Source organism: Bacteroides sp. 1001136B_160425_E2, assembly GCF_015559655.1.
In the GTDB taxonomy this organism is placed as follows: domain Bacteria; phylum Bacteroidota; class Bacteroidia; order Bacteroidales; family Bacteroidaceae; genus Bacteroides; species Bacteroides luhongzhouii.
Genome location: NZ_JADMQH010000020.1, coordinates 1 through 57,671 on the forward strand (window position 1 = coordinate 1; position 57,671 = coordinate 57,671).

Sequence of the window (57,671 nt, forward strand, 5' to 3'; positions counted from 1 at the left end):
TTACGGAAAGGTTCGCATTATGTGCCCAGTGACCTGCGAAATCATCCGTACAAAGTTGATTTTCTGGGTCCTGTCCAAACTAAACCAGACATAATTAATATGCTATATATCAACGAACTAAACATCGTTTGTGTTGTTTCTGTGTTGTTATAGTCATTGATGAAGCACAAATTTTAATTTGTGAATGAATACTTAAAAGAGTCGATGGATAAGGGTAATAGCTTAAGATGAGAAATAGAGTAATCTGAAAAAATGAATATTTTTTCTTTCTCTTTTTTATAATCTACAACCCTTTCTTTTTTATGATAGAAAAACAGGCTACATTTCGAGATATGAGGGATCAAATAGATAAAAAAACAGTTATATGGAATGAATTAGTCACTAATAGGCTTTTTTTAAATGAATTGCTTGTTTTCTTTTATTATTTTACAGAAAAATAAAAGTTCCTTTCTCTACTATACATGAAAAATAGAACATTATTAGAAATGATTAGGATGAAAAACAGGTATTACTTGGCAAGTTTGGCGCGAAGCTCTTTTAGCCTTTTTGCAGCCTGTAGATTATCAACCTTTATATATCGCATGAATGCAGATGGACTTTTATGCCCAGATATGCGCATAAGTTCTCCAGCAGGAAAGCCAGATAAATACATATTTGTGCAAAACGATCGTCGACAAGTATGAGAAGAGATCATCTCCCACTTTTCATATATTTTCTTTTCCCTTTCTTTTCCTTTCTTGCGGACAACTTCAATCTTTTGTTTTAATTTTGCTCTTTGTCCCAGCTCCTTAACTCTTTCATTAAATATGTATCTAGGTATTTTAGGCAGATCATAGTTATATTTCTTGAGTATTTCCGGTACATAATCAATCATAGGAATTACAACTGCTTTATGCACTTTCCTCTGTTTAAGATTTATATTCTCATTGTCTAAATCAATATGCTCGGGACTTAATGTCGAAAGGTCACTATATCGTAACCCTGTAAAGCATCCAGTAATAAAAATATCTCTTATCTCTTCCAGTTGCTTGTCATCTGACAAGTCTAACTCATATATTGTTGATAGTTCTTTTTCATTCAAATAAATAGCATCAGTTTCTTCTTCTACAACCTTAAAATGTTTTAGGTCAATTGGAGGAATAACTCCTTTATCTATTTGGTAATTAACAAACCCTTTTAATAAGCGTACTATTTTTCCTGCAGAATTAGTGAGCAAGCCAACGCTCCCATCAGGCTTTATAACCTTATAAAACAAATAATCCATGAATTCATTGTAGAATATAAGGTTCAAATTATGAAAAGTAATTGGTTGTGATGAATGTTCTTTGAAAGCGATCAGATGTTTGCGAAGTGTTCGGTAGTCTTTTATTTGGTCCGCCGAAACAACCGGAGCTTTTTCTATAATATATCTTTCTAATGCGTCAAATATATCTACTCGATTAGGACGTAGCTCATATTCCCTGTTCTTTTTTAGTTCAAGTAAAACAAATTCTACAGTTGGATTTATTCCATTCATTTTAGCATATGTAAGAATTTCTCCAAGCTTGGATGTGATTCTAATCAAGCAGGCATCAATCTCATCATAGTTCGGGCAGGCACGCTTAATCCATCTCCTTTTAGCATCCCAATGCTCCGGTTTAATGTTATATCCGGTAGAGATGAGCGTACGCTTAGCTCGATTGTAGTTATATCGAACATAAAGGACGGTAGTTCCCTCCCGAGTGACGTACCTAGGTTTAATATATGGAGTATACTTTGCGATAGTAAAATCTGTATTGCATTTGTATTGCAAAGTTACAAAAGCTATCTGATATGAGCAATATCTCATCGTTAAAAGCTAAAAAACTTCAAGGGTATTATAGTATCTTAAAGAAAGTGGATAAATATTGCTCAAAAAGGATAAAAGCTATTCAAAGTACGCTGTAATAGGCTTTTTTCATACTCTAAAAATACTCAGAATATGAAAAAAGAATAGATTTTGTCCTTTCTTGAACACAGATTTTCCTAATATTTAGTATTAATTCCATTATTTTGTAACGTCATAAATAAAATGCTATGGAAAATATGACGGATTTGTATGGCTTTCAGGTCTACTTGAAACATGCAATTCTATATAAACTCTTCCTATTGGCATTTATACAACATCTGACAGTACTGATTTTATATATTACATAGGTATAGCGATAAGAAAGGTAAAATTGCATTTTGATAAAGGTAATAGAATAACAAGGTAAGAAGAGAAATAAAAGAAAATGTAGGGTTTGTTTTTCTTTATTAGGTAAACAAGATTGTAGATGGATAACCTTAAAATTGTAGATTAATTAGAATATATTTATGAAGAAACTACTAACAGTAATGGTCTTTTCAATCGGTTTATTTGCAAATGCTCAAACCGATCACTTTTTTAAACCGGTAAAAGAGATAGCACTGCGTACTCCATCGGTACCTATCGTTGTTTCAGATCCTCACTTCTCGATCTGGTCTCCTTATGATAAATTAATGGAGGGAAGTACAGAACATTGGACTACAGCTAAGAAACCTTTAGTAGGCGCCTTACGTGTAGATGGTAAAGTATATCGCTTTCTGGGGAAAGATCAAGTGACTCTAATACCTATTGCTCCTATGACAAATGTGGAACGTTGGGAAGCAACATATACTAATAGTCAACCGGCAAATGGATGGCAAGAATTACAGTTTGATGATAGTAATTGGAAAACAGGTAAAGCTGCCTTTGGAAGCCGTGATATGCCACGTGTTCGTACGGAATGGAAAGGAGATAATACAGATATTTATATCCGTCGTACATTTGAAATCAATGATTTGGATTTAACAGAAAATATTTTCCTGATTTACTCTCATGATGATGTATTCGAATTATATTTAAATGGAGAGAGATTAGTTGCTACAGATCTTGTATGGAAGAATAATGTAAACCTGAAACTATCAGATGAGGCTAAGAAGAAACTTCGTAATGGCAAAAATATAATTGCAGCACATTGCCACAATACAACCGGAGGATCTTATGTAGATTTTGGTTTGTATCGTGAAAAGAAAAATGCAGTATCATTTGATAATGAAGCTGTACAGAAGTCGGTAGATGTATTAGCTACTTCTAGTTACTATACATTCACTTGCGGTCCAGTTGAATTAGATGTTGTATTTACAGCACCTCAATTGATAGATGACTTAGATTTGCTGTCGACCCCGATTAATTACATTTCCTATCGTGTACGTCCCCTTGACAAGAAAGAACATGATGTACAATTTTATATAGAAACTACTCCGGCATTAGCTGTAAATGAGACTACCCAACCTACTATCGCACGTACATTGTCGAAAAATGGTATTAGCTACGTAGAAGCGGGCACTATCAACCAACCGATATGTGATCGTAAAGGTGATTTGATTTGTGCAGATTGGGGATATGTATACCTTGGCAGTGTAAATGGAGCTGGAAAATCTATAAGTTTGGGTGACTATAGCGGAATGAAGGAAGCTTTTGTTAAAAATGGAACTTTAGCCTCAAGCAAAACCAAATGGGTTACTCGTCGGGAAGAAAATACTCCTGCAATGGCTTATGTACACAATTTTGGAACTGTTACCAAAGATGGTAAAGATGGTTTCTTGATGATCGGTTATGATGACATTTATTCCATTGAATATATGTATGAGAAACGTATGGGATATTGGAAACATGATGGTAAAGTAACGATTTTTGATGCTTTCGAAAAACTAAGAGATAACTATCAATCCATCATGGAGCGTTGTCGTGCACTTGATGAGCTTATTTATAGCGATGCAGAAAAAGCAGGTGGTAAAAAATATGCAGAAATCTGCTCTGCAGCCTATCGTCAAGTTATTTCTGCTCACAAACTATTTACAGACAAAGAAGGCAATCTGATGTGGTTCTCTAAAGAGAATAACAGTAATGGTTGTATCAATACAGTCGACCTGACCTACCCGTCTGCTCCCCTGTTTTTGATCTATAATCCTGATTTACAAAAGGCAATGATGACTAGTATCTTTGAATATAGTGCTAGCGGTCGCTGGGATAAACCTTTCGCAGCACATGATTTAGGTACTTATCCAATAGCTAACGGACAAGTTTATGGTGGTGATATGCCGATTGAAGAAAGTGGTAACATGGTGATTCTAGCAGCAGCCATTTCTAAGATTGAAGGAAATGCAGATTATGCTAAGAAATATTGGGACATTTTGACTACATGGACTAATTATTTAGTCGAGTATGGACAGGACCCAGAAAATCAACTTTGTACGGATGATTTCGCAGGTCACTGGGCACATAATGCGAACCTTTCCGTAAAAGCGATCATGGGTGTAGCCGGATATAGCGAGATGGCCCGTATGCTCGGACTGAATGATGTAGCTGATAAATATGCAGCGATAGCTAAAAAAATGGCGGTGAAATGGGAAGAAATGGCAAATGAAGGTGACCATTACCGCTTAGCTTTTGACCGTAAAGATACTTGGAGCCAAAAATATAACATGGTTTGGGATAAATTGTGGAATCTGAATCTATTCCCTAACAACGTAATCGGAAAAGAAATAAACTACTACTTGACAAAGCAGAACCCTTACGGACTCCCTTTGGATTCTCGTAAAGAATACACAAAATCCGACTGGATAATGTGGACGGCAGCTATGTCATCAGATAAGGAAACTTTCCAAAAATTCTCTGATCCTGTCTATAAATATATCAATGAAACAGTATCTCGTGTTCCCATCAGTGACTGGCACCATACAGACAGCGGTAAATGGGTAGGATTCAGAGCACGTTCAGTAATCGGAGGATACTGGATGAAAGTATTAATGGATAAAGTTCAGAATAATCAATAATTTAAATCTAGTGTATTATGAAATGTAAAACTATGAGACATGGGATCATTGGATTTCAATGGATGACTCTATTATTACTCTTTACGATTTGCTTCAGTAGTTGTAAAGACGATAAAGATGCGTCTGCAGAACCTTATGATCCTACCCAACCGGTGACTGTGACGGATTTTGCTCCCAAAGCAGGAGGAGCAAACACTCGAATGATTATTTACGGTAGTAATTTCGGCACTGACTCCTCTATTGTCTTTGTGAAAATAGGTGGGAAAGAGGCAAAAGTAATTAATGCGAAAGGTAATAGTTTGTACTGTATTACCCCGCAACAATGTTACGAAGGAACTATTGAAGTAAAAGTCGGTGAACAGGATGTTATAGTATCATCAAAATATAAATATATTCCACAAAAGGTAGTATCAACTTTATGTGGATATGTAGATGAGAAGGGTAATGGAGAAATTATAAAGGAAGGTCCTTTTAGTGACTGTGGTAAAATAGATTTTCCTGCATGGTTCGAATTTGACCCCAAAAATCACGATATCCTATATTTAACTCAGGATGCAGAAAATAATGGTAATGGTAAACCGATGCGTATATTGGATTTGAAAAATGAAAGAATATACACTGGAATAACCGGTAGTTCGGAAGGAGCCGACCGCTTGCGTAGCATATCATGGACTTTAAGTAAAGATACTATGATTATAGCATGTTCAAAAGGAGCTGATAATGCCGCAAGTAATATAATGTTAATCCGTAACCAAGATAATGATATGGTTGATGTTACAGATTTCCAGAATCCTGTAGTAAAACGTCTGACCACAAGTAGAGGGTGTCAGAATTCAATGATACACCCGGAAAATGGTGAATTATACTATAACTTCTTTGGTTCAGGGGCTGTGCTCAGATATGATTTTTACCAATGGGGAGCAAACAATAATAAAGCTCATGCAGAAGAACTGTTTACGATTCAGGATGCCAACTGGGAATTTAACTTTATCGTTCATCCATCTGGTGATTATGTTTACATGATGGTACAGAACCAGCACTATATTCTCCGTTCAAATTATGACAGAGTTAACAAACGGCTTACGACCCCTTATATTGTTTGTGGACAACCCGGACAAGCAGATTATAAAGATTTGGCAGGAACAAAAGCACGCTTGAACAAACCCGGACAGGGAGTCTTCGTATTTAACAAAGAGTATGAAGATGCGAATAAAGAGGATTGTTATGACTTCTATTTTACGGATCGTAATAATCATTGTATACGCAAATTGACTCCGGATGGAGTAGTTTCTACTTTTGCCGGAAGAGGAAGCACAGGAATGAATGTACATGCTAATGGATATGTGGACGGTCATTTACGTGATGAAGCACGTTTCAATTATCCTTATGCTTTAGCTTATGATGAGGATACAGAAACTTTTTATGTGGGTGATGTAAACAATCATCGTATCCGGAAGATAGCATTAGAAAAGATTCCTGAAACGACAGAAGAACATCCGGAAGAGAGTGAACCGGAAGTGGGAGAACAATAACCGAATAAAAGAAAAAACACATGAAAATAAAGAATTTTATCACCATTTGCTTGTTACTGGTTTCTGTTGCCACTTTTGCGCAGAAAAAAATTGAAGTAACGGGAGTAGTGACGGATACAAATAAAGAGCCACTGGTCGGTGTCAATGTAACAGTAAAGGATCAAGCTGGCTTAGGAGCCATTACGGATATTAACGGACGCTATAGAATTAGTATTGAGGAGTTTTCAAGACTAGTATTCTCGTACATAGGTTTTGATAAACAAGAAGTATTGGTGAAAAGGCAGCAGGTAGTCGATGTAATTATGAAGGAATCTGAAGCAAGCGAGCTTGATGAAGTCGTTATTACAGGAACCGGTGCACAAAAGAAGTTAACTGTGACTGGAGCGGTGACTACCGTTAATGTAAATGATCTGAAAGCAAATCCGACAGCAAATCTTTCAAATGCTTTGGCTGGTAATGTGGCAGGTGTTCTAGCTATGCAGACATCCGGTCAGCCTGGAAAAAACACTTCGGAATTCTGGATTCGTGGAATTTCCACTTTCGGAGCTGATAACTCGGCTTTAGTGTTAGTAGACGGATTTGAACGTAGTCTTGATGAAATTAATATTGAGGATGTTGAATCGTTTACTGTTTTAAAGGATGCTTCTACTACAGCAATTTACGGTCCTCGTGGTGCTAATGGTGTAGTATTGATTACAACAAAACATGGTAAAGCTGGTAAGATCAATATTAGCGCTAAAGTGGAAACATCTTACAATACACGAACTATCACACCGGAATTTGTAGATGGATACACTCATGCTAGAATGATGAATGAAGCGCGGATTACGCGTAATCAAGAACCGATCTATCAAAATGACGAATTGGAAATTCTACGTTTAGGACTTGATCCGGATTTATATCCGAATGTAGACTGGAAAGATGTATTATTGAAAGATGGAGCAATGACTTATCGTGCTAATGTGAATATGAATGGTGGTGGTAGTACAGCACGTTATTTTGTTTCGCTTAGCTATATTAGTGAAGAAGGTATGTATAAGACAGATGAAGCAGTTCGTAAGGATTATAATACCAATCCCGGTAGTCAACGATGGAATTATCGTTTGAATACCGATATTGACATCACAAAAACAACTCTTGTGAAAGTCGGTGTTTCCGGTTCTTTAAAGAAACGTAATGCCCCTGGACAAGGTGGAAATGTGTGGGCATCGTTAATAAATCAAAGTCCGATTAGTATTCCAGTAATGTATTCCAATGGTTATGTACCAGCATTTGGAAAAGAAGATGATCGTTCCAATCCATGGGTATTGGCAACACAGACTGGATATTTTGAAATCTGGGAAAATAAGGTTCAGACTAATATTTCTTTAGAACAGAAGCTGGATTTTATTACTAAAGGATTGCGTTTTGAAGGTCGTTTTGGTTTCGACACTAACAACACAAACGAAATTAGCCGTAAAAAAATGCCTCAAACATGGCGCGCAGAACGTTTTCGAAATACTGATGGGGAAATTACTTTTAAAGAACAGCGAACCGAAGAAAAAATGACTCAAAGCTCTATTTCAACAGGTAATCGGACTGAATTTTTAGAAGCAATTTTACATTACAATCGTGCATTCAAAGCGCATCACGTAGGTGGTACTTTAAAATATAGCCAAGATGCTTATCGGACTACAGTAGATATTGGTACAGATATAAAGAATGGCATTGCCAAACGTCATATGGGCTTGGCAGGACGTGCTAGCTATAACTGGAATTATCGTTACTTCGTAGATTTTAACTTCGGTTATAATGGATCAGAAAACTTTGCCGATGGACATCGATTCGGATTCTTCCCCGCTTTTTCTCTGGCTTGGAATATTGCAGAAGAGAAATTCATTAAGAAACATCTGGAATGGATGAATATGTTCAAGCTGCGTTACTCTTATGGTAAAGTAGGTAATGATAAATTAGGTGAACGTTTTCCTTATCTATATACAATTGCTAAGTCATATAAAGAAAATAATAAAGACGTGAACTTTCCTGGATGGAATTGGGGTGATTATGGCTATGGCAATTCTTATGATGGTATGGCATACACTCAATTAGCTTCTGAAAACGTAACTTGGGAGATTGCAACAAAGCACGATATAGGTGTAGACCTTTCTTTGTTTAATGATAAGTTTACAGCTACTGTAGACTATTTCCATGAACAACGCGATGGTATTTATATGGAACGTAAATATCTTCCTGGCATAGTAGGAATCGTGAGAAGTAATCCTAAAGCAAATGTGGGTAGTGTACGTTCGCAAGGTTTTGATGGCCATTTTGCCTATAAACAGAAAATAAACAGAGTGAACCTCACGGTTCGTGGTAATTTTACTTATAGTAAGAATGAGATATTGGAGAAGGATGAAGAAAATACTGTTTATCCTTACCAGACAGAAGCGGGTTACCGTGTAAACCAAGCTAAAGGTTTGATTGCATTAGGTCTTTTTAAAGATTATGATGATATTCGTAACAGTCCTCAACAAACAGCATGGGGAAAAGTACAACCGGGTGACATTAAATATAAAGATGTTAATGGAGATGGTGTAATCAATGATGGTGACAAAGTAGCTATCGGTGCGACTACCAAACCGAATCTGATTTACGGATTTGGTATTTCTGCACAATGGAAAGGATTTGATTTCAATGTCCATTTTCAAGGAGCAGGAAAGTCTTCATTCTTCATAAATGGCTCTACAGTATTTGCTTTCAAGGATAGTCAATGGGGAAATGTTTTGGGAAATTTAGTGGCTAATCGTTGGGTCGATGCAGACACAGCAGCTAAACTTGGAATTCCTGCTAATGAGGATCCGAATGCTTCTTATCCACGCCTTAGCTATGGTGGAAATGATAATAATCAACAAAAGTCCACTTTCTGGCTAAAAAATGGTTCATATTTACGTTTGAAGACTTTAGAAGTAGGTTATACATTGCCTAAATCAATTGTAAATAAGATTAAGTTCAATAATATACGTGTATTCTTTATTGGCACCAACTTATTGACATTCGCTAAATTTAAAGAATGGGATCCGGAATTAGGAAGTTCCACAGGAGCGGAATACCCACTGTCTAGGGTAATGACTTTAGGATTGACTGTTAATATCTAATCAATATGTGTAAAATGAAAAAGATATATAAGTTTTGTATAGGTGCCCTGTTAGGGACAATCACTGTTTCGTGTGTAGACCAGCTGGATTCGGATAAAAATTTTAAAGACCGTATGACACTGGAAGATGTATTTACTAATGAAAAATACTCGGAAGAATGGTTAGCTCATGCCTATTCTTACCTTAGAGGAGAGAATATGGATGTTGGAACCAAAGATAACATACTGTGGTGTTTTGCCGATGATATTTATTTTGGTGATCGCGATATTTATAATACCTTTAAAACCGGGACTTATAATGAAGAAGCCCGACAATCATGGGGAGCTAGTTATAAAGGTATTCGCCAAGCGTCCATTTTCATTCAGAATATCGACATGAATATGGAGTTTACAGAAGCTGAGAAAGCTGATTTGAAAGCGCAAGCCCGTTTTGTACGCGCTTACTATTATTGGTTATTACTCCGTAAATATGGCCCTGTTCCTTTATTGCCGGAGGAAGGACTCGATTATACGGCCAGCTATGATGATTTGGCTTGTCAACGCAATTCCTATGATGAATGCGTAGAATATATCGAATCAGAAATGCGCTTGGCGGCTAAGGATTTACCTTTGGACAGGGGAGCGAATCATACATCCCGTCCTACTAGAGGAGCCGCATTAGCTGCACGCGCAAAAGTTCTATTATATGCGGCAAGTCCTATTAATAACCCTCGCCCTGAAGATACCGAAAGATTTACAGATTTGGTAGATCATGACGGAAGATGTTTGTTAGCACAGGAATATAATGAATACAAATGGGCTAGAGCCGCTGCAGCAGCAAGAGACGTCATGGAACTTCCGGGAAGCAATTATGGACACCGTTATGTGTTACACACTGTGAAGAAAAGAGATGAAGCCGCTGCAGGTTATCCGAAGACACTTCCTCCTTATTCTGATAATGATTTTGAAAATGCTGATTGGCCAGATGGATATCGAGATATTGACCCCTTTGAATCCTATCGACAAGTTTTTAATGGAACCCTGTCCATGTTTGATAATCCTGAACTTATTTTTAGTCGTGGACAAAATCAGGGTGACCGTAATCTTGCAGATATGGTATTACATCAATTGCCTACCAGTGCTAATGGCTGGAATACACATGGTATGACACAAAAGATGTGTGATGCTTACTATATGTATAATGGTTCTGAGTTTAACAGACAGACCTTTTTGGACACTTGCCAAGTTGAGAACCGTTTTGTGACTGAAAAGGAAGGGAAGGCTGAAACATATCCTTATTTAAGGAAAGGAGTATGGAAAGAGTATGCATGGCGTGAACCACGCTTCTATGCTTCAGTTGCTTTTAATGGTTGCGTATGGCCTCTATTAAATAATTCAACGCTTAAAGATCCTAAACCCGTAGAGCAACAAGTATTTTATTATCGTGGTAATGGTAATGGATACACCAACTCTAATTTCTGGCTTCGCACTGGTATTGGAATCATGAAATTTGTTCATCCGGACGATACCTCTGCGGCAAAAGGTAACAAGGATTATGTCAAACTAAAAACGGAACCAGCTATTCGTTTTGCTGAAATCTTATTGATTTATGCCGAAGCCTTGAATGAGCTGGAGGAGGGATCCTCATACGACATCTCATCTTGGGATGGCTCTGCCAGTTATTCAGTCAAACGTGACATAAATGAAATGAAAAAAGGTATTCGTCCTGTGCGTTGCCGTGCAGGGGTTCCCGATTATACATTACCTGAGTATCAAGACCAGAATGTATTCCGTAAGAAATTGAAGCATGAGCGACAGATAGAGCTTATGGGAGAAGGACATCGTTATTTTGATCTCCGTAGATGGAAAGATGCTCCGATTGAAGAGTCAATGGAAATATATGGTTGTGATGCTCTTATGACTGAAGAAAATAGAGCTGCGTTTCATTCACCAATTGTAGTCAATGAACTTCCAACTGCTTTTTCTCGCAAATTATATTTTTGGCCTATCAGTCATGAGGAGCTGAAGCGCAATAAGCTGTTGACACAAAATCCGGGTTGGACATACAATGATTAATTTTAAAATGATATAAGTATGAAAATTATATATAATTGTTGGTTTGCATTATGTATGTTGCTCTTGATCACTTCTTGTAATGATGAGTGGAAAGATGAGCAGTATCGGCAATATATTTCCTTTAAAGCGCCTATAAAAGATAAAGATAATGGGGTAACTCCAATATATGTGAGATACAACCCTGATGGAAAGGTACGTTATCAGTTACCGGTTATAGTCAGTGGATCAACCACGAACGAACAAGATATAGATGTTCATGTAGCATTATATGAGGATACCTTGGAAATATTAAATAGGGAACGTTTCAGCGGGCGTACAGATTTGTGGTATACGCTATTGGAGGAAGATAAATATGAATTCCCGGAAATAGTTCATATTCCTGCAGGGACATGTGTGGAACAGCTAAATATTGATTTTGATTTGAGAGGAATCAATATGACAGATAAATGGGTGTTGCCTCTAACTATCGTTGACGATGCCTCCTATAATTATCAAGGTCATCCACGTAAAAATTATGCAAAAGCATTATTGCGTGTAATTCCTTTTAATGATTATTCTGGTTCATATAGTACAAGTACGATGGAAGTGTATATTCGAAATGCAAATGGAAGTACTGATAATAAACCAATGGTAACCAATAATCGTACAGCATACGTGGTGGATAATCATACTATTTTCTTTTATGCTGGTTTAATGAGCGAAGATTTATCAAGAGATGAACGTGAACTCTATAAAATATATGTGCGCTTCAATGAAGACAAATCATTGAGTATGTGGGCGGATAATGAAGAAAAGATTGGATTTAAACTATACGGTACTCCTGCATATAGTGTAACGGAGACCATGGATGCTACGCGCCCTTATTTGAAACATCGCTATGTTTCATTTACTATTGAATATGATTTTAAAGATGTGACTTCTCGAAATCAAGAAGTTCTTTATAAAGTTAAAGGGACAATGCTACTTGAACGAAATCTCAATACTCAGATTCCAGATGAAGATCAGCAGATAGAATGGTAGATGAAGAAAGTAAAAAGGGACTCAATTGAGTCCCTTTTTTTATTACAATCAATAAATATAAATAAGGTCATGTATTATAATAAATAATATATAGACTTTTTTACCGACAACAATATCCCCTCAAACTATTTTCTTTGAAAAAAGTTCAACAAACAAAATCATTGAGAACAACTAAGATTTGATATACATTTATAAAAAATCAACGTTAAATAAAAATGCAAATTTCTTAAAAAGGTACTAACCGAGTGCTTGATAAATTAATTCGTATATTCCATTATACTAGGCTACCTTTAACTTAGAAAAGGTGAAATAAATTACGAATTTAATATACTGTTCCTTAACATTCTACTTGATATAATCAAGCCATTTTCTATCAACTCCAATCTTCTATTTTCAGCTAGAAGAATCTTTTTCACAATACAGGAACAATCTATCTTTAGATAATGCGCTAATTATCAACTTATTAACCTGTATTGTATTAGTTTGGACAGGACCCGGAGAACCAACTCTGCACGGATGACTTCGCCGGACATTGGGCACATAATGCCAACCTTTCCGTGAAAGCGATCATGGGTGTAGCCGGATATAGCGAGATAGCCCGTATGCTCGGACTGAATGATGTAGCTGATAAATATGCAGCGATAGCTAAAAAAATGGCGGTGAAATGGGAAGAAATGGCAAATGAAGGTGATCATTACCGTTTAGCTTTTGACCGTAAAGGTACTTGGAGCCAAAAATATAACATGGTTTGGGATAAATTGTGGAATCTGAATCTATTTCCTAACAACGTAATCGGAAAAGAAATTAACTATTACTTGACAAAACAGAATCCTTATGGACTTCCTCTAGATTCCCGCAAAGAGTACACAAAATCCGACTGGATTATGTGGACAGCAGCTATGTCTCCGGATAAAGAGACTTTTCAGAAATTTTCTAATCCTCTCTATAAATATATCAACGAAACGGTATCTCGTGTACCTATCAGTGACTGGCACCATACAGACAGTGGCAGATGGGTCGGCTTCAGAGCACGCTCAGTAATCGGAGGATACTGGATGAAGGTATTAATGGATAAAGTTCAGAATAATCAATAATTTAAATCTAGTGTATTATGAAATGTAAAACTATGAAACATGGGAGCATAGGGCTACAGTGCATGATGTTGGGATTCATCTTTGCGGTCTGTCTTGGTGGCTGTAAAGATAGTAAAGATGAGACATCAGCGCCTTACGATCCGAATCAGCCGGTAGAGGTGACAGATTTTACGCCCAAATCGGGAGGTGGAAAAAAGAAAATGATTATCTATGGAAGTAATTTTGGAACAGACCGTTCTATCATTTCTGTGAAGGTAGGTGGAAAAGATGCGATTGTTATCAGTGCCAAAGGTACCAGTATTTACTGTTCTACACCGGAAAGCTGTTTTGAAGGGACTGTCGAAGTGAAAGTTGGTGAGCAAACGGTGATATTGCCTGAAAAATACCAGTATGAACCGCAAATGGTAGTAACGGACTTATGTGGTGATGTGGACGAATTGGGTAATGGAGATGTTGTAGAGACTGGACCGTTCGACAATTGTGGAAAGATAGAGTATCCTTTTTGGTTCTCTTTCGATCCCCAACATCCTAACATTCTTTATTTGTCTCAAAATAATCAAAGTAGACCTTTAAGAGTGTTGGATTTGGAAAAGAAAATGATCTATTCCAAAAAATTGGATAATATTGATCGTACAACGACCATTACATGGACGAATGATGGAGATATGGTATTGGCTACCCCACAAAATAATGGTGCTACGAATAGAAATAATATTATTTTAGAGCGTGGCAGCAGTGCCGATGGGCAGGATTTCAAAGAGTCCAGTTGGGTGCCTTTGACGCATGGCAATGCTTGCAATGGATCTATGATTCTTCCACAAACGGGAGAACTTTATTTCAATCATCGTGCAACGGGCAATGTATACAGATATAATTTTATAGAGAACGGCTATAACAACAATCCGAATGTTCCTAACGGAGCTGGATTGCCTGATCTTCTGGCATTTAGTGTACCCAACCAGACAGTTGACTTTAGTATGGTTCCTCATCCGATGGGGAAATACATTTATATCATCATGCATGAATCGCATTATATCCTTCGTTCCAATTATGATGAAGAAACCAAAAAACTGGTGACTCCGTATATCGTATGCGGACAATCCGGTGGGGCCGATTATAAAGATCTTGTAGGTATCAATGCGCGTATCAATAAACCTGGTCAAGGTGTTTTCGTACTCAATGAGGAGTATAAGGCTGCTAATAAAAGTGATTGGTATGATTTTTATTTTACGGATACAGAAAATCATTGTATCCGAGTGTTGACTCCGGATGGAATAGTTTCGACGTTTGCCGGACGTGGTTCTGCCTCTTCAACTAGTTATAAATGGGGTAAACAAAATGGAGAGATACGCGAGAGAGCTCGTTTTAATAAACCGATAGCTTTGGCCTACGATGAGGCGACGAAGACTTTCTATGTTGGCGATTCGGGAAATTATAAGATTCGGAAGATTGCCAAAGAGCAGGCCCCGGACGATTTAGTCGGAGCAGAACCTAGTGACAGTGAGAATCAAGAAAATCAATAAAAAGAAAAACACATGAGAGTAAAAGAATTTATTACGATTTGCCTGTTACTGGTCTCTGTTTCCCTTTTTGCTCAGGAGAAGACATTTGAGGTGACAGGAGTCGTGACAGATACAAATAAAGAGCCGTTGGTCGGCGTCAATGTGACAGTGAAGGATAAGCCAGGTTTGGGAGCGATAACAGATATCAACGGACGTTACAAAATTAAGATTGAGGAATTCTCCCGTTTGGTATTCTCGTATATCGGTTTTGATACGCAAGAGGTATTGGTGAAACGTCAAAATTTAGTCAATGTATCGATGAAAGAATCGGATGCCAGGGAAATTGATGAAGTGGTTATTACAGGAACCGGTGCACAGAAAAAGTTGACTGTGACCGGTGCCGTGACGAACGTAGATGTCGAGGTTTTAAAATCTAATCCTTCAGCCAACCTCTCCAATGCGTTGGCGGGAAACGTGCCGGGTGTGCTTGCCATGCAGACTTCTGGACAGCCGGGTGTGAATACCTCTGAATTCTGGATTCGTGGTATATCTACTTTTGGTGCCAATAGTGCTGCATTGGTGTTGGTTGATGGCTTTGAACGTGATCTGGATGAGATCAATATTGAAGATATTGAATCTTTTACTGTATTGAAAGATGCTTCTACTACAGCGATTTATGGTCCTCGTGGTGCAAATGGAGTAGTGCTGATTACAACCAAACATGGTAAGGAGGGCAAGATTAAGATTAATGCTAAGGTGGAGACCTCTTATAATGCGCGTACCATTACGCCGGAATTTGCGGATGGTTATACTTATGCCATGTTGATGAATGAAGCGCGAATTACTCGTAATCAGGAGAGAATGTATCAAGATGATGAAATGGAGATTCTGCGGTTGGGACTTGATCAGGATTTGTATCCGAATGTAGACTGGATGGATGTGCTGTTGAAAGATGGGGCGATGACTTATCGTGCCAATTTGAATATGAGTGGTGGCGGCAGTACGGCACGTTATTTCGTGTCTCTTAGCTACATAAATGAAGAAGGTATGTATAAAACAGACGAGGCCATGCGCAAGGATTACAACACCAATCCTAGTAGCCAACGTTGGAACTATCGTTTGAATACAGATATTGACATTACGAAGAGTACTCTTGTCAAAGTAGGGGTGTCCGGTTCATTGAAGAAACGGAATGCACCGGGACAGGGCTCTAACGTATGGACTTCTTTAATGGGACAGAGCCCGATCAGTATTCCCGTCATGTACTCTAACGGTTACATTCCTTCACACGGAACGGACGATAATCGTAATAATCCTTGGGTACTTGCTACACAGAGTGGTTATAAGGAAATCTGGAACAATAAGATTCAGACCAATATCTCTTTGGAGCAAAAGTTGGATTTTATCACCAAAGGTTTGCGCTTTGAGGGACGTTTCGGATTCGATACAAATAATCAGAGTGAAATCGATCGGATAAGAATGCCGGAAACTTGGCGCGCTCAAAGGGACCGTGATGATGATGGGAATGTGGTTTACAAGCAACAGAACGCAGAAAAACCGATGGCACAAACCAGTTCTTCTACTGGTGAGCGGCGCGAATTCTTGGAAGCATTCTTACAATATAGTCGTGCGTTCAAAGCGCATCATGTGGGTGGAACATTGAAATATAGTCAGGATACTTATCGGACCACGGTTGGTATAGGAACGGATGTGAAAAATGGGGTTGCCCAACGTCACATGGGATTGGCAGGTCGTGCCAGCTATAACTGGAACTATCGTTACTTTGCCGATTTCAATTTTGGTTATAATGGTTCGGAAAATTTTGCGGATGGACACCGTTTCGGCTTTTTCCCGGCTTTTTCTTTGGCTTGGAATATAGCGGAAGAGAAGTTTGTCAAGAAACATCTGAAATGGATGAATATGTTCAAGTTGCGCTATTCTTATGGTAAAGTGGGTAACGACAAGATGAATGAACGTTTCCCCTATTTATACACGATTAATGATAATGGAAGTGGCTGGACTTGGAGTGACTACAATTCTTCGGACAATGTTTATACAGGAATGTGGTATACACAGTTGGCATCCAATAATGTCACTTGGGAAATTGCAACCAAGCACGATGCAGGTGTGGACCTCTCCTTGTTCAATGACAAGTTTACGGCTACTGTAGACTATTTCCACGAGCGGCGTGACGGTATCTATATGGAACGTAAATATCTGCCGGGCATTGTGGGGGTGAATAGTAACCCGAAAGCGAATGTGGGAAGTGTGCTGTCGAAAGGTTTTGACGGGAACTTTGCTTATAAGCAGAAGTTGGGAAAAGTCAATCTGACTGTCCGCGGTAATTTCACTTACAGTAAGAATGAGATTCTGGAGAAAGATGAAATGAATGCGGTTTACCCTTATCAAAAAGAGGCTGGTTATCGGGTGAATCAGGCGAAGGGATTGATCGCTTTGGGGTTGTTTAAGGACTACGATGATATACGCAATAGTCCGCAACAAACCAACTGGGGAAAGGTTCAACCGGGTGACATCAAATATAAGGATGTTAATGGAGACGGAATTATCAATGCGAGTGATGAGGTGGCTATCGGTGCCACAACGAAGCCTAATTTAATTTATGGGTTTGGTATCTCTGCGCAGTGGAAAGGGTTCGATTTCAATGCACACTTCCAAGGGGCAGGCAAATCTTCGTTCTTCATTAACGGGCCTACCGTATATGCCTTTAGTGGTAGCCAGTGGGGAAATGTCTTGACAAATCTGGTGAAAGACCGCTATGTCGATGCGGAGACAGCTGCCACATTGGGTATCCCTGCCAATGAGAATCCGAACGCTTCATATCCGCGTCTTAGTTATGGAGGAAACGACAATAACTATAGAGCCTCTACCTTCTGGCTAAGAGACGGTTCTTATTTGCGCTTGAAAACATTGGAAGTGGGCTATACGTTACCGAAATCGATCGTAAACAAGATGCGGTTTAACAAGATACGTGTATTTTTCATTGGTACCAACCTCCTGACGTTTGCCAAATTTAAAGAATGGGATCCGGAAATGGGTAGTACTAATGGAGAGAAGTATCCGCTTGCCAAAACATTTACTTTGGGGTTGACTGTGAATATCTAATTTAATGCATGAAAAATGAGAAAGATATATAAACTGTATATTGGTATTATACTGAGCGTGATTGCCGTTGCTTGTTCGGATAAACTCGACTCAGATAAATATTTCAAAGACCGTCGGTCTTTGGAGGATGTGTTTACTGACAAGGAAAACACGGAAGAATGGTTGGCAAATGCCTATTCCTATTTGGGGGGATACAATCTGGAAGTATCTATGATGCTGAATACAATCACTAATTTTGCCGATGACATTTATTTCGGAGGCAATAGTCTCGCAGGGTATAAGACTTTTAAGACCGGTACTTACGATGAGAGTTACCGGCACTCATGGGATGATAGTTATAAAGGTATCCGCCAAGCCTCTATCTTCATTCAGAACATTGACATGAACACGAAGTTTACGGAAGAGGAGAGAGCGGATCTGAAAGCGCAGGCGCGTTTTGTCCGTGCTTACTATTACTGGTTGTTGTTACGCAAATACGGTCCTGTACCCTTGCTGCCCGATGAGGGATTGGATTATACTGCCACTTATGATGATTTAGCCATTCAACGCAGTTCGTATGATAAGTGTGTGGAATACATTGAATCGGAGATGCTTCTGGCCGCCAAAGATCTGCCCTTGACCCGTGCCATTAACCAGGTGGCACGTCCTACGCGCGGAGCGGCATTGGCTGCTCGTGCCAGAGCATTGTTGTATTCGGCTAGTCCCATTAATAATCCTCGTCCGGGAGATACGGACAAGTTCTCGGATATGGTAGATTACGACGGAAATTGTTTGATGTCGCAGGAGTACAATGAATATAAGTGGGCAAAAGCAGCTGCAGCAGCCAGAGATGTGATGGAACTTCCCGGAGAAAATAACGGACATCGATATGAACTCTATCATAAAAAGGCGACTAACATTGCCGAACCCGGATATCCGGCTACCATTGCCCCTTACCAGGACGATGACTTCTCAACGAAGACATGGGACGAAGGTGGTTATAGTGATATAGACCCTTATGAATCTTATCGGGCAGTTTTTAATGGTGCATTAGCGATGTATCAAAATCCGGAGTTGATTTTCAGTCGCGGACGTAATCAGGGAGGTAACAGCCTGGTTGAAATGGTGAAGCTTCAAATGCCGAGAACTTTGGGGAACGGAAGTAATGCTTACGGTATGACATTAAAGATGTGTGACGCTTATTATATGTATGACGGTTCAGAGTTTGACCGCCAAACCTTTTTGGACACTTGTCGGGTTGGAAACCGTTTTGTGACTGAAAAGGAAGGACAAGCAGGGACATATCCTCATTTAAAGAAGGGAGTGTGGAAAGAATATGCATGGCGTGAACCTCGTTTCTATGCCTCCGTTTCTTTCAATGGTTGCGTGTGGTCTTTACTGAAAAATGCAGAGACAACAGACTATAAGAATGACGTTGAGAAGCAGGTCAACTATTATTATGGTATCAATTCTGACGGTTTCTCCGGTACAGGTGTTTATTTGCGGTCCGGCATCGGTATCATGAAGTATGTGCATCCGGACGATACGAATCGGAAAGAAATCAAAGCGAAAGCGGAACCAGCCATTCGTTTTGCCGAAATTCTGTTGATCTATGCCGAAGCTTTGAATGAATTGGAAGACGGATCTTCATACAACATTCCGTCGTGGGACGGTTCGACTAGCTATACTGTCAAACGTGATATTGATGAAATGAAAAAAGGCATCAGAGATGTGCGTCGTCGCGCAGGTGTTCCCGATTATACCATGGCAGAATATCAGGATCGGGATGTGTTCCGTACGAAACTGAAACATGAACGTCAGATTGAGCTCATGGCAGAAGGGCAGCGTTATTTCGATTTGCGCAGATGGAAAGATGCAGAAGCGGAAGAATCCAAGAAAAATTACGGATGTAACTTTTATATGTCGGATACAGAGGAGCAGAGAGAACAATTCTACACTCCGATTGAAATTGCGGATTTGCCCACTGCCTTCTCACGCAAGCTCTATTTCTGGCCGATCAGCCACGATGAGTTGAAACGCAATAAACGGTTGACACAGAATCCGGGATGGACATACAATGATTAATCTCCTAATAAGAATATGATATGAAGAATATATATATTTATTTAAGTTTATTGGCTGTCATCGTCTTGGGAACCGCTTGTAATAATGAGTGGGAAGATGAGCAGTATGAACAATACGTCTCTTTCAAAGCGCCTATCGCTTCCGGAGGCGATGGTGTTACTACTATCTACGTCAGATATAAGGAGGATGGGAAAGTGACTTATCAATTGCCTGTAGTTGTCAGCGGCTCTACAGTGAACGGACAGGACAGAGATATTCATATCGCGGTGGATAGGGATACACTGCACACGTTGAATATCGAGCGTTTCAGTCTTTATCGCCCGGAACTATGGTATACGGAACTGGAGGAGGACAAATATGAATTCCCCGAAACGGTGCATATTCCTGCCAGTTCATGTGTAGGACTGTTGAATATTGATTTCAATTTGCAAGGCATTGATATGTTGGAAAAGTGGGTTTTACCACTAACCATTGTAGATGATGAGTCTTACAATTATCAAAGTCATCCGCGCAAGAACTATGCGAAAGCTTTGTTGAATGTGGTTCCGTTTAATGATTATTCAGGTTCGTATGCGGCTTCGTCCATGAAAGTATATACTTATATCAATGGTAAGCCCGATACCAATGCTAGAACGACCGATAAGCGCACCGCGTATGTGATAGACAACAATTCCGTATTCTTTTATGCCGGTCTGATTAATGAAGACATGGATAAGGATATCCGTAAGAAATACAAAATCAATGTGCGTTTCAGGGATGATGAAACATTGGATATGGAACCGGATGACCCCAATAACGAAATGCAGTTCAAACTGATAGGGACGCCTATCTATAGCAAGACATCGATTATGGATGCTACACGTCCTTATCTGGAACGTCGCTATGTTCAAATTATGTTTGAATATGATTTTCAGGATTTCACCTATGGTGGAAGTGGTGTGGAGGTCATTCCCATTAAATATAGAGTGGAAGGAAGTATGACGTTGCAACGGAATATCAATACTCAGATTCCGGATGAAGATCAGCAGGTTGAATGGTAATCCTATTAATAAATAGAAATAGGGAAGATATAGGAATTTATATCTTCCCTATTTGCTTATAATAGATTATGACCGGCAGCTTTCATCTTTGTTTACCTGTTTTTTTCCTTTATTGATTTGTATTTTTCCCTTTCTCTTAAAAAACTTCCCTACTTTTGCTACATAAGTCAGTCACACAAAAACCGACAAGAAGTACAGTTAATTAAATCAAAATAATTATGAACATCAGAAAACATTTGCCTTGGTTGGGAGCTTTGCTACCCGTGGCCAGTATGCAGGCAGAGACAAAACCCAATGTGGTCGTCATTTATGTAGATGATATGGGAATCGGAGATATTGGTTGTTATGGAGGTAAGTTTGTTCCTACTCCAAATATTGATAAGATAGCGCAGGACGGATTGTTATTCAACCAGTATTATTCATCCGCACCAGTCAGTTCACCTTCACGTTGCGGATTGACAACAGGCAAATTTCCGATTGAAGTAGGGATTAATACCTTTTTAAATAATAAAGCCAGCAACAAGAAGTGTGAACAGCGTAACTTTTTGAGCGACAAGAATCCTTCCATGGCACGTGCTTTCCAAAATGCAGGTTATGCCACCGGACACATAGGTAAATGGCATATGGGAGGCGGGCGCGACGTACACAATGCACCTTCTATTAAAAATTATGGTTTTGACGAATATATATCAACGTATGAAAGTCCGGACCCCGAACCGGCAATCACTGCAACGAACTGGATATGGTCGGCCAAAGACAGTGTAAAACGCTGGAGACGTACCGAATACTTTGTAAACAAAAGTATTGACTTTGTCAAACGTCATAAAGACCAGCCTTTCTTCTTGAATCTCTGGCCGGACGATATGCATACTCCTTGGGTACCGGAATTTAAGCAAAAGGATAACAAAAGTTGGAATACAGAAGAAGCCTTCATCCCAGTTCTTGCTGAAATGGACAAACAGATCGGACGTTTTATCAAAGCACTGGATGATATGGGATTATCGGAAAATACAATCGTGATTTTCACTAGTGACAACGGACCGGCGCCCAGTTTCCAATCCGCTCGTGCTGCCTATTTAAGAGGAACGAAGAACAGCCTTTATGAAGGTGGAATTCGTATGCCGTTCCTTATAAAATACCCCAAGAAAATAAAGGCTGGACAAGTGAATAATGAGAGCGTACTGTGTGCAGTCGATTTATATCCCTCTTTATGTGCGATAGCCGGAATTGAAACAGAGAAAGGTTATCAGGGAGACGGACAGAATTATGATAAAGTTCTTTTGGGTAAATCGAAAGCCAAACGTAAAACGGATTTGATGTGGGATTTCGGTAGAAACCAATTCTTTAAGAAACCGGGAAATGCAAACGACAGAAGCCCTCATCTGGCTATACGCAGTGGCAACTGGAAGCTATTGATAAATAGCGACGGAAGCGATGCGCAACTGTACGATATTGCAAAAGACAAATTTGAGAAAAACGATGTAGCGCAATCGCATCCGGAAGTTGTAGCTAAACTAGGTAAAAAAGTATGTGACTGGTTTGCGGAAAACAAAGATAAAGGAAAAGAGTAATACAGTGAAAAACAAATTATAAACCAACATTAAACTTATGAATTCTAAATTATTACTATTACCGACTGCCTTGATGGTCGCTGGACATTCTGCGGCAGAGGCGAAAGGCAAGAAATCGGACAAACGTCCTAATATCCTGGTAATTCTTGCTGATGACCTTGGCTATTCCGATTTGGGATGCTATGGTAGTGAGATTCATACTCCTAATTTGGATAAACTGGCACAAGAAGGAGTACGCTTTAATCATTTTTATAATGCAAGTCGTAGCTGCCCGACTCGTGCTTCTCTGTTGACGGGACTTTATCAGCATCAAGCCGGAATTGGACGAATGACCTTTGATGCTCACTTGCCTGGATATCGCGGAACACTCTCACGCAATGCCGTTACCATTGCCGAAGTGTTGAAAGAAGCCGGATATACCACCAGTATGGTTGGAAAATGGCATGTTGCCGAAACTCCTCTGCGTAAAGACCAACGCGAATGGCTGGCACACCGTGTCTTCCACGATACATTCTCTGATTTATGTCATTATCCGGTCAATCGTGGGTTTGATTCTCACTATGGAGTGATTTATGGAGTGGTGGATTACTTTGATCCGTTCAGTTTAGTAGAAGGTGAAGTGCCTATAAAGGAAGTACCTAAAGGATATTATATAACCCAAGCCCTTTCAGACCGCGCCGTACAGGAGGTAGAAGAATATGCAAAGGATGACAAACCATTCTTTATGTATCTGGCCTATACAGCACCGCATTGGCCGCTGCATGCACTTCCTGAAGATATTGAGAAGTATAAGGATACTTATAAAGTAGGTTGGGAAGCTATTCGTAATGCCCGCTACGAACGTCAGAAACAGTTGGGGATTTTCCCGGGAATGGATAACTTCTTGTCCGATCGTCAGTTCCATGACAAATGGGAAGATAATCTGCACGCAGAATGGGATGCTCGTGCAATGGCCGTTCATGCAGCAATGATTGATCGTGTAGATCAAGGAATTGGACAAGTGATCGAGGCTTTAAGAAAGACCGGACAACTTGATAATACATTGATTCTTTTCTTGTCTGATAATGGTTGCAGTAATGAAGACTGTCAGAACATGACTGGTGGCGAGAACGACCGTCCGGATATGACTCGTGATGGAAAGAAGATCATTTATCCGCGTAATAAACAAGTATTGCCTGGACCACAGACCACATACGCTTCATTGGGAGCCCGTTGGTCTAATGTAGCGAATACTCCGTTCCGTTTTTGGAAAGCTAAATCTTATGAGGGAGGTATCTGTACTCCGATGATTGCTCACTGGCCGAAAGGTATTAAAAAGAACGTGGGTGGCATGACATCTGAAATAGGACATGTGATGGATATCATGGCAACTTGTATTGATTTGGCGGATGCTGAATATCCTACGACATATAAAGGGCATGATATTCTTCCGCTAGAAGGAAAGAGCCTACTTCCTATCTTCAAGACCGGACATCGCAAGGGACACGATTATCTGGGCTTTGAACACTTCAACGAACGTGCTTTCCTTTCTAACGATGGCTGGAAATTGGTTCGCCCGAAAAATAACTCTCAATGGGAATTGTACAATTTGAATGAGGACCGGAGCGAGCAACATGATCTGGCAGCTAAATATCCCGAGAAAGTGGCAGAAATGTCAAAAGCATACGAAGCATGGGCTAAGCGTTGCATGGTAGAACCTTACCCGGGACAGAAAAAGAAATAACTGTCATTCCATTTAAAACTGAATGAATAATGGGGATGAAGAATTCCGGATCAGGAATAACTTCATCCCCATTAATAATATCTTCATCTGTATATGGGGTTATCTACAACCAGCACTATTGTTCCGTTTGTCCGATTGTAGAATACTTCATACTTCCTATTTGACCATCCTTACTCATCGTTTCCGCTTGAATAATCACCGGAGTGGAATATTGGTTATTATAACATTCAATCACAGCTTTTCCATTTCCATCTGTCTGTACAGACGGATTCCAGTATAACGTCCGCCTTTTGTCTACTTTGTCCATATACAATTCTTTAGTCGGGTAGGCAGGTGAATAATATTCCAGTGCATGAGTATATCCCTGAATGACCGTTTGCCGGGTACCAAGTACTGCAGTCTGACTTTTGTTCAATACATCGCGTCTGGGTAGGGGAATCAGGTAGAAAACACTGTATTTATCCAGTTTGCTGACGTCAATTCCCGTGCTATCCGTAACTTCAGACATTTTGCTGTTTTGGATGATGTCATCATCGATACCTCCGGTTCCTTTACTAATGATGATAGAAGCCAATCCATCCACTTCGGTCAGCATCATTTGAGTTTCTGTTTCGGACAAAATGTGATTATCCATGATATAGCAGATTGGTTTCTGCCGATAAGTATGCTTGTCATTGCTACGATCCCAGTAGAATTGTGGGCTTAACTTTTCCATTAATTCCGGAATAGTTGTGACAATCTTCCCATTGTCACGTAATAAATCTACAGAACGGCGTACATCGTAATAAGCGTCAATGCTCTTCTCATTGATTTTAGTAGCCATATTACTTCCTTGTCGGCGTTTACTTTTTATTTCCACTTCATCCAATACATAAAGCCCTTCTACTTTTCGGATAGAATCCATGTATAGAGAATCAAAATTCTCGGCTTTTTGTTGCCAGTAAGTAAGGTCTTTCCATTCCGGGTGAAGCTCCTTGTATCCATAAGCCCGGGGGGCAGGTGAGAAGTTACGGTCGATCAGAATGGATGCATCCTTGTTGCGTTCTTTACCGACTTTCCGGGTTTGGATCACCGCTTCCGTGATTCCTTCAAAATCCTCCACAGGAATGCTGAAACGACCATTTTCATCGGTCACGGTTCCTCCGGTGATAAACTGGTCATCTTTCTTCACTATCACGCTAAGTGCAATATCTTTCAGCTTATTTTTGAGGATCGTTGATTTAACCTGCCCGTTCAACACTAATTGAGCTTCCGGTAACTGCAACGGAGTGAAAGGAGAAGTAGAAATGGCTTGGCTCATATCATATTTACGCCATCCGTGCACCATCAATAAAATATCCAATTCCGTTTGCTTCCGGGGAGACGGCGATGCGAAATAATAACCGGGCTGATGGATATATCCTTTTAAATCAGATGTTAACAGCAAATCAGTGAAGATGTTATTGTCATACTCCAGATAATCTGACCGGACAGCATCCCGGATACTGACTGATACATCTCCCGATACCGGTTCTCCTTTGGCATTCTTTACCTGTAACTCACAACGAATAGGAGCGTAGGGTGCATACACCTCTTTCAGTCCCTCCGCAGATAGTTGCAGAGGAGCACGTGGATTAGAAAAGACAAAACGTTCGCATAACGTATTACCAGCCCGGTTGATGAGGCTGACTTGCAGTATGCCTGCCGGTAGTTTACGGGTAGGCAGAATGAACTCTTGTGGAGCGTCCGCCCGGCAACTAATCAATTGATGAACATACGGCCGCCCCTGATGACTGATAAATACAGCCAATGTGTCTTGAGGAGTAGCGGCATTGCAGGATACTTTCACCAAAAGGGCACCGGCATTGCTGATTGTATTCAATACATACCCGTTAGGCAACGCCTGTGGAAGGGTAAATTCATACTTTTTTCCTTGAAAATCGACTTTGGCAACAGCCGGTTGCGCAGAAGGCGTATATTCAAAATGCCCCATTCCATCGTGCAAAGTCTCGAAAGAAGTGATTTCTGTTCCTTCTTTGGTATAGATCGTTCCTGACAATGCTATATTCCCTTCGTTTTTACTCTCCGCCTTGAAAGCTACTTGCGAAGTCACTCCTTCCACTAATTGCCCTCCTTCGGGGAAAAAACGTACACTTAACTTCTCCTTTGTTTCCGACGGACGGTTCTCCATCGACGGACTAAGTTCGTAAGTCGTGATACTACGTTCCAGCTTATCACTATTCGCCAGTTGATAAATAGGGAAAGTACGTGAGAAATACTGCGGTTCATTGAAAGCAAGCATCCAGCGGGTATAGGCACGTACCTCGTAATAGCCGGATAACATGGAACGGGGAAGAACGAATTGTCCGTTCCCTTCTCCCTGTATCAGTTTGATGATTTGTTTATCTGCTATATGTCCTGTCTGGTCTACCAGCTCCACGTACAGAGGGCGGCTGATCGGACTGAAAGTCTGCTTTTCGGCGAGGGTGACATAAGCCTTGAACCAGATCGTATCTCCAACATAATAACTCGTGTTGTCAAAATGCAAATACGCTTTCTCCCGTGGAAAGTTGTTGGCGAATGTCTGTGCCTGGTTCATGTATTGTGCAAATACAGTTTTAGCAGGAGGTATTTCTCCCCATGCTATTGTTAATGATAAGCAAAAAGAAAGAAGAAAAGTAATTCGTTTGTTTTTCATTTCAGTAGGTTTTTAACTAAAATGCAAAGTTAGAATATATTAGCTTAAAAATAGAGAACTAATTGTTCAATAAAGGAAAAAAACTATTCATAGTAAAAATAAAAGTTCACAAAAGCGTTGTATGCCTGTTTGGTATCACATATACCTGATTTTGTTCTTTATTGATTAGCATTTTTCCTTCCTTTTGCATAAACTTCTCTACTTTTGTTTTCCAGATAATTGATAATACTATGGTAAAGAAGAATTTCTTAATGACTGCCCCCTTACTGATGGCATCGTTTTGTTCGGCACAAGAGAAGCCGAATGTCGTATTGATTATGGTAGATGATATGGGTTATTCCGATATCGGCTGCTACGGTGGAGAAATATTAACTCCTAATATTGATGCGTTAGCATCCAAAGGAGTACGTTTCACGCAATTCTACAACACTTCACGTTCTTGTCCCGCCCGGGCTAGTTTAATGACAGGATTATATCAGCACCAGGCGGGTATCGGGCAGATGTCCGAAGACCCGTTTAATCAACCCAATCAAAAGAGCCCGAACGACTGGGGAGTGCCGGGATATAAAGGATTCCTCAACCGGAACTGCGTCACGATAGCTGAAGTGCTGAAAGAAAGCGGTTACCATACTTATATGGCTGGTAAATGGCATTTGGGAATGCATGGAGAAGAAAAGTGGCCTTTGCAACGGGGATTTGAACGCTTCTACGGAATTTTGGCAGGTGCTTGCAGTTATCTCCGCCCGTCAGGAGGACGCGGCTTGACTCTTGATAACACGAAACTTCCGGCACCGGAAGCACCTTATTATACAACGGACGCGTTCACCGATTATGCAATCCGCTTCGTTGATGAACAGAAAGATGACAAACCTTTCTTCCTTTATTTAGCTTTTAACGCTCCTCATTGGCCGTTGCAGGCAAAAGAAGAAGACATTCAAAAGTTCACGAAGATCTATCGTGAGAAAGGATGGGATGAAATTCGTGAAGCAAGACGCAAACGGATGGCCAAGCTGGGAATCATCGAACCGAATACAGAGTTTGCCGAATGGGAAAACCGGAAATGGGATGAATTGACGGAACAGGAGAAAGATAAAGTAGCCTATCGGATGGCTGTTTATGCAGCACAGGTACATTGTGTAGATTATAATGTAGGAAAATTGCTGGATTACTTGAAAAAGAACCGTAAACTGGATAACACGCTTGTCATGTTTCTATCCGACAACGGTGCTTGTGCCGAACCTTACGCTGAATTGGGAGGCGGAAAAGTGTCTGAAATCAACGACCCGGCTTGTAGCGTATTCCCTTCTTACGGAAGAGCATGGGCACAGGTTTCCAATACTCCGTTCCGTAAATATAAATGCCGTTCGTATGAAGGAGGTATTTCCACCCCTCTCATCGTGTCGTGGAAAAGCAATCTGAAGAACAAAAAAGGAGAATGGTGCCGTGTTCCCGGTTATTTACCGGACATCATGCCAACTATTCTGGAAGCAACAGGAGCAGCCTATCCGGAAACTTATCACGGTGGAAACAAAATATATCCATTAGTAGGCAGCAGTCTTTTCCCGGCTATTCGGAAGAAAACAGACTCTTTGCATGAATATATGTATTGGGAACATCAGAACAATAGAGCGATCCGCTGGGGAAACTGGAAAGCAATCCGCGACGAGAAAGGAAAAGAGTGGGAATTGTACGATGTGGTTAAAGACCGTACCGAACGTAACAATCTGGCAGAACAGCACCCTGAAGTGCTTACCAAGTTAGTTGCTGAATGGGAGAAATGGGCGAATGCAAACTTTGTGTTACCCAAACATCCGAAGAAATAAAGGAGGAACACAAAATGAAGAAATTACTAGTAAGTGCATCCGTAGCCTTGGGAGCCACCAGCCTGTCTTTTGCCCAGCAAACGGAAAAACCGAACTTTCTATTGTTCATAGCCGACGACTGTTCTCATTATGACTTAGGCTGTTATGGAAGTGTTGATTCGAAAACTCCGAATATCGACCACTTTGCCACACAGGGAGTACGTTTCACACAAGCCTATCAGGCTGTTCCGATGTCGTCGCCTACCCGGCATAATCTATATACAGGTGTATGGCCTGTACGCAGCGGAGCTTACCCTAACCATACTTGTGCCAATGAAGGAACATTGAGCGTTGTACATCACCTGCAACCGTTGGGGTATAAAGTCGCATTGATCGGGAAATCGCATATTGCCCCGAAATCAGTATTTCCTTTCGACCTTTATGTACCTCCTTTGAAAGGTGGGGACTTGGATTTTGAAGCAATTCAGAAATTTATTTCCGATTGCAAGGCGAAAGGCGAACCTTTCTGTCTGTTTGTAGCTTCCAATCAACCGCATACTCCCTGGAATAAAGGAGATGCCTCTCAGTTTAATGCAGACAAACTGACGCTGCCTCCTATGTATGTAGATATTCCCCAGACACGCGAGTTGTTTACTCGTTATCTGGCAGAGATCAATTTTATGGATCAGGAATTCGGCAACGTCCTTTCTATCCTGGATCAGGAAAAAATGACGGATAAATCAGTTGTCGTATATTTGAGCGAGCAAGGCAACAGCCTGCCTTTTGCCAAATGGACTTGTTATGATGCGGGGGTACACTCTGCCTGCATCGTTCGTTGGCCGGGAGTGGTTAAGCCGGGAAGCGTAAGTGACGCGTTGGTAGAATACGTAGATATTGTCCCTACTTTTGTCGACATAGCAGGAGGAAAGCCGCAGGCAAAAGTAGATGGCAAAAGTTTTAAACCGGTATTGACAGGCAAAAAGAAAGAACACAAGAAATATTCTTTCTCCCTTCAGACCACGAGAGGCATCAATGCCGGATCGCCTTATTATGGAATCCGTTCAGTATATGATGGCCGATACAGATATATTGTCAATCTCACCCCGGAAGCCACTTTCCAGAATGTTGAAACAAAATCTCCTTTGTTTAAAGAGTGGAAAAGTCTGGCAGAAACGGATAGTCATGCAAAAGCGATGACGACTAAATACCAGCATCGCCCAGCTATCGAATTGTATGATGTGAAGAACGACCCGTATTGTATGAAGAATCTGGCGGAGGACACGAAACAAGCTTCTACCATCAGTCGCCTGGATAAAGAACTGAAACGCTGGATGAAGGATTGTGGAGACGAAGGACAACCTACCGAAATGCGTGCCTTCGAACACATGCCGGGAAAGAGAAAATAAGCCGTCACACATCAAAACGAATAAAACACAGAATGTTATTTATAAATCGTATATCATGAAAAGAGAATTTTTTGGTTTGCTTTGTGGATGTACTCTGCTTCCGGCATTTCTTCATGCGCAGACAGAGCGTCCTAATATTGTGATTGTATTGGCCGACGATTTAGGTTGGGGAGATGTAGGGTTTCATGGTAGTGAAATCAAGACTCCCTGTCTGGATGCTTTGGTAGGTGAAGGAGTGGAACTCGAACGCTTCTACACTTCTCCCATCAGTACGCCTACCCGTGCAGGATTGATGACGGGACGTTATCCGAACCGGTTTGGTGTCCGTTCGGCTGTTATTCCGCCTTGGCGTGAGGACGGACTGGATGAGAATGAAGAAACGATGGCCGATATGCTGGCACGTAACGGATATAAGAACAGAGCCATTATTGGTAAATGGCATCTGGGACATACCAAGAAAGTGCATTATCCGATGAATAGGGGCTTTTCGCATTTCTATGGTCATCTGAACGGTGCGATAGATTATTTCGACCTGACGCGTGAAGGTGAACTGGACTGGCATAATGACTGGGAAACTTGCCATGACAAAGGATATTCTACCGAATTGATAACCAAAGAAGCCATCCGCTGTATCGATGCTTACGAGAAAGAAGGTCCGTTTATGTTGTATGTGGCCTATAATGCGCCTCATACACCTTTGCAGGCACAAGAAAAAGATATAAAACTCTATACTGACAATTTCGACAGCCTGACACCGAAAGAACAGAAGAAAGTGACTTATAGTGCAATGGTTTCCTGTATGGACAGGGGAATCGGTGCTATTGTAGACGCCTTGAAGAAGAAAGGAATTATGGACAATACATTCTTTATCTTCTTTAGTGATAACGGCACTGCCGGTGTTCCGGGATCCTCATCAGGACCTTTACGCGGACATAAATTTGACGAGTGGGATGGAGGCGTACACGCACCTGCTGTTCTTTATTGGAAGAAAGCAGAGAAACAATATAAGAACTTGAGCTCACAAGTGACAGGTTTTGTTGACCTTGTTCCCACATTGAAAGATTTGGTAGGAGATCACAGCCGGCCGAAACGCGAATATGACGGTATCAGCATCCTTCCTGTACTAAACGGTAAAAAGACCTGTATCGACCGCAACTTTTATCTGGGACACGGAGCAGTAGTCAATAAAGACTATAAACTGATAAGAAAAGGTATGAAACCGGGGCTTGATCTGAAACAGGACTTCTTGGTTGATTATAAAACGGATCCTTACGAAAAGAAAAACGCCAGCGCAGGCAATGAGAAGATTGTAAAGGCCCTGTATCAGGTTGCCTTGAAATATGACACGATCACTCCTTGCATACCGGAGGTACCATACGGTAAAGGTCGTGACGGATTCAAGGCTCCTAAAGAATGGAAAGTAGTACGTTGAATCTGTTAATCCTATGAGTTGAAAAAAGATGGAAAAATCAATGATTAGCATGTGCCTTTTAGGCGGGTTGGCGATAGGGAATGGGTTTGCCCAAACTCCTTCGAAGCCTAATATATTATTAATCATAGCCGATGACTGTTCCTATTACGATATAGGCTGTTTCGGAGCTGTCAACAACAAGACTCCCCACATAGACGCATTGGCTCGACAGGGGATAAAGTTCAACAGTGCGTATAACTCTGTTTCGATGAGTACGCCTACCCGGCATTGCGTTTATACAGGTATGTATCCGATGCATCATGGCGGTTACGCCAATCATAGCTCGGTCAATGCCGATGTAAAATCTCTCCCTACTTATCTGGGAAATTTGGGTTATCGGGTTGGATTGGCCGGAAAGTGGCACATCAAACCTTTGGCTAATTTCCCCTTCGAAAAAGTACCGGGATTTCCTGAAGGATGTACAAGTACAAACACTGACTATCATACCAAAGGTATCGAAAAGTTTATGGAGCGTGATGCTTCCCAACCTTTCTGCCTAGTCTTAGCCTCTATCAATTCGCATGCTCCCTGGACGGGTGGTGACGCTTCTGTCTTCGACCGGAAGAAACTTCAGTTGCCGCCGCAGTTTATTGATACGGAAGTAACGCGTGAATACTATGCCAGATATTTGGCTGAAGTCGGTTTGCTCGACCAACAGGTGGGTGACGCTATGCAGATTCTGAAAGATAAGGATCTGCTGCAGAACACTCTTGTCATTTTCATATCCGAACAAGGTACGCAATTTGCCGGAGCCAAATGGACCAATTGGAGTGCCGGTGTCAAGTCGGCAATGGTTGCTTCCTGGCCCGGTGTCATTAAACCCGGTACAGAGACTTCTGCCATCGTGCAATATGAGGACCTTCTTCCTACGTTTATCGATGTTGCAGGTGGAGAGGTTCCTGACGTGATAGATGGAAAGAGTCTGGTAGATGTATTTCAAGGGAAGACAAAGACACACCATAAATATGCTTACCATGTCCACAACAATGTTCCGGAAGGTCCGGCATATCCAATCCGTTCTATTTCAGACGGACGCTATCGTCTAATCTGGAACTTGACTCCGGAGGAAACATACGTAGAAAAGCATATTGAAAAGGCAGAATGGTATCTCTCCTGGAAAGCACAGGACACGGATCAGGCACATAAAATCATGAACCGTTATAAGAATCGTCCCGAGTTCGAATTATATGATATCAAGAAAGATCCGTTTGAGATGAATAATCTGGCGGATGTGAAGAAATATAGTAAGAAAAAAGCCGAACTGACGATGGAGCTTCAAAAATGGATGAAACAGCAAAATGATACCGGAGCTGATAAAGACCGGCCGCGTGCTCCTAAGAATAAGCAGAAGAAAGCAGCCAATGTATAATATTCGTAATGCTACCGCTTGTTGCTCTCTGAAAGAGATTTATCTTTTTTATTTCTCATTTCTCATAAAATCTAGATAATGAGTTTATAATCAGTAATATATAGTATGAGAAATGCTTTCTATGCAGGCATTTCTCATACTTTTCACAGATATTTTAACGAAAAAACGGCTATTTCTCATTCGTTTTTCAATGATTTCTCATACATCTGCCCTGTATTCATCCTGTATTTCTCATACATTTCTCATGATGACTGCATAGACGATGGTTGCTGATCTTATTTACATTGAAAACAGATGAAGGGTACTTATCATTCAAACAACCCTATGCCGGCATGTTTTTCATTCGTTATCGTCCAGTTATTGATAGAGCATCTCCATCGTTCCACTAGAGTGACGAGGGTTGTTCACTAGAGTGCATAGATTCGTTCACTGGAGTGAAAAGACTTGTCTACTGGAGTGGAACGATTGAGATGTCAGTCAGATAATCCGGGCATGTCGGTTGGAAAACATGAAGAGATAGGTTATATCATACATAAACTATAGCTTTAATACATTCAATATATGAATAAACTAATCACAATCTCCTCTGCGCTTCTTACAGCAGCTGCTGTAAAAGCGCAGACCCCCAATATTGTATTTATATTGGCAGATGATTTGGGTTATGGAGACATCTCGGCCTTTAATCCCGAATCTAAAATCCATACTCCTAACATTGACAAACTGGCCGAGCACGGGATTGCCTTTACGGATGCCCATGCTTCTTCCGCTTTATCCACTCCTTCCAGATATTCTCTTCTGACTGGAAGGTATCCGTGGCGAACCAAGCTGAAACGAGGTGGTCTTGATGGCGATTCGCCTGCAATGATTGATCCTGAACGTCGCACAATCGCGCAAATGTTTTCAGCGAATGGCTATAATACCGCTTGTATCGGTAAATGGCACTTAGGTTGGGACTGGGGATATACGAACAATGGCAGAAGCATGAAAGATATAGATTTCTCGCTTCCAATCAAGAACGGACCCACCGACAGAGGATTTGATTACTATTTCGGCATACCCGCTTCATTGGATATTTCTCCCTATGTTTATGTGGAAAATAACAAAGCAACCTCTATCCCCGATCATGTGATAGAACCCCAGAAAAAGAATCTGGCATTACTGATGCACGGAGGAATGGCAGGAGCCGATTTCAAGCCGGAAGAATGTTTTCCCAACATCATTCGTCATAGCCTGAACTATATCAATGAGCAGAAAGACAGCAAGAAGCCGTTTTTCTTATATTTGCCTATTACAGCTCCTCACACCCCTATATTGCCTTCGAAAGAGTTTCAGGGTAAAACCAGTATCGGTCCTTATGGCGATTTCGTAGTCATGATAGACGATATGGTGCGCCAAATCGTAAAAACATTGAAGAAGAACAAGCAACTGGATAATACCATCATTGTCTTTGCTTCGGATAATGGGTGTGCCGGTTATATCGGCGTGAAAGATATGGAAAAGAAAGGACATTTTCCTAGTTACATCTACAGAGGCTACAAAAGCGATATTTACGAAGGTGGACACAGAATTCCCCTTATTGTCTCCTGGAAAGGAAAATATGGGAAAGAGACAAATAACTCTTTAGTCTCATTGATAGACTTTTATGCCACTTTTGCTCAAATGCTTAACCACAATTTGGAGACAGAAGAAGCTGTTGACAGTTACAGTATGTGGCCGATATTGAGTAAGAAAGGTGCTTCTGCGCGTAAAGACTTGGTGCACGAAGCGGGGGAGGGGTATTTATCTTTGCGTACTTCCCAACTGAAATTGGTGTTCTACGGAGGTTCGGGTGGCTTTTCTTATCCTGTTAAACCCTCCGATGTAGGAAAATTCCCTCCGATGCAATTGTTCGATATCGTGAAAGATCCTTCGGAAAAAGAAAACATTATCGGTGATAAGCGTTACGAAAATGAGGTGAAAGAAATGAAACGGGCTATGAAGCAATATGTAGAGAATGGTCGTTCTACTCCTGGTGAAAAAGTATCGAATGATACGAAGAATAGTTGGAATCAGGTAAAGATCTTCATGCAGGAAGAATAAGCATTTCTGAAAAAGAATATGAATATAAAAAAACAGCACCCTGAATAGACTTTCAGAGGTGCTGTTTTTAGTTCAACAAGGAAAAGAGTATTATTCTATTTATTATTTATTCAGAGAGTTACAGATCTGTTGGTTGATTTCTCTGACTTTAGCTTCATTCATCTTGATAACTTTACGGTCATAAGTCATCAGACCGTTGATTTCACCTTCTACGTCTGTTGTCTGGGTATATACGGCAGCAGAGAATCCTTTCTGGATCAATTCCAACAGATGTTTGCCATATTTAATGTATTCGTTCGTTACTTCGTCCGATGTATTGAACTTCACATAACCCCAGTTTTTCTTGTCATTCACCCAAGTGTTTCCTTCTACTACCAAGCCGATACCTCCATATTCACCCAATACGGTAGCGCGTCTCGGATCGTAAAGGAACATGTTCGGGCCCGGATAGTGGTGAAGGTCAAGAATATCGCCACAAGTATAGTGATTACCACCACTGGCAGGATTCACCAGGCGGCTAGGATCATATTCTTTGGTCCATGCTACGATTTCCGGAGTCTTGAATTGTCCCCATGCTTCATTGAAAGGAACCCATACGGCAATACTCGGATAGGAATACAGGCAGTCGATGATTTCTTTCCACTCTTTGCGGTAGTTAGCTTCCGAAGCAGCGGAACGAATCACTTCTCTGCCGTTAAAGTAGTTGCGTGCCTGCCACTGTGGGCTAGGACCACCGTTCGGCATATCTTGCCATACGATCAATCCTAATTGGTCGCAATGAGTGTACCAGCGTGCAGGTTCTACTTTGACGTGCTTACGTACCATATTGTAGCCGAAGTCTTTCGTCTTCTTCAAGTCATAAACCAATGCCTCGTCTGTCGGTGCAGTATATAAACCGTCAGGCCACCATCCCTGGTCGAGCGGACCGAACTGGAAATAGTCTTTGTTGTTCAATTGCAGGCGAGTGATACCATTCTGACCTTTGCGGATAGAATATTTACGCATAGCCGTATAACTCTTTACCTGGTCTATTGCTTTTCCGTCTTTATACAGAGTCACTTCCATGTTGTAGAGGAAAGGAGAGTCCGGAGACCACAGTTTAGCATTGGCAGGCATTGCCAGTTCAACGGGTACTCCGTTCAACGCTGCACCTTTGGCTACAAGGTTCTTGCCATCGAATACTTTTACTTCCACTTTGTCTGCAGAGGTCGTATTGGCAGCAACTTCTACCTTAACAGAATTATTGTCAATATCGGGAGTAGTTTTCAGATTAGTGATGTATTGTGTTGCAACCGGTTCCAACCACACTGTTTGCCAGATACCTGTAACCGGAGTGTACCAAATGCCATGAGGATTTGCTATTTGCTTTCCTCTGGGTTGTTCGCCACGATCTGAAGGGTCCCATACTTTTACTACCAAGTCATTATTCCCTTTATTAAGTACAGAAGTAATATCGAAGTAGAAAGGAGTAAATCCGCCTGTGTGTTCGCCTACTTTTACATCGTTCACCCAAACTTCTGCTTTCCAGTCTACTGCTCCGAAGTGCAACAGGATTTGTTTACCACGCCAGGCAGAAGGAACATCAAAAGTGCGTTGGTACCACAGCTCTTCTTTCTCGTTTATCATTTTACCTACGCCCGATAAAGACGATTCTACGGCAAAAGGAACAAGAATATCACCTTGGTAAGCAGCAGGCGTAGGATCACCCTTCTTTGTGATTGCATATTTCCAAAGCCCGTTCAGGTTTTTCCAGTCACTGCGTTCCATGATAGGACGCGGATATTCCGGCAATACGTTTTTAGGGTCAAGCTGTTCACCCCACGATGTCTTGATTTTGTCACCGGCAGGTTTCCATTGAGCAAAAGTCGAACTGCATAGAGCCAATGCAAGTAGCATTGTTAGAAAATTCTTTTTCATGTTCATGGTATAAAAATATAGTTAGTTATTAGATATAAATTCTATTAAAAGGATATTGCAAAGAAAGGGGAATTAAAAGAGAATAAAGGAAATTTACCGTTCAAAAAACAATAAATTCTCTTCTTTTTGATCAAATAAAGAGTTTTTTGCTAATAAAACGGACTGTTGACTAATTTTTGTCCTTTATTGAATGGCTATTTTCGTAACTTATCGGAAAGATTGCCGAACTTTGGGTGTGAGTAATTCATATACTTTTTGTTACTAACTTATTACGATGCTATTATGAATAGAAAAGTTTTATTCTCAATCTCGGCTGTTTCCGGTATGATAAATATCATCCCAATGTCAGCACAAACACCCAAACCCAATGTTGTTATCATCATGACCGACCAACAGCGAGCTGATTTGTGTGGTCGCGAAGGTTTTCCGATGGCTGTGACTCCTTTTGCCGATTCTCTGGCATTGAGCAATGTGTGGTTTGATAAAGCGTATACGGTAGCTCCTGCTAGTATGCCTGCGCGTTGTTCCATGTTTACAGGACGTTATCCAACTGCTACGCATGTCCGTACTAATCATAATACTCCTGATATGTATTATAAGAAAGATATGCTCGAAGTGTTTAAGGAACAAGGATATAAAACTGCGTTAGTAGGTAAGAACCATGCGCATGTGAAAGGGAAAGACTTTGATTATTGTGAGGAATATTTTCATTGGGGAAAGAATCAGCGTGATACGCAGGAAGATAAGGACTTTGCATATTTTCTGAATAATAAAGCGAGAGGACAATATTTAGAACCTACTTCTTTCCCGGCAGAAGCGCAGAACCCGGTGAAGATTGTCACTAAAGCCTTAGCTTGGGCGAAACAGCAAAAAGATTCAGCATTCTTTATGTGGGTTTCAATGCCTGAACCGCATAATCCATATCAGATATCAGAGCCTTATTTCTCAATGTTTTCTCCGGAAAAGATACCGGCAACTTTGACTGGCCGGAAAGATTTATCTAAAAAAGGAAATAAGTATGAGATTTTGGCGGAATTGGAAGATACATCCTGCCCGAACCTGGCAGAAGATCTTCCTCGTTTGCGTGGAAATTATTTAGGAATGCTTCGGCTGATTGATGACCAGACCAAACGTTTGGTTGAGGGGTTTAAAGCTGCCGGACTTTATGAAAACACCATTTTTGTAATCCTGTCAGACCACGGAGATTATTGTGGGGAATATGGCTTGATTCGTAAAGGTGCGGGAGTGCCCGAATGTCTCACCCGTATTCCAATGATTTGGGCAGGATACGATATTCATCCGCAAAATGCTCCAATGGATGCGCATGTTTCTATTGCTGATATCTTTCCCACCATTTGTACGGCTATCGGTGCAGATATACCTATCGGAGTGCAGGGACGCAGTTTATGGCCGATGCTGACTGGTAAGTCATATCCTCAGAAAGAGTTTTCAAGCATTATGGTGCAGCAAGGTTTCGGTGGTGAAGATTTTACTCGGGATGAACCGTTGACATTTGTTAAAGAGGGGGCTTTGCAACCCAATAAAATAGCTCACTTTGACGAACTGAATACCTGGACACAAAGCGGAACTGAACGTATGGTCCGCAAAGATGACTGGAAACTGGTACTTGACAATTATGGTCGTGGTGAACTATATAACTTAAAAGCCGATCCTTCCGAGATTAATAATCTTTATAATAAAAAGAAATATGCCTCCAAACAAATGGAATTGCTGGAAGAATTGATGACTTGGGAACTCCGTGTACAAGACCCATTGCCCGTGCCAAGAAATCGTTATCATTTTAAGCGGAATCCATATAACTATCATTTTGAAGATAAAAAACAGAACTGAATAACTAGAACTTCTGTATCAGTGAGATTCTTTTGTTATTCAGAAAATATTCATTGCCATGGGAGGATTAAAACGCTCATATCTTGGCTCTGAAAGTACAGAATGTCATTAGTTCTGATTGTCTGGAGAACCCGAAGGCTTAGCTATCGGTTCTCCGGCTTTGTCCGGGATGCCCAATACAGGCATCCCGTCTTTATCCCACTCTATTTTTTGCAAGCGGGGAGAACGTGAGTCCATAGCACCCGGAGCATCATTCGGTATCTGACGGGCATGATAAAGCATATAACATTCCTTTCCATCCGGTGAAGAGACGAAAGAACTGCCGCCGGGGCCAAAAACTTCATTCTCCGGTTCCTGCTGAAATACGGGTGTCGGATGTTTCTTCCAGGAAGCAGGGTCCAATAGGTTGGCATTGGCGTCTGCTGTCAGTAATCCTACACAATAATAGGGAGTCCAGCTACCGCTGGCGGAATAAAAAATGCATACTTTATCTTTATTCTTCGGCTGAAAGAAATGAGGTGCTTCGTTCACATGGATCGGATAGGCTGTTTTGCTGCCATCGGGATTCACCCATTGACACTCCCATTCATATTCAGGTTTGGAAATCAGGACTCTGTCGGAAGAAAGAGTCCATGGATTTTCCATCGAAGCGATGTAAATACATTGTGTTTCGCTGTCAATCCTTCGTTTTTGCCATCCGCACCAAATCATGTAACGCTGTCCGTTGTGCTCGAAAGTACTCGCATGAATTGCCCAGTTGTTGTCTTTGTCGGTCGGGATGCGCCCTTTCATGACAAACTTACCCTCTGTAGGAATATTAGCTTCATTCTCAATTACATAAATCTGGTGATTGTCCATGTTGCCATCGTCTGCAGCGAAGTAAATATACCATTTGTTGTTGATGCGATGCATTTCGGGAGCCCATAAGTGATGGGAGTTACTAGGGTCGGTTGGTATCCATACAGGCTTTTTAAGACTATCGTTCAAGTTTGTAATATCACTGGTTTCCCAAAGCACGATTCTGCTTTCAGCACCTTGTGTATAATAATATTTCCCTTCATGAAAAACGGCCCATGGTTCTGCTCCCCTTTCACGTAACGGATTTGTATAAGTAGCTCCTGTTACGGCTTCCTTTTTCGGCTCTGTTTTCTTCTTGGGTTGACAGGATGCACAAATAATGACTAAAAGTACGGCTAATAATAACAATCTGCTTTTCATGGCATTTTTCATTTAATAATGACACTGCAAAGAAAGCACAAAATCTTGATAAATCATCTTTTTTTTGCAGATTGGTTAGTATTTATCCTTAATTGGTTGGTATTTATTGAATTTCTAGTTGTTTTTTCTCATCTTTGTAGCACGAACTTTAAAATTGATATTGTATGAAACTGAAGCACTTTATTCTTCTTAGTATTATTTGCTGTTCCCAGTCTGTATTTGGACAAAAAGCCAATCAACAACTGAAGACGAGTGGCAATCCTGTATTCCCGGGATGGTATGCCGATCCGGAAGGAGTTGTATTTGGGGATGAATACTGGATTTATCCTACGTATTCAGCACCTTATGATGAACAAACCTTCATGGATGCTTTTTCGTCTAAAGACCTGGTGAATTGGACAAAGCATCCGAAAGTGTTATCAAAAGAGAATATAAGTTGGTTTAAACGTGCTTTATGGGCACCTGCCGTGATTCATGCGAATGATAAATATTATATATTCTTCGGTGCGAATGATATCCAAAGCAATAATGAACTGGGCGGTATTGGTGTAGCTGTGGCCGACAATCCTGCCGGACCATTCAAAGATGCGCTAGGCAAACCTCTGATTGATAAATTTGTAAATGGTGCGCAACCGATCGATCAGTTTGTTTACAAAGACGATGACGGACAGTATTATATGTATTATGGTGGCTGGGGACATTGTAATATGGTGAAATTGGCCCCGGACTTGTTGAGTATCGTGCCGTTTGAAGATGGTACCCTTTATAAGGAAGTAACCCCCGAAAAATATGTAGAGGGACCTTTCATGTTGAAACGTAACGGAAAATACTATTTTATGTGGTCGGAAGGCGGTTGGACCGGACCGGATTATTGTGTCGCTTATGCAATTGCCGACTCACCGTTCGGACCTTTCAAAAGAGAAGCGAAAATATTACAGAGAGATCCCAATATTGGAACAGGGGCCGGCCATCATTCAGTTGTAAAAGGGCCGGGAGAGGACGAATGGTACATCATTTATCATCGCCATCCTTTGGGTGAAACGGATGGAAACGCTCGTGTGACCTGCGTTGACCGTATGTACTTTGATAAAGATGGAAAAATAAAACCCATAAAGATGACTTTCGAGGGAGTAGAGGCAAGCCCATTGAAGTAAAATCTGAAAAGTTCGGCCCATCCGTAATTAATATTTTAATAAAGATGGGCTTTTTTTGATTTATTGTTTTATTTTTGTCCTTATAAATTAAACATACTTATTATAATGAAGTCAGATATACACACTCTTTCCGATTCTCTTTTGTGGAAAAGGTTTCTCGAAGGAGATTCGAGTGCGTATAACCAAATCTATAATCGAACGGTGCAAGATCTGTTTCGATTTGGGCTATTATATACTTCAGACAAAGAATTAATCAAAGATTGCATACATGATGTGTTTGTGAAAATTCACATGAATCGTGCAAAATTGGCCCCAACTGATAATATTGCAGCTTATTTGACGGTAGCGTTGAAAAACACTCTTTTTAATGCGCTTAAAAAAACAACAGACTCTCTTCCATTTGATGAAATAGGTGAGAGAGAAGAAACGGTTGACGAATCCCCTTCCACTCCGGAAACTATATATATTAATAATGAACAGGAACAACTAGTTCAGGCAACCGTACATAATATGATGTCTGTATTGACGGACAGACAGCGTGAAATTATTTATTATCGATATATCAAAGAGATGAGTATCGATGAAATAAGTAAAGTGACAGATATGAATAATCAATCTGTTTCTAACTCTATTCAACGGGCTTTGGGACGTATCCGGGACTTATTTAAGAGAAAATAAGAGAGAATAACCAGCCCATTTTTCCTGCCTACCAAAAAAAAGTGGAAAAAAACTTCGAAAAAGGTGAGTATAAAATGAAAGTACAACTGTTATCCATACGTAAAGACAATGAAAATGATGAACTCTGAACAAAAACATACAGATTTTTCCCTATATACTTTTGAAGAATTCCTTCAGAATGATTTCTTTATTTCTTCCATGAATAACCCTACGGAAGAAACACAGAAGTTTTGGGATGAATTTGAATGGTTGAATCCTTCTAATATAGATGAATATATAGCTGCAAAAAGATATTTGGAGGTTTTTTCAAAAGAGAAAGAAGAAGTGCTTTCAAACGAGGAAACGGATGATTTATGGACTCGTATTCAGGCAACCAATATAAATAAGGAGAAGGCGAAACGTAAGAACTATTTCTTGATAGGATTGAGCTCGGCGGCCAGTGTTGCCATTCTTGTGGGATGTTTCTTCTTGTTAAAGAGTTATTCTTCGATGCTGGACCCGGATATTGCCACCTTTGCAGTGAATACCAAAGCTGATTTGCCTCTGACGGAAGAAACACTGTTGATTTTGGCGGAAGATAACGTAGTGAGCCTGAAAGAAAAAGAAACGGAGATTACGTATGATTCCGTAGAAATCAAAACAAATCAGGAAAGTATACAAAAGGAAAAATCGGCTGCTTACAATCAATTGGTCATTCCGCGTGGAAAGCGATCGGTATTGACGTTTGCCGATGGATCTAAAGTCTGGGTGAATGCCGGCACAAGAGTGATTTATCCGGTAGAGTTTGAAAAAGACAAACGTGAAATCTATGTGGATGGAGAAATCTACATAGAAGTAGCCAGAGATGAAAACCGCCCTTTCTATGTGCGGACCAAAGATATGAATGTCAGGGTGCTTGGTACTAAATTTAATGTAACGGCGTATGAGTCGGAAGCAATTAGAAGTGTAGTGCTGGCGCAAGGATGTGTTCAGGTAGAGACAGCCCGGACTCCGAAAGCGATTTTGGCTCCTAATCAGATGTTCAGTTCTGCCGATGGAAAGGAAAATATATCACAAGTAGATGTAGAACAGGCAATATCGTGGATAAATGGACTCTATTGTTTCCAAAGTGCCGATTTGGGAATAGTCTTGCAACGCCTGTCTACCTATTATGGTGTGAATGTAGAATTTGACCCAGCGCTAAGTAAAATAAAATGTTCCGGAAAAATCGATTTGAAAGACAACTTTGAAACAGTTATTAATGGATTAACCTTTGTTGCACCAATTTCTTATGCCTATGATGAACAGTATAAAACGTATCGAGTAGTAAAGAAATAGATATGAAAAGATAAGATAACAAACTAATCTAACTCCCGTATTTTATGGTAATTATTGAAGAGAGTGGATGATACGAACTATCATCCAGATGGGACTTGTGTGCCCATGAATGTTTAGATACAGAAAATAATATTATGAGAAATTTTTAACATGTTTAATATGAAAAATGCAATTAGAGAACGAAAGAGTAAGGTTCTCGGGCTATTCCTGTGCTTTTTACTTCTTGGAATGGACTACTCTTTCGCAAGTTACAACAATTATTCTCAATTTAAGACCCTTTCGGTCAGCGTGAGTAACTCGACGTTGAGAGAAGTGCTTAAAACAATAGAGAAAAGTAGTCAATTTGTTTTCTTCTATTTAGATGACGCTGTCAATTTAGACCGTAAGGTATCTATCGACAGTAAGAATAAGAATATAGAAGAAATTCTTTCTGAACTTTTTGAAGGTACTTCGTGTACTTATCGGATCTCTGACAGGCAAATATTTATTTCCGGAAAAGCCCCTGCTTCAACCGGGCAGCAACAGAATAAGCGGAAAATATCCGGACGTGTCACTGATATAAAAGGAGAACCGCTTATTGGGGTGAACGTTACTGTGGATGGAGATGCAAACGGTTCAATTACGAATATGGATGGTTTGTATGAGATATTTGTAACCAAGAAGAGCGTAGTGCTTAAATTTACCTATATCGGGTTTAAAACTTCTGAAATACGAACCAATGCTTCGACCAACATTTATGATGTCACCTTGGAAGAACAAGTGAACGAATTGGAAGAGACTGTTATTGTGGGTTATGGTACCCAGCGTAAAATAAGTAATATCGGTGCACAGTCTTCCATGAAGATGGAAGATATTAAGACGCCTTCTGCCAGTTTAACAACTACATTGGCAGGTCGTTTGGCGGGTGTTGTGGCTGTACAACGTACAGGAGAACCGGGAAAAGATGCAGCTGATATCTGGATTCGTGGTATTTCCACTCCCAACACTTCTTCTCCGCTGGTATTGGTGGATGGAGTGGAACGTTCGTTCAATGACATCGATCCGGAAGATATTGAATCGTTGACAACGCTGAAAGATGCATCAGCAACAGCTGTGTATGGTGTACGTGGTGCTAATGGCGTAATTTTGATTAAAACCAAACCGGGAAAGGTAGGAAAACCGACAGTGAGCGCGGATTATTATGAATCGTTTACCCGTTTTACGAAGATGGTCGATTTGGCAGACGGCATTACTTATATGAATGCAGCCAACGAGGCAATGCGTAATGACGGTATTGCTACGAAATATACAGAAGATCAAATACGTAACACGATTGCCGGCAAGGATCCTTATCTATATCCGAATGTGGATTGGTTGAAAGAAATCTTTAATGATTGGGGACATAATCGCCGTGTGAATGTAAATGTACGCGGTGGTAGCGAGAAAGTCGCTTATTATGCATCAGTCAGCTATTTTAATGAGACAGGTATGACGGTGACTGATAAGAATATCAACACCTATGACTCCAAAATGAAATATAGCCGTTATAACTTTACTACCAATTTGAATATCGATGTAACTCCTACTACTAAGGTCGAGATCGGTGCGCAAGGTTATCTGGGAGAAGGAAATTATCCGGCCATCTCTTCTGCCGATTTGTATAATGCGGCAATGTCTATCTCACCGGTTGAATATCCGAAGATGTTCTTTGTTAACGGAGAAGCCTATGTACCGGGAACTTCAACCAATAACAACTTTAATAACCCTTATTCGCAGGCTACACGTCGTGGCTATGATAATCTGACGAAAAATCAGATTTACTCTAATTTGCGCGTCACACAGAATTTGGATATGCTCACGAAAGGACTGAAACTGACTGCTATGTATGCATTCGACGTATACAATGAGATACATGTACATCAGGACCGTGCGGAGTCTACCTACAACTTCCTGGACACTAGTGTTCCTTACGATATGAATGGGCAGCCTATTTTGCAACGTATTTATGAAGGAAGTAACGTGTTAAGCTATAAACAGGAAACGAGTGGTAACAAAAAGACCTATTTGGAGGCTTCCTTGAACTATGACCGGACATTCAACGACGATCATCGTGTCAGTGCGTTATTCCTGTTCAATCAGCAATCCAAACTATTATATCCGAAAGGAACACTGGAAGATGCGATTCCGTATCGTATGATGGGTATTGCCGGCCGTGCCACTTATTCATGGAAAGACCGTTACTTCGCAGAATTCAACATCGGTTATAACGGCGCCGAGAACTTTTCGCCTAAACATCGTTTCGGAACTTTCCCTGCATTTGGTGTAGGGTGGGTTGTTTCAAATGAGAAATTCTGGCAACCTCTGTCGAAGGCAGTTTCTTTCTTGAAGATACGTTATACGGATGGTAAAGTGGGTAATAGCGAAGTTTCCGACCGTCGTTTTATGTATCTGGATCAGATGAAAGAAAATGGAGACTATGGTTATAAATTCGGACCGAATGGAACTAAGTGGTCCGGTTATGAAACAGTGAATATGGCTGTTGACCTGATTTGGGAAGAATCTCGCAAACAAGACTTGGGTATTGACCTTAAGCTATTTAATGACGACCTGTCTATTGTGTTCGACTTGTTTAAAGAACGTCGTGAAAACATCTTGTTGAAGCGTGAACATTCTATACCTTCATTCTTGGGATACAACACATCTGCTCCTTACGGAAACATCGGTATCATAGAAAATAAGGGATTTGACGGAACGATCGAGTATAACAAGCGTATCAATAAAGACTGGGTAATTGCGCTTCGTGGTAATGTCACCTTTAATAAGGATAAATGGATTCAAGGAGAATTGCCGGAACAGAAATACGAATGGATGAACCAATATGGGCACAACATCAATGGAGTGAAAGGATATGTTGCCGAGGGACTGTTCACTCAAGCTGAAATAGATGATATGGCACGTTGGGAATCTTTGTCGGATGCCAATAAAGCAATTACTCCCAAACCGTTTGCGTCACAGTTTGGAACAGTGAAAGCCGGAGATATCAAATACAAGGATTTAAACAATGACGGTCAGATAGATGCATACGACCAGACTTACATTTCTCGTGGTGATGTGCCGACAACTGTCTATGGTTTCGGGTTTACAGTAGGTTGGAAAGACTTGTCTGTGGGCATGATGTTCCAGGGAGTGGCAGGAGCCGAACGTGTCTTGAACGGTAGCAGTATTAATCCGTTTAATGGCGGTGGTGGTAGTGGTAACCTCTACTCTAACATTGGCGACCGTTGGACAGAAGATAATCCGGATCAGAATGCCTTTTATCCGCGTTTGTCTTATGGAAGCGAAACAACCAGTAACATTAATAACTTCCAGAGAAGTACCTGGTGGGTGCGTAACATGAACTTCCTGCGTTTGAAGACATTGCAGATATCTTATAATCTGCCGAAACCTTGGGTGAATAAAGTTCATCTGAAGAATGCGGCTGTATACGTAATGGGAACTAACCTGTTCACTTTGAGTCGTTTCAAATTGTGGGATCCGGAGTTGAATACCGATAATGGTGCTTCTTATCCAAATACGACTTCTTATTCAGTTGGTATTAATTTCACATTCTAAACAAAAAGATAATGAAAAAATATAATTATATAATCGTTAGTTTGCTGGCGTGTCTCTTGACGACATCTTGTAATGACTATTTTGACCAGGTGCCTGATGACCGTTTATCACTAAAGGAGATTTTCACAACTAGAGATGGAGCCTTGCGGTATCTTTCGAACGTATACACATTCTTACCGGATGAATTTAACCAACGTCAGGTGCACGAAACAAGTCTGTACCGTACTCCCGGTCCCTGGACAGGCTCCAGCGACGAAGCAGAGTGGACAAATGACAATAAAGGGAAATTGATAAATAACAACTCTATCGATGCGACTGAAGGAACGATGGTATTGTATCGCTGGAAGAGCTGGTTTTCTGGTATTCATGAAGCGGCAGTATTTACAGAAAATGTAGATCAGGCACCGCTGACTGTTACAGAAAGAAATCAATGGAAAGCGGAAGCAAGAGCTTTGCGGGCGATCTACTATTTTTATTTAGTGCGTACTTATGGTCCGGTTCCTTTGCTTGAAAAGGATTTCCCGATGGATACTCCGAGCGATGAGTTGCAGCTCCCGCGCAATACAGTAGATGAGTGTTTCGATTTTATCGTATCAGAACTGAGGGGTGCGCAAAACGATGGTTTGCTGGACGATGCTTCTACCGACAAAGTGTCCGGATATGGCCGTATTGATAAGGCGATTGCACAGGCATTTATCATTGAAGCATTGACTTATCGTGCCAGCTGGTTGTTTAATGGAGAGTGCAATTTCTATTCAGACTTGGCTAACACGGACGGAACAAAACTGTTTCCTAACAAACCGGACGAAGCTACCAAACGTGCCAATTGGCAGAAAGTGATTGATGAATGTAACACTTTCTTCTCTAATTACGGAACTCGTTATCATCTGATGTATACCAATAAGGACGGTGTTTCTGTTTCCGGTCCGGACTCGGAAGGATTCAGCCCGACGGAATCTTATCGCCGTGCAGTAAGAACCCTGTTTTCTGAAATGGGTAACAATAAAGAAATGATTTTCTATCGTTTGGATAATGCTGCCGGAACCATGCAGTACGACCGTATGCCAAATAGATCCGGTAATACGACCAATTATAGGGGTGGTAGTTTGTTGGGAGCAACCCAAGAAATGGTAGATGCCTATTTTATGTCAAACGGAGAATCCCCTATTTCCGGTTATAGCGCTGACGGAGTCACTCCGATTATCAACGAAAAATCCGATTATGTAGAAGAAGGAGTTTCTACAACAGAATACAAAGGAATAGACGGTACTTTATATGCACCGACAGGAACCAGAATGATGTATGTTAATCGTGAACCTCGTTTCTATGTAGACATTACCTTTAGTAATTCAAGATGGTTTGATGGAACAGAAGGCGATTATATAGTAGATTTCACTTATAGCGGAAGTTGTGGTAAAGAACAAGGTAGCAATGACTACACGAGTACAGGTTATTTGGTACGCAAAGGAATGGATTCCGGCGACCGTAACCAGAACTTGGTTTGTGTGCTCTTGCGTCTGACTAATATTTATTTTGACTATATCGAAGCACTTGCGCATGTCAGCCCGACTCATGAAGACATTTGGACGTATATGAACATGATCCGTAAGCGTGCGGGTATTCCGGGATACGGTGAAACTGTCAATCTGCCTAAACCGACTACAACGGAAGAAGTCATGGAGCTGATCCGTAAGGAGAAACGCATTGAATTGAGTTTTGAAAACTGCCGTTATTTTGATGTACGTCGCTGGGGATTGGTAAATGAGTATTTCAACAAGGCAATTCACGGCATGAATGTCAATTATGACGGAAATGAATTCTTTAAACGTACGGAGATTGTGAAGCGTATTTTTGACCGTCAGTACTTCTTCCCTATACCACAGGGCGAAATTGATATTGATAAAAACTTGGTTCAGAATACAGGATTCTAAATACTGATTATAAAATAGAAATTATGATGAAACAATATATTTTCTCTGCAGTTTGTCTCATGTCCGGTGCCCTTTGTATGTCCTCTTGCAATGAGGATAAACAGGCAAAGCCATATACTCCGGATTACGAGATTGTCCCGGAGTATACCAATGCGGATACCTGGACTGCCTATGAAGCATTTAATGATAACTTACTGGACCCCGATAAGAACATTTATAAAACAAGTACCGCTTATACTGCGGCTACAGACCGTAATAACGGAGCTGCCGCTATCTGGTGTCAACCGATCTATTGGGACATGGCTATGAACGCATATAAACGTGCAAAAGCGGATGGGGATGCGGAAAGAGAAAACAAATACAAGCAGTTGTGTGATGATTTGTTTGCCGGAAATAAAGCACATTATGTAAACTTTGATTTCGATAATAATAATGAGAATACCGGCTGGTTTATCTATGATGATATACAGTGGTGGACCATTACTTTGGCACGTGCTTACGAATTATTTAAAGTGGAAGAGTATCGCAGTCTGGCAGAAGCAAGTTTTGCACGTGTGTGGTACGGCTCTCCCCGGGTAGGTGATACGGGTTCCTATGCAGATCCTGAAAAGAATTTGGGTGGAGGTATGTTTTGGCAATGGCAGCCTATCGGCAATCCGAATGAAAATGTAGCCGGCGATGGTAAGATGGCTTGTATCAATTTCCCGACTGTAGTAGCTGCATTGACCCTTTACAACAATGTTCCTGCCGATCGTGTGGCTGATCCGAATCCGGAAAGCTGGAGTAATAAGTACGGTGATTTTACCCGTCCGCATTATGAAACGAAGGAAGCTTATCTGGCAAAAGGAAAAGAAATCTATGAATGGGCTGTGAAGAATCTGGTAGACAGTAATACCGGAGAAGTTGCCGACAGCAAACATGGTGAAGGCAATCCGGCATGGTCGGACCATGTATACAATCAGGCTACTTTTATCGGAGCTTCGTTATTGCTTTATAAAGCTACCGGTGAGAAAACATATTTGGACAATGCAATTTTAGGAGCTGACTATACAATGAATACCATGTCCGGAACGTACGATTTACTGCCGTTTGAGAGTGGCGTGGAACAGGGTATTTATACCGCTATCTTTGCGGAATACATGGCCATGCTGGTGAACGATTGTGGTCAGACCCAGTATATACCGTTCTTGAAACGTAGCATTAATTATGGCTGGGCTAATCGCGACCGGACACGTAATTTGTGTGGTGGCGAATATCATAAGGCACAGATAGAAGGCGCTACTATTGACAGCTATAGTGCATCCGGAATACCGGCATTGATGTTATTGTTTCCGGCAGATAAATAATTGTAACCCATAAAAAAGAAGAATAATGAATACGAAATATTCAAATTGGAAAATGTGGTATTATGTGTTGTGCATGGTACTGACACTTCAATTGGCGGCTTGTTCTGAAGAAATGCATGACGAGTATACCGCGGCTCCTGAAATAGAAGATACCTATATCGACCAACTGGATGTATTGATTGCTGAAATGACCGATTTGCAGCAAAATTCAGACTACGGAGATAAGAAAGGACAGTATCCCACCGAAAGCCGGGCAATTCTGACAGATGCGATAGATGATGCCAATCGTGCGGTACTTTTAATCAAATATCAGAAACCCTCTCCGTCGGAAAATGAGAAACAACGCTATGTGGCAGAAGCCAAGGCGGCTATAGAACAGTTTGAGAGCACGGTCCGTACGGAAGATGCTGAAACGACACCGGCTGAACTGTTTGTGGACGGACGTGGTGACGGTGGTTCTTATATCGATTTCGGACGTAGCGAAGAATATGTCAATTTCGGAACCGAAGGAAACCAAGCCTTTACTGTTGAGTTTTGGGTGAAAGTAACCAAAGGTGGTGGAAAAGACCAGAATGTGTTCCTGTCAACTTACATGGGCGGTGACGGATGGCGTAACGGCTGGATGATGTATTGGCGTAATGCAGACGGTGGTATTTATCGTGCAACTTGGGGCGAAACAGGAGGAAATATCTGTGAACCGTCACTAAAGGCACCGGAAGATGGAGAATGGCAACATTTCTTGTTTGTGTACAGTGATAAAGGCTTGCCGGGCAATCCGGAGCTTCGTGCGAAGTTGTATGTGAACGGAGAAGTGAAAACAACCGAGGGAAGCGTGGGTAGCAGATTCTATAATTCGAGCAACTATGCCAACTATAATGCGCCGATGACTGCTTTCGGACGTTATATGCGTACCAGTGATAATCTGTTTGAAGAAGGCTTTGCCGGTTATATGAAGAAAATCCGTATCTGGAAAAGCGCAAAGGATGACAAATATATTCAGAATTCTTATAATGGAACGGCTGAAGTGACAGGTAAAGAGGCAGATTTGGCGGCAGCATGGGATTTCATGACCAAACCTTCCGGTTCGGGTAATGAAGTAATAGATTTGACAGGTCGTCATACTGCTAAGATTATCGGTACTTACGAGTGGCAACGTATTGTTGAATAATAATGTAAAAACGATGAAAAACATGGAATGTTTAACTAATAAATGGAGAGAGGGAGCAATGCTCCTCTCTTTCCTCCTGATTTCTTGTCTGGCAGGGATATTTACTGCTTGTGACGATATTGAGGACGAGTATATAACAGATACACCATTAAGTATCTTGCAGGAAAGCCGTACGTCATTGAATTATTTATTGAAAAATTCGACCTACGGAACTGCTCCCGGGACATATCCTGAAACCGGAAAGGATATATTAAATGCGGCTATTACCGAGTTGGATGCACTGATAGCACGGGTAGAAGCTGGTGAAGAACTGGATGAGACAGCTTTGGAAGCAGCTGTAGCAAAGGTAAATCAGGCGATTGATGAGTTTAAAAATTCAAAATATTACAATCTGTCTCCGGAAGCACAGCAATATATCAATAATTTGCTGGCTAAGGCGGATGAAATACTTGCGATTGCTAACGATGAAACGAAATGGGGAAATCATCAGGGACAATATCCGGTAGAAAATAAGTCGGTTTTGGAGAGTGCAGCTAAAGACTTGGAAAGTCTGGCTGAAAGAATCAAATCCGGTTCCATCACAGATATGACGCAGGAGATTTATGATGAGGCTATTGCTACTGCCGATAAGAAAGTAGAAGAAGTAGAAGATTCTGCATGGCCGGATAACAGTCAGATTACCTGGAATCTGTTTGTAGACGGAAATGCCGGTTCTTATATAGACTTTGGCTATAGCGAGGATTATGTGAAGTTTGGAGAGGATGACAATCAGGCATTCACGATTGAACTTTGGGTGAATATTAAAGAATATTGTAATAAACAGGGAGAAGACAACTGTACTTTCCTTTCTACCATGACCAACGATCCTTATTGGAGCGGATGGCGTGCACAGGATCGTACAAAGGGATTATTAAGAACAATGGTTGCTCACTGGCAAGATAATAATTACACAAATCCACAAGAATGGGAACCGGGATGGAAAAAGTCGGACAACTGGACCAAAGATCGTTGGACGCATTATGCATTCTTGTTCAGGGATAAGGGACTGCCGGGATTTGATACTCCGACAGATGTGAAGTGTTATTCTATGATTGACGGTACGAGACAAGGTGAAATCATTCGTGTGGGTGAGCCTTGGAGAACGTATATCAATAAACAATCCATAGTCAATCAGATTCACATGACCGGATTCTGTATGATGGACAATAATAGAAATCGTAACGAATGGTTCTCCGGTTACATAAAGAAGATACGTATCTGGAAAACAAACCGGACAGAAAATCAGGTATATGCTTCTTATATGGGTAATGAAGAAGGTGTAAGTGCCGATAATCCGAATTTGGTAGAAGCCTGGGATTTTGAAGTGAAAGGTGATCAGCCTACTCAAAGTGCTACCAGCACAATAACAGGTTTGAAAGGCCATACGGCAACATTGGTTGGCAATAACTGGCAATGGGTTGAATCCACAGACATTACAGATAATAAATAATTGTTTACCGGGATGAGTTTTCAATAGGTAGATTAAATATTCCCCTTATCTCTGTCATAAGGACAGAGTGAGGGGAAATTATTCTCCAATAACCCTTTATTAATCCTTTATTTTTATTGTAGAAAAGTGTTTTGGTCTGTATTTGTTCTTTATTGAATAAATATTATCGTTTTTTTTCAGCTATTTCTGCAATCTTTGTAACAGGAAAAATACTATAAACTTATAAACTATCATGAAAGGCAAAATTCTTTTGGCTCTGACACTACTATTGGGAGCATCAACTACTATATGGGCAGTCGGCAATTCAGGAAAAGCAAACCAGAAGCATGCATATACTAACGAAGATGTATGGGCAGCTTATGAAGGATTTAACAATACACTACTAGACTCCAGTAAATATATTTACAAGACAAATTCTTCCTATCCAAGTGCTGTTGACCGTGGCAATGGAGCAGCGGCTATCTGGTGCCAGCCTATTTATTGGGATATGGCAATGAATGCTTATAAACTGGCAAAGGCACAGAAAGACAGAAAGAAGACAAGTTATTATAAAACACTCTGCGAGAAAATATTCGCAGGGAACAAAGCGCAATATTGTCAGTTTGATTTTGATGATAACAATGAAAATACCGGCTGGTTCATCTACGATGACATCATGTGGTGGACTATCAGCCTGGCACGCGGCTACGAACTTTTTGGAGTGGACGAATATCTGAAACTCTCGGAAGCCAGTTTCAAACGTGTATGGTATGGCTCGGAAAAAGTCGGTGATACCGGTTCGTATGACAAAGAAAACGGAGGTATGTTCTGGCAATGGCAGCCCATTCAAAATCCGAAACCGAATAAATTCGGTGATGGAAAGATGGCATGTATCAACTTTCCGACAGTTGTTGCGGCATTAACCCTCTACAATAACGTGCCTGAAAATAGAAAAGAATCGACCGACAAACGGCCGGATTATCAGACGAAAGCTCAATATCTTGCCAAAGGTAAAGAAATCTATGAATGGGGAGTGGAAAATCTGTTGGATAAAGCAACTGGAAAGATTGCTGATAGCCGTCATGGAAATGGCAATCCCGCCTGGAAAGCACATGTCTATAATCAGGCAACCTTTATCGGAGCCTCCATACTGCTTTATAAAGCGACCGGAGAGAAACGTTATCTGGACAATGCTATTCTTGCGGCAGACTATACAGTGAAAGACATGTCTGCAGAACATAAAGTGCTACCTTTCGAAGGTGGTATTGAACAGGGTATCTATACTGCCATCTTTGCGGAATATATGGCATGGTTGGTGTATGATTGCGGACAAACCCAATATCTCCCGTTCCTGAAACGTACCATCAAAACAGGTTGGGCAAACAGAGATAAGACACGGAACGTATGTGGAGGCGAATACTATAAAAAGTTGTCGGAAGGTGCGGAAATCGACAGCTATTCTGCTTCCGGTATACCGGCATTGATGCTTTTGTTTCCGGCTAAGAAGTAAATAGAAAACGACACAGAACCACGTAAAAATGAATAATAAACAACTACTGATTATATTCAGCCTGTTATTAACCGGCAATTATGCTTCTTTTGCTCAAACTCAAACGGCCAAAGACAAGGAAGCAAAAACGACTTTTCAAACTGCCGAACCCTGGAAACCCGAAACAGATGTGCGTGCTGATGCCACGATGGTGTATGGCACGCTGGATAAAAAGGGTGTTTCTTTTGAACAGCGTGTTCAGTCGTGGAGAGACAAGGGGTATCAGACGCAATTTATGACCGGAGTGGCATGGGGAGACTATAAAGACTATTTTCTCGGCAAATGGGATGGAATAGACGGTCACCTGAAAGAGGGCCAGCGGGATCGTAATGGAAACGAGATAGCCCACGGACACTTGATTCCTTACATTGTGCCTACCGAAAGTTTTATCCGTTATATGCAGGAAACGCAGATAAAGCGGGTGATTGATGCCGGCATTACTTCCATCTATCTGGAAGAACCGGAGTTCTGGATGCGTGGCGGATACAGCGAGGCTTTCAAGTCCGAATGGCAGAAATATTATAATTTTCCTTGGAGACCTCAACATGAATCTCCCGAGAATACCTATCTCTCCAATAAATTGAAATATCATCTCTACTATAATGCATTGGATAAGATATTCACTTATGCGAAAGAATATGGCAAATCGAAAGGATTGGATGTGAAATGCTACGTGCCTACTCACTCTTTGATTAACTATACTTCCTGGCAGATTGTAAGTCCGGAAGCCAGTCTGGCTTCATTGGATTGTGTAGATGGTTATATCGCACAAGTGTGGACAGGTACTGCCCGTGAACCGAACTTCTATAACGGTGTAAAGAAAGAGCGTGTATTTGAGAATGCTTTTCTCGAATACGGATGCATGAAATCCATGACTGCCCCTTTAAATCGTAGAATGTATTTCCTGACCGACCCGATTGAAGACCGTGCCAAAGACTGGTTGGATTATAAGATCAATTATCAGGCCACTTTTGCCGCACAGTTAATGTATCCGATGGTGGATACTTATGAAGTGATGCCATGGCCGGATCGTATTTATCAGGGATTATACCGGATAGCAGGAACGGATCAGAAAGAACGTATTCCCCGTTCGTATTCTACGCAAATGCAGGTGATGATTAACACTTTGAATGACATTCGCACTTCTGACAAACAAATCAGCGGTACGCACGGCATTGGTGTATTGATGGCAAATTCGCTGATGTTCCAGCGTTTCCCGGATCATAACGGATATGACGATCCACAATTCTCCAGTTTCTATGGACAAACCTTGCCTTTACTGAAAAGGGGAATTCCGGTGGAACTGGTACACATGGAGAATACTCCGTTTAAAGATACTTTCAACGGACTTCAAGTGCTCGTAATGTCTTATTCGAATATGAAACCGATGAAATCGGAATATCATAACTATCTGACAGACTGGGTTAAAAAGGGAGGTACGTTGGTGTACTGTGGAGAAGATGTCGATCCTTATCAAACAGTTTTAGAATGGTGGAATACGGAAGGAAACGCATACAAAGCCCCTTCGGAACATCTGTTTGAGGCGATGGGCTTGTCCCGCACTCCCAGTGATGGAACCTATCGATTTGGGAAAGGCACCGTGATTGTCATGCGCGAAGATCCGAAACATTTTGTATTAAAGGGCGGGAACGACCGGAAATACTTTGAAACGATTGCATCCGCTTATCAGAGTAAAACAGGTAAGAAGATAGAAATCAAAAACAATTTTATGGTGGAACGTGGTCCTTATACGATTGCGGCAGTAATGGATGAGAGTTCTTCTAAAGAGCCTTTGAAACTGTCGGGATTGTATATCGATTTGTTCGACAAAGACCTGCCGGTATTGACTGTCAAGCAGATTAATCCCGGTGAACAGGGGTATTTGTACGACTTGAATAAAGTATCGGGTAAAGTTAAAGCAAAGGTACTTTGTGGAGCCTCCCGTATTTATGATGAAAAAGTAGGGAAGCAAAGCTACTCGTTCGTAGCTAAAAGTCCGTTACATACGACGAATGTATCAAGAGTCCTTTTGCCACGTAAACCTGGAAAGGTCTTGGTAAACGGAAAGGCAGAACAGTCTGAATGGGATGAATCTTCCAAAACTCTTTTATTGCGTTTTGAGAATGACCCTGCCGGAGTGAATGTATCGATAGAATGGTAAATAGATTAAATAAATAGGTGAATTAAATTATGAAACAACAACTGATGATGCTGTTGCTGGGAACAGCTTCTGTACTTTGTAGCTGTGAGACCCAGATAGAACAGCACGAGAAGAATGAATTACGTGCTCCGGCATATCCGCTGGTGACGATCGATCCTTATACCAGTGCATGGTCCACTACGGACAATCTGTATGACAGCCCTGTGAAACATTGGACAGGCAAGGACTTTCCTTTGCTTGGCGTTGCGAAAGTAGACGGACAAACCTACCGTTTCATGGGAACGGAAGAGCTGGAACTAAGACCTTTGGTGAAGACATCCGAACAAGGTAGCTGGACGGGAAAGTATACCACTCAACAGCCTGCTGACGGATGGCAGAATGCCGGATTTAATGATAAAGCCTGGAAAGAAGGCGAAGCTGCCTTCGGAACCATGGAAAATGAACATACTGCCAAGACCCAATGGGGTGAAGAATTTATCTGGGTACGCCGGGTGGCTGATATTCAGGAGGATTTGACAGGGAAGAATGTATATCTTGAATTCTCTCATGACGATGACGCTATCATTTATATCAACGGCATCAAAGTAGTAGATACAGGTAATGCTTGTAAAAAGAACGAGCGGGTGAAACTGTCTGAAGAAGTGGTCGCTTCTTTGAAACCGGGTGAAAATCTGATTGCCGGCTATTGTCGTAACCGGGTAGGAAACGGATTGCTGGATTTCGGCTTGTTGGTAGAACTGGACGGTTACCGTTCTTTCCATCAAACAGCGCAACAAACTTCTGTAGATGTACAACCCATGCAGA

Annotated in this window: 32 protein-coding genes and 3 pseudogenes (1 of these 35 running past the window's edge); 29 read left to right on the plus strand and 6 right to left on the minus strand. The window is 41.0% G+C overall.

Features of this window, described 5'->3' with window-relative positions; all coding sequences use genetic code 11:
• The 3 genes and pseudogenes from I2I04_RS23690 to I2I04_RS23315 form a co-directional block, all read right to left on the minus strand.
• Window positions 1-79: pseudogene (locus I2I04_RS23690) on the minus strand (glutaminase domain-containing protein); the annotation flags it as partial.
• A 429-nt stretch (window positions 80-508) separates the two neighbouring features.
• Window positions 509-1,516, minus strand: a complete 1,008-nt coding sequence (locus I2I04_RS18545; protein WP_229067458.1) for a site-specific integrase — start codon at window positions 1,514-1,516, stop codon at window positions 509-511.
• 48 nt (window positions 1,517-1,564) lie between these two features.
• Window positions 1,565-1,828 (minus strand): annotated as a pseudogene (locus I2I04_RS23315) (Arm DNA-binding domain-containing protein); the annotation flags it as partial.
• A 506-nt stretch (window positions 1,829-2,334) separates the two neighbouring features.
• Here I2I04_RS23315 and I2I04_RS18550 point away from each other — a divergent pair.
• From I2I04_RS18550 to I2I04_RS18605, 12 genes and pseudogenes are all read left to right on the plus strand, one after another.
• Entirely contained in the window at window positions 2,335-4,857 is a 2,523-nt protein-coding gene (locus tag I2I04_RS18550; RefSeq protein ID WP_195655632.1) for a glutaminase family protein, read from the plus strand.
• 17 nt (window positions 4,858-4,874) lie between these two features.
• Window positions 4,875-6,389, plus strand: coding sequence for an IPT/TIG domain-containing protein (locus I2I04_RS18555; protein WP_195655633.1), 1,515 nt, complete (start codon window positions 4,875-4,877; stop codon window positions 6,387-6,389).
• A 20-nt stretch (window positions 6,390-6,409) separates the two neighbouring features.
• The gene (locus I2I04_RS18560) at window positions 6,410-9,523 is read left to right on the plus strand and encodes a SusC/RagA family TonB-linked outer membrane protein (protein WP_195655634.1); all 3,114 of its coding nucleotides are present in this window, start codon (window positions 6,410-6,412) and stop codon (window positions 9,521-9,523) included.
• A 14-nt stretch (window positions 9,524-9,537) separates the two neighbouring features.
• A complete protein-coding gene (locus I2I04_RS18565) occupies window positions 9,538-11,577 on the plus strand; it encodes a RagB/SusD family nutrient uptake outer membrane protein (protein ID WP_195655635.1) in 2,040 nt (679 codons plus the stop codon).
• A gap of 18 nt (window positions 11,578-11,595) precedes the next feature.
• Window positions 11,596-12,597, plus strand: coding sequence for a DUF4973 domain-containing protein (locus I2I04_RS18570; RefSeq protein ID WP_195470108.1), 1,002 nt, complete (start codon window positions 11,596-11,598; stop codon window positions 12,595-12,597).
• A gap of 482 nt (window positions 12,598-13,079) precedes the next feature.
• Window positions 13,080-13,691, plus strand: a pseudogene (locus I2I04_RS18575) (glutaminase domain-containing protein); the annotation flags it as partial.
• Window positions 13,692-13,708: 17 nt separating this feature from the next.
• Complete coding sequence (locus I2I04_RS18580) at window positions 13,709-15,214, plus strand: IPT/TIG domain-containing protein (RefSeq protein ID WP_195655636.1); 1,506 nt, start codon at window positions 13,709-13,711, stop codon at window positions 15,212-15,214.
• 12 nt (window positions 15,215-15,226) lie between these two features.
• The gene (locus I2I04_RS18585; protein WP_195655637.1) at window positions 15,227-18,316 is read left to right on the plus strand and encodes a SusC/RagA family TonB-linked outer membrane protein; all 3,090 of its coding nucleotides are present in this window, start codon (window positions 15,227-15,229) and stop codon (window positions 18,314-18,316) included.
• Between the two features lie 15 nt (window positions 18,317-18,331).
• The gene (locus I2I04_RS18590) at window positions 18,332-20,380 is read left to right on the plus strand and encodes a RagB/SusD family nutrient uptake outer membrane protein (RefSeq protein WP_195655638.1); all 2,049 of its coding nucleotides are present in this window, start codon (window positions 18,332-18,334) and stop codon (window positions 20,378-20,380) included.
• A 20-nt stretch (window positions 20,381-20,400) separates the two neighbouring features.
• Window positions 20,401-21,420 (plus strand): DUF4973 domain-containing protein, encoded by a 1,020-nt coding sequence (locus tag I2I04_RS18595; protein ID WP_195655639.1) that lies wholly within the window; start codon window positions 20,401-20,403, stop codon window positions 21,418-21,420.
• Window positions 21,421-21,638: 218 nt separating this feature from the next.
• The gene (locus I2I04_RS18600) at window positions 21,639-22,991 is read left to right on the plus strand and encodes a sulfatase (RefSeq protein WP_195655640.1); all 1,353 of its coding nucleotides are present in this window, start codon (window positions 21,639-21,641) and stop codon (window positions 22,989-22,991) included.
• A 37-nt stretch (window positions 22,992-23,028) separates the two neighbouring features.
• Entirely contained in the window at window positions 23,029-24,714 is a 1,686-nt protein-coding gene (locus I2I04_RS18605) for an arylsulfatase (protein ID WP_195655641.1), read from the plus strand.
• A 115-nt stretch (window positions 24,715-24,829) separates the two neighbouring features.
• Here the strand turns inward: I2I04_RS18605 and I2I04_RS18610 are convergent, their stop codons facing one another.
• Complete coding sequence (locus tag I2I04_RS18610) at window positions 24,830-27,391, minus strand: hypothetical protein (RefSeq protein WP_195655642.1); 2,562 nt, start codon at window positions 27,389-27,391, stop codon at window positions 24,830-24,832.
• Between the two features lie 230 nt (window positions 27,392-27,621).
• Between I2I04_RS18610 and I2I04_RS18615 the strand changes: the two genes are divergently transcribed.
• The 5 genes from I2I04_RS18615 to I2I04_RS18635 all read left to right on the plus strand — a co-directional run bounded on the left by I2I04_RS18615 (window position 27,622) and on the right by I2I04_RS18635 (window position 35,518).
• Complete coding sequence (locus I2I04_RS18615) at window positions 27,622-29,214, plus strand: arylsulfatase (protein WP_195470112.1); 1,593 nt, start codon at window positions 27,622-27,624, stop codon at window positions 29,212-29,214.
• A 14-nt stretch (window positions 29,215-29,228) separates the two neighbouring features.
• Window positions 29,229-30,599, plus strand: coding sequence for a sulfatase (locus I2I04_RS18620; protein WP_195470113.1), 1,371 nt, complete (start codon window positions 29,229-29,231; stop codon window positions 30,597-30,599).
• A gap of 55 nt (window positions 30,600-30,654) precedes the next feature.
• Window positions 30,655-32,031, plus strand: a complete 1,377-nt coding sequence (locus I2I04_RS18625; protein WP_195655643.1) for an arylsulfatase B — start codon at window positions 30,655-30,657, stop codon at window positions 32,029-32,031.
• A 28-nt stretch (window positions 32,032-32,059) separates the two neighbouring features.
• Window positions 32,060-33,439, plus strand: coding sequence for a sulfatase (locus I2I04_RS18630; protein WP_195655644.1), 1,380 nt, complete (start codon window positions 32,060-32,062; stop codon window positions 33,437-33,439).
• Window positions 33,440-34,000: 561 nt separating this feature from the next.
• Window positions 34,001-35,518, plus strand: a complete 1,518-nt coding sequence (locus I2I04_RS18635) for a sulfatase-like hydrolase/transferase (protein WP_195655645.1) — start codon at window positions 34,001-34,003, stop codon at window positions 35,516-35,518.
• Between the two features lie 102 nt (window positions 35,519-35,620).
• Here I2I04_RS18635 and I2I04_RS18640 read toward each other — a convergent pair whose 3' ends face one another.
• The gene (locus tag I2I04_RS18640; RefSeq protein WP_195655646.1) at window positions 35,621-37,435 is read right to left on the minus strand and encodes a glycoside hydrolase family 2 protein; all 1,815 of its coding nucleotides are present in this window, start codon (window positions 37,433-37,435) and stop codon (window positions 35,621-35,623) included.
• A gap of 282 nt (window positions 37,436-37,717) precedes the next feature.
• Here I2I04_RS18640 and I2I04_RS18645 point away from each other — a divergent pair, with 282 nt between their 5' ends.
• Window positions 37,718-39,286 carry a sulfatase gene (locus tag I2I04_RS18645; protein WP_410489788.1) on the plus strand — a complete coding sequence of 523 codons (1,569 nt, stop codon included), beginning with the start codon at window positions 37,718-37,720 and terminating at the stop codon, window positions 39,284-39,286.
• A 108-nt stretch (window positions 39,287-39,394) separates the two neighbouring features.
• Here I2I04_RS18645 and I2I04_RS18650 read toward each other — a convergent pair whose 3' ends face one another.
• Window positions 39,395-40,504: a family 43 glycosylhydrolase gene (locus I2I04_RS18650; RefSeq protein ID WP_195470118.1), complete on the minus strand. Its 1,110-nt coding sequence runs from the start codon at window positions 40,502-40,504 to the stop codon at window positions 39,395-39,397.
• 164 nt (window positions 40,505-40,668) lie between these two features.
• On the opposite strand from I2I04_RS18650, the gene I2I04_RS18655 reads away from it, so the two are divergent.
• The 11 genes from I2I04_RS18655 to I2I04_RS18705 all read left to right on the plus strand — a co-directional run.
• On the plus strand, window positions 40,669-41,658 hold the full coding sequence (locus tag I2I04_RS18655) for a glycoside hydrolase family 43 protein (protein WP_195470119.1): 990 nt from the start codon (window positions 40,669-40,671) through the stop codon (window positions 41,656-41,658).
• A 105-nt stretch (window positions 41,659-41,763) separates the two neighbouring features.
• A complete protein-coding gene (locus I2I04_RS18660) occupies window positions 41,764-42,336 on the plus strand; it encodes an RNA polymerase sigma factor (protein ID WP_195655647.1) in 573 nt (190 codons plus the stop codon).
• Between the two features lie 114 nt (window positions 42,337-42,450).
• Entirely contained in the window at window positions 42,451-43,653 is a 1,203-nt protein-coding gene (locus I2I04_RS18665; RefSeq protein WP_195655648.1) for a FecR family protein, read from the plus strand.
• Window positions 43,654-43,812: 159 nt separating this feature from the next.
• Window positions 43,813-47,244: a TonB-dependent receptor gene (locus I2I04_RS18670; RefSeq protein WP_143256847.1), complete on the plus strand. Its 3,432-nt coding sequence runs from the start codon at window positions 43,813-43,815 to the stop codon at window positions 47,242-47,244.
• 11 nt (window positions 47,245-47,255) lie between these two features.
• Window positions 47,256-49,175, plus strand: coding sequence for a RagB/SusD family nutrient uptake outer membrane protein (locus tag I2I04_RS18675; RefSeq protein ID WP_143256848.1), 1,920 nt, complete (start codon window positions 47,256-47,258; stop codon window positions 49,173-49,175).
• Window positions 49,176-49,198: 23 nt separating this feature from the next.
• The gene (locus I2I04_RS18680) at window positions 49,199-50,521 is read left to right on the plus strand and encodes a glycoside hydrolase family 76 protein (protein ID WP_195470121.1); all 1,323 of its coding nucleotides are present in this window, start codon (window positions 49,199-49,201) and stop codon (window positions 50,519-50,521) included.
• Between the two features lie 25 nt (window positions 50,522-50,546).
• Complete coding sequence (locus I2I04_RS18685; RefSeq protein WP_195655649.1) at window positions 50,547-51,689, plus strand: DUF4972 domain-containing protein; 1,143 nt, start codon at window positions 50,547-50,549, stop codon at window positions 51,687-51,689.
• Window positions 51,690-51,711: 22 nt separating this feature from the next.
• Window positions 51,712-53,178 carry a DUF4972 domain-containing protein gene (locus I2I04_RS18690; protein WP_195655650.1) on the plus strand — a complete coding sequence of 489 codons (1,467 nt, stop codon included), beginning with the start codon at window positions 51,712-51,714 and terminating at the stop codon, window positions 53,176-53,178.
• A gap of 232 nt (window positions 53,179-53,410) precedes the next feature.
• Window positions 53,411-54,667 carry a glycoside hydrolase family 76 protein gene (locus tag I2I04_RS18695; protein WP_195470124.1) on the plus strand — a complete coding sequence of 419 codons (1,257 nt, stop codon included), beginning with the start codon at window positions 53,411-53,413 and terminating at the stop codon, window positions 54,665-54,667.
• Window positions 54,668-54,695: 28 nt separating this feature from the next.
• Window positions 54,696-56,867 (plus strand): hypothetical protein, encoded by a 2,172-nt coding sequence (locus I2I04_RS18700; protein ID WP_195655651.1) that lies wholly within the window; start codon window positions 54,696-54,698, stop codon window positions 56,865-56,867.
• Between the two features lie 29 nt (window positions 56,868-56,896).
• On the plus strand, window positions 56,897-57,671 hold the 5' end (the start) of the coding sequence (locus tag I2I04_RS18705; protein WP_195655652.1) for a glutaminase domain-containing protein. The gene runs 1,703 nt beyond the window's last position; the window shows 775 of its 2,478 coding nt (coding positions 1-775); the start codon lies at window positions 56,897-56,899; the stop codon falls past the right edge of the window.

Coding starts and splice junctions, on each gene's coding strand:
- I2I04_RS18580 (WP_195655636.1), top strand. CDS start 13,709: ATGAAATGTAAAACTATGAAACATGGGAGCATAGGGCTACAGTGCATG.
- I2I04_RS18690 (WP_195655650.1), top strand. CDS start 51,712: ATGGAATGTTTAACTAATAAATGGAGAGAGGGAGCAATGCTCCTCTCT.
- I2I04_RS18655 (WP_195470119.1), top strand. CDS start 40,669: ATGAAACTGAAGCACTTTATTCTTCTTAGTATTATTTGCTGTTCCCAG.
- I2I04_RS18570 (WP_195470108.1), top strand. CDS start 11,596: ATGAAAATTATATATAATTGTTGGTTTGCATTATGTATGTTGCTCTTG.
- I2I04_RS18605 (WP_195655641.1), top strand. CDS start 23,029: ATGAATTCTAAATTATTACTATTACCGACTGCCTTGATGGTCGCTGGA.
- I2I04_RS18585 (WP_195655637.1), top strand. CDS start 15,227: ATGAGAGTAAAAGAATTTATTACGATTTGCCTGTTACTGGTCTCTGTT.
- I2I04_RS18550 (WP_195655632.1), top strand. CDS start 2,335: ATGAAGAAACTACTAACAGTAATGGTCTTTTCAATCGGTTTATTTGCA.
- I2I04_RS18685 (WP_195655649.1), top strand. CDS start 50,547: ATGAATACGAAATATTCAAATTGGAAAATGTGGTATTATGTGTTGTGC.
- I2I04_RS18610 (WP_195655642.1), bottom strand. CDS start 27,391: ATGAAAAACAAACGAATTACTTTTCTTCTTTCTTTTTGCTTATCATTA.
- I2I04_RS18600 (WP_195655640.1), top strand. CDS start 21,639: ATGAACATCAGAAAACATTTGCCTTGGTTGGGAGCTTTGCTACCCGTG.
- I2I04_RS18545 (WP_229067458.1), bottom strand. CDS start 1,516: ATGAATGGAATAAATCCAACTGTAGAATTTGTTTTACTTGAACTAAAA.
- I2I04_RS18615 (WP_195470112.1), top strand. CDS start 27,622: ATGGTAAAGAAGAATTTCTTAATGACTGCCCCCTTACTGATGGCATCG.
- I2I04_RS18565 (WP_195655635.1), top strand. CDS start 9,538: ATGAAAAAGATATATAAGTTTTGTATAGGTGCCCTGTTAGGGACAATC.
- I2I04_RS18625 (WP_195655643.1), top strand. CDS start 30,655: ATGAAAAGAGAATTTTTTGGTTTGCTTTGTGGATGTACTCTGCTTCCG.
- I2I04_RS18590 (WP_195655638.1), top strand. CDS start 18,332: ATGAGAAAGATATATAAACTGTATATTGGTATTATACTGAGCGTGATT.
- I2I04_RS18595 (WP_195655639.1), top strand. CDS start 20,401: ATGAAGAATATATATATTTATTTAAGTTTATTGGCTGTCATCGTCTTG.
- I2I04_RS18635 (WP_195655645.1), top strand. CDS start 34,001: ATGAATAAACTAATCACAATCTCCTCTGCGCTTCTTACAGCAGCTGCT.
- I2I04_RS18695 (WP_195470124.1), top strand. CDS start 53,411: ATGAAAGGCAAAATTCTTTTGGCTCTGACACTACTATTGGGAGCATCA.
- I2I04_RS18555 (WP_195655633.1), top strand. CDS start 4,875: ATGAAATGTAAAACTATGAGACATGGGATCATTGGATTTCAATGGATG.
- I2I04_RS18645 (WP_410489788.1), top strand. CDS start 37,718: ATGAATAGAAAAGTTTTATTCTCAATCTCGGCTGTTTCCGGTATGATA.
- I2I04_RS18665 (WP_195655648.1), top strand. CDS start 42,451: ATGATGAACTCTGAACAAAAACATACAGATTTTTCCCTATATACTTTT.
- I2I04_RS18620 (WP_195470113.1), top strand. CDS start 29,229: ATGAAGAAATTACTAGTAAGTGCATCCGTAGCCTTGGGAGCCACCAGC.
- I2I04_RS18700 (WP_195655651.1), top strand. CDS start 54,696: ATGAATAATAAACAACTACTGATTATATTCAGCCTGTTATTAACCGGC.
- I2I04_RS18640 (WP_195655646.1), bottom strand. CDS start 37,435: ATGAAAAAGAATTTTCTAACAATGCTACTTGCATTGGCTCTATGCAGT.
- I2I04_RS18680 (WP_195470121.1), top strand. CDS start 49,199: ATGATGAAACAATATATTTTCTCTGCAGTTTGTCTCATGTCCGGTGCC.
- I2I04_RS18675 (WP_143256848.1), top strand. CDS start 47,256: ATGAAAAAATATAATTATATAATCGTTAGTTTGCTGGCGTGTCTCTTG.
- I2I04_RS18660 (WP_195655647.1), top strand. CDS start 41,764: ATGAAGTCAGATATACACACTCTTTCCGATTCTCTTTTGTGGAAAAGG.
- I2I04_RS18650 (WP_195470118.1), bottom strand. CDS start 40,504: ATGAAAAGCAGATTGTTATTATTAGCCGTACTTTTAGTCATTATTTGT.
- I2I04_RS18560 (WP_195655634.1), top strand. CDS start 6,410: ATGAAAATAAAGAATTTTATCACCATTTGCTTGTTACTGGTTTCTGTT.
- I2I04_RS18630 (WP_195655644.1), top strand. CDS start 32,060: ATGGAAAAATCAATGATTAGCATGTGCCTTTTAGGCGGGTTGGCGATA.
- I2I04_RS18670 (WP_143256847.1), top strand. CDS start 43,813: ATGAAAAATGCAATTAGAGAACGAAAGAGTAAGGTTCTCGGGCTATTC.